Here is a 57,671-nt window from a genome sequence, read left to right on the forward strand (position 1 = left end):
ACCGGCCCGGCCTGTTCGGCCGGGAACGCGCCGAGGAACTGGCGGCGAGGCTGGTGCGGGCGCTGGAGGCGATGGCGACGGCGCCGGGCGTCCCGGTGCGGGATGTCCAGGTGCTGGCGGCCGAGGAGCGGCGGGCGCTGCTGGACCTGGGCCGGACCCGGCCGGCAGTGGCCGGGCCGGAGCTGGTGCCGGAGCTCTTCGCGACGCGGGCGGCGGCGGAACCGGAGTCGACCGCGCTGGTGTGCGGCGACGTGGAGATGTCGTTCGGCGAGCTGGCCGGACGGGTGAACCGGCTGGCCCGGTGGCTGATCGCGGCGGGGGCGGGCCCGGGAGACCCGGTCGCGGTGCTGCTTCCGCGATCGGCGGACTCGGTGGTCGCGATGCTGGCGATTCTGACGGCCGGGGCGATGTACGTACCGGTGGACGTGTCCTACCCCGCCGAGCGGGTGCGGTTCATGCTGGCGGACTCGGCGCCGCGCGTCGTGATCACAACGACGGAGTTCGCGGCGGCCGGGGAGGCGGCCGGTGCGCGGCCGCTGGTGCTGGACTCCCCCGAAGCCGTCGCCGAACTGGCGGGATCGGCGGACGGACCGGTCATCGCGGCGGAGCGCCGCGGCTCGCTGGAGCCGTCCGGCCCGGCGTACATGATCTACACCTCCGGTTCGACGGGCCGGCCCAAGGGCGTGGTCGCCACCCATCAAGGCCTGGCGAACCTGTTCGCGTTCTTGCACGGCGAAGTCTTCGAGCCCGGCGAGCGGCGAGCCGGACGGCGGCTGCGGGCGATCCTGGTGTCCGCGCTGTCGTTCGACGCGTCCTGGGACATGGTGCTGTGCCTGCTGGCCGGCCATGAACTGCACGTCCTCGACGACGACGTCCGCCGCGACGCGCACGCGCTGATCGAATACGTCCGCGAACACCGCGTCGACGTGGTCAACGTGACCCCCTCGTACGCGGAACAACTGGCCGAGGACGGCCTCCTGGAGGGGGACGGCCGGCCCTCGGTGCTGATCCTCGGCGGTGAGGCGGTCGGGGCCAAGCTCTGGGAGCGGGTCAGCCGAGCCGAGGGCGTGGCGGGCTGGAATTTCTACGGCCCGACCGAGTGCACGGTCGACTCAGTGATCACCCGGGTCGGCGGCGCTCGGCCGGTGCTCGGCCGCCCGGTGCCGGGCACCCGGGCGTACGTGCTGGACGAATGGCTGCGCCCGGTCCCGGTGGGGGCGCCGGGCGCGCTGTACGTGGCGGGGGCCCAGGTCGCCCGGGGGTATGGGGGCCGTCCCGGGCTGACCGCGGAGCGGTTCGTGGCAGACCCCTTCGGAGCGCCCGGCGAACGGATGTACCGCACCGGTGACCTGGCGCGGTGGACGCGCGGCGGCGTGCTGGAGTTCCTCGGCCGCGCCGACGACCAGGTCAAGATACGCGGGTTCCGGATCGAGCCCGACGAGGTCGCCGCGGTCCTGGCAGAAAGCCCGCTGGTCGGCCAGGCCGCGGTGGTGGTCGGGGAAGGCGGCCTGGTGGCCTACCTGGTGCCGGCCGGCGGCGCCGATGTCGATGCTGTACGCCGCCACGCCATGGCCGAGCTCCCCGACCACATGATCCCCTCAGCGTTCGTGGCGCTCGACGCCCTGCCGCTGACCCCGAACGGCAAGCTCGACCGCGCCGCTCTCCCCGACCCCGCCGATGCGCACGCCCCGATGGGCCGGGGCCCGCGCGATCGCCAGGAAGAAGTGCTGTGCCGCCTCTACGCGGAGTTGCTCGGACGCGAGCCGATCGGGATCGACGACGACTTCTTCGCGCTCGGCGGCCACTCGCTGCTCGCCACCCGGCTGACCAGCCGGATCCGGACCGAGCTCGGCGCCGAGCTCTCCGTCCGGGCGGTGTTCGAGGCGCCGACCGTGGCCGATCTCAGTGCCAGGCTCGCCGGCGCCCGGCCCGCCCGGCCCGCGCTGCGCCCGATGAGCCGCGCGGCGACGACCTAAGGAGACACGATGATCCCGCTGTCCTTCTCGCAGCGAAGGTTCTGGTTCCTGAACAAGCTGGAAGGCCCCAGCGCGACCTACAACATGGCGGGGGCCCTGCGGTTGCGGGGGCCGCTGGACCACCAGGCGATGGCGGCGGCCGTCAACGACGTCATCGACAGGCACGAGCCGTTGCGGACGGTGTTCCCGGACACCGAGGGAGAGCCCTACCAGCGGATACTGGAGATCGGAAGCGCCCGCCCGGAGCTGGAGATCATCCGGGTCGAACCCGGTGACCTGGCGGCGGCGAAGCACCGGGCCGCGAACCACGTCTTCGACCTCACCGCCGCCAGGCCGCCGTTCCGCGCCACCCTGTTCGTCCTCGGCCCGGACGAGCACGTGCTGATGATCGTGGGCCATCACATCGTCGGGGACGGCTGGTCGACGGCACCGCTGCTGCGCGATGTCGGGCGCGCCTACCAGGCGCGGTCCGAGGGACGCGAGCCGGATTGGAAGCCCCTGCCGGTCCGGTACGCGGACTACGCCCTGTGGCAGACCGAGGTGCTCGGAAAGGCCGACGATCCCGGCAGCGTCCTGGCGGAGCAGCTGGAGTTCTGGACGAAGGAACTGGCGGGCGCCCCGGAGTGCCTGCCGCTGCCCACCGACCGGCCCCGGCCCGCGTTCGCCAGCTATCGCGGTGACACCGTCCCGTTGACAGTGGACGCGGACCTGCACGCTCGCCTCGTCGACCTGGCGCGCGAGAGCGGAGCGACGCTGTTCATGGCGCTGCACGCCGCGCTGGCCGTGCTGCTGAGCAGGTGGGGCGCTGGGAACGACATCCCGATCGGGTCACCGCTGGCCGGCCGCACCGACGAGGCCTTGGACGATCTGGTCGGATGCTTCATCAACACGGCGGTCGTGCGCACGGACGTCTCCGGGGACCCGACCTTCGCGGAGCTGCTCGGCCGGGTGCGCGAGCGGACGCTGGCGCTGCTGGAGAACCAGGACGCGCCGTTCGAGCTGGTGGTCGAGCACGTCAACCCGGAGCGGTCACCGGCCCGCAATCCCCTCTTCCAGGTCATGCTGACCCTCCTGAACGTGCCGCGTGACGCGGACCTGCTGCCCGGGCTGGACGCGGAGATGGAGGGGGTGCGCACGCCGACCGCCAAGGTCGATCTCTCGTTCAGCCTGACCGACGAGTACGGTCCCGGCGGCCGGCCGGCCGGGCTGACCGGGACTCTCGAGTACACGCTCGACCTGTTCGGCCGGGCGAGCGCCGAGGCGCTGGCCGGCGGACTGGTGCGGGTGCTGGCGGCGGCCGTGGCGGCACCGGACGTCCCGGTCGGCCGGCTCGACATCATGACCGCCGGGGAACGCCGGGCGCTGCTGGAGCTCGGGCATGGCGGGCCCGCGACGAGCGAACCGGAACTGCTGCCCGAGATGTTCGCGGCGCGGGCGGCGGCGATGGAGCCGGAGCTGACCGCGCTGGTGTGCGGCGGCGTCCAGGTCTCGCTCGGTGAGCTGGCCGGCCGGGTGAACCGGCTGGCCCGGTGGCTGATCGCCGCGGGAGCGGGCCCCGGGGTCCCGGTGGCGGTGGCGTTGCCGCGGTCCGCGGACGCGATCGCGACGATGCTGGGCGTGCTCGCCGCCGGGGCGATGTGGGTGCCGGTGGATCTGTCCTATCCGGCGGGCCGGGTGCGGTACATGCTGGCGGACGCGGCACCGCGCGTACTGGTGACGACTCCCGAGCTGGCTGCCGGGGCGGCGAGCGCCGATCTCCGGGTGCTGGTGCCGGGTTCGCCGTCGGCGGAGGCCGAGCTGGCCGGGCTGGCGGACGGGCCGGTCACCGCGGCCGAGCGCCGCGGCCCGCTGGAGCCGTCCGACCCGGCGTACATGATCTACACCTCCGGTTCGACGGGCCGGCCCAAGGGCGTGGTCGTCACCCATCAGGGCTTGGCGAACCTGTTCGCGGTCCTGCGCGGCGAGGTGATCGAGCCCGCGGCGCGGCGGGCCGGGCGGCGGCTGCGGGGGGTCCTGGTGGCCGCGCTGTCGTTCGACGCGGTCTGGATCATGACGCTGTGGTTGCTGGCCGGCCACGAGCTGCACGTGCTGGACGACGACGTCCGCCGCGACGCGGACGGCCTGATCGGCTACGTCCGCCGCCACGAGGTGGACGTCCTGCACGTCACCCCCTCCTTCGCCGAGCAGCTCATGACGGAGGGGGTGTTCGGGCAGGGCGGGCCGTCGGTGCTGATCCTGGGCGGCGAGGCGGTCGGGGCCGGGCTGTGGGAACGGGTCGGCCGCGTCGGCGGCGTGACCGGCTGGAACTTCTACGGCCCGACCGAATGCACGGTGGACTCGGTGATCGCCCAGGTGGGCGGTGACCGGCCGGTGATCGGCCGGCCGGTGCCGGGCACCCGCGTGTACGTGCTGGACGAGTGGCTGCGCCCGGTCCCGGCAGGGGTGCCGGGCGCGCTGTACCTCGCCGGCGCGCAGGTCGCCCGGGGGTATTGGCGCCGGACCGCGCTGACCGCCGGACGTTTCGTCGCCGATCCGTTCGGCGCTCCCGGCGAGCGCATGTACCGCACCGGCGATCTGGCCCGCTGGACCCACGACGGCGTCCTGGAATTCCTCGGCCGGGCCGACGACCAGGCCAAGGTGCGCGGGTATCGCGTCGAACCCGGCGAGGTCGCCGCGGTCCTCGCCGAGAGCCCGCTGGTCGGCACAGCGGCGGTGACCGTGCGCGACGGCACCCTGGTGGCCTACCTGATCCCCGCCGACGGCAACGCCGATCCCGGCGAGTTGCGCCGCCACGCCATGACCAGGCTCCCCGACCACATGGTCCCGTCGGCGTTCGTGACACTCGACGCCCTGCCGCTCACCCCCAACGGCAAACTCGACCGCGACGCCCTCCCCGACCCCGGCGCCTCGCACACCCCGGCCGGCCGCGGCCCGCGCGACCGCCGGGAGGAGGTGCTCTGCGGGCTGTTCGCCGAGCTGCTCGGCCGCGAGCCGATCGGGATCGACGACGACTTCTTCGCCCTCGGCGGCCACTCGCTGCTGGTCACCAGGCTGGTCAACCAGATACGGAGCGACCTGGGCGCCGAGCTCTCGGTCCGGGCGGTGTTCCAGGCGCCGACCGTGGCCGATCTCAGCGTCCTGCTCGCCGACGCGCGGCCCGCCCGGCCCGCGCTGCGCCCGATGACCGATCCAGCGACGAGCTGAGGAGACACGATGATCCCGTTGTCGTTCGCGCAGCGACGGCTGTGGTTCCTGAACAGGCTGGAAGGTCCCAGCGCGACCTACAACCTGACGGGAGCGCTGCGGATCCGAGGGCCGCTGGACCGCCGGGCGCTGGCCGCCGCGTTGAACGATGTGGTGCGCAGGCACGAGCCACTGCGGACGATCTTCCCGGACGCCGGCGGAGAGCCCTGCCAGCGGGTGCTGGACGCCGGCCAGGCCCGGCTGGAGCTGCCGGTCGTCGCCGGGCTCGGGCCCGGCGCCCTGGCGGCCGCCGTGCGCCACGCCGCGAACCAGGTGTTCGACCTGGCCGCCGCCCGGCCGCCGTTTCGCGCGACGCTGTTCGTCGCCGGCCCGGACGAGCATCTGCTCGTGTTCGTCGGTCATCACATCGCGGGGGACGGCTGGTCGACGGCTCCGCTGCTGCGCGATGTCGGGCGTGCCTACCGGGCACGATGCGAGGGACATGAGCCGGACTGGGAGCCGCTCCCCGTCCGGTACGCGGACTACACGCTGTGGCAGGCCGACCTGCTCGGGAAGGCCGACGACCCCGGCAGCGTCCTGGCGGGCCAGCTGGCCTTCTGGGCCAAGGAGCTGGCGGGCGCGCCGGAATGCCTGCCGCTGCCCACCGACCGCCCCCGGCCCGCGTTCGCCGGCCATGGCGGTGACACCGTGACATTGACGGTGGACGCCGGCCTGCACGCTCGTGTCGCCGACCTGGCGCGGGCGAACGGGGCGACGCCGTTCATGGTGCTGCACGCCGCACTGGCCGTGCTGCTGAGCAGGTGGGGCGCCGGGAACGACATTCCGGTCGGATCACCGCTGGCCGGCCGCACCGACAAGGCACTGGACGAGCTGGTCGGCTTCTTCGTCAACACGGTGGTCGTCCGGACGGAGCTGTCCGGGGACCCCACCTTCGCCGAGCTGGTCGGCCGGGTGCGCGAGACGACCCTGGCGGTGCTGGAGAACCAGGACGCGCCGTTCGAGCTGGTGGTCGAACACCTCAACCCGGAGCGGTCACCGGCCCGCAACCCCCTCTTCCAGGTCATGTTGAACGTCATGGTCATGCCACCGGCCGCGGAGCTGCTGCCCGGCCTGGCCACGGAGATGGAGGCGGTGCCCACGCCGACCGCCAAGGTCGACCTCACCTTCGCGGTGATGCAGCACTTCGCCCCCGATGGCCGGCCGGCCGGACTGGACGTCAGCGTCGTGTACGCCCTCGACCTGTTCGATCGGGAGACCGCGGAGGCACTGGCGGATGGTCTCGTGCGGGTGCTGGCGGCGGCCGTGGCTGCGCCGGACGTCGCGGTGAGCCGGACCGAGCTGCTGGCGCCGGACGAGCAGCGGGCGCTGCTGGACCTGGGCCAAGGCGAACCGGCGATGGCCGGACCGGAACTGCTGCCGGAGCTGTTCGCCGCGCGGGCGATGGCCGAGCCGGGCCTGACCGCGCTGGTGTGCGGCGACGCGCGGATGTCGTTCGGTGAGCTGGCCGGACGGGTGAACCGGCTGGCCCGCCTGCTGATCGCGGCCGGGGCCGGTCCGGGCGACCCGGTGGCGGTGGCGTTGCCGCGATCCACCGACGCGCTGGTGGCGATGCTGGGAGTGCTGACGGCCGGGGCGATGTACGTGCCGGTGGACGTCTCCCATCCCCCGGAACGGGTGCGCTCGCTGCTGGCGGACGCGGCACCGATGCTGGTGATCACCACGGCCGGAGCGGCGGACCAGGCTGCCCCCGGTGTCCGGCGGCTGGTGCTGGGCTCGGCGGAGGTGGCGGCCGAGCTGGCGGCGCTGCCGGACGGGCCGGTCGCCGCGGCCGAGCGCCGCAGGACGCTGGAACCGCCGGACCCGGCGTACATGATCTACACCTCGGGGTCGACGGGCCGGCCGAAGGGCGTGGTCGCCACCCACCAGGGCCTGGCGAACCTGTCCGCGTTCTTCCGCAACGAGATCATCGAGCCCGCGGCACGGCGGGCCGGGCGGCGGCTGCGAGCAGTTCTGGTGGCCGCGCTGTCGTTCGACGCGTCCTGGGACATGGTGCAGTGCCTGCTGGCCGGCCATGAACTGCACCTGCTGGACGACGACATCCGGCTGGACGCGCACGCCCTGGTCGGCTACGTCCGCGAGCACGGCATCGACGTGGTGAACGTGACCCCCTCCTATGCCGAACGGCTGGCCGAGGACGGGCTCCTCGCCGCGGAGAACCGGCCGCCGGTGCTGATCCTGGGCGGTGAGGCGGTCGGGGCCGGGCTCTGGGAACAGGTCGGCCGGACCGAGGGCACGGCGGGCTGGAACTTCTACGGCCCCACCGAATGCACCGTGGACTCGGCGGTCGCCAGGGTGAGCGGCGACCGGCCTGTGATCGGCCGTCCCGTGCCGGGCACCCGGATGTACGTGCTGGACGAATGGCTGCGCCCGCCTCCGGCCGGGGTCCCGGGCGCGCTGTACGTGGCCGGCCCGCAGGTGGCGCGGGGCTATTGGCGCCGCCCGGATCTGACGGCCGAACGGTTCGTCGCCGACCCGTTCGGCGGCGCCGGCGAACGGATGTACCGCACCGGCGACCTCGCCCGCTGGACCCGGGACGACGTCCTGGAGTTCCTCGGCCGGGCCGACGACCAGGTCAAGGTGCGCGGATTCCGGATCGAGCCCGGCGAGATAGCCGCCGTTCTCACCGAAAGCCCGCTGGTCGGCCAGGCCGCGGTGGTGGCCAGAGAAGACAGGCTCGTGGCCTACCTCGTGCCCGCCGACGGAGCCGCCGCCGACACCGCTGACGGCACCGCTCTCGGCACCGTCGACGCCGGCGAGTTGCGCCGCCACGCCATGACCAGGCTCCCCGACCACATGATCCCGTCGGCGTTCGTGACACTCGACGCCCTGCCGCTCACCCCCAACGGCAAGCTCGACGGTGACGCCCTCCCCGACCCCGATCGCACGGGATCGAGCTCCGGCGCCCAGGCCGCTCGCACCGCTCGCGAGGAAGCACTGTGCTGCCTGTTCGCCGAGGTTCTCCATCTGGACTCGGTGGGCGCCGACGACAACTTCTTCGCGCTCGGGGGGCATTCGCTGCTGGCCACCCGGCTGGTGAGCCGCATAAGGGCGGCGCTGGGAACCGATCTGCCGGTCCGGCTGTTCCTCCAGGCGCCCACCGTGGCCGGGGTCATCGCGTCGCTCGCCGCCGACCCCGCCGCGCAGGCCCGCATCGATCCGGTGGTGCCGATCCGGACGTCCGGCGACGAGCCGCCGCTGTTCTGCGTGCACCCGGTGTCCGGAGTGGCCTGGTGCTACTCCGGCTTGCAGCGGCACCTGCCCGCCGGTCTCCCCATGTACGGCCTTCAGCTGGAGATGGCCGAGGAGCCGGCCTGGCCTCGGGATCTCGCGGAGCTCACCGCGAGCTACGCCCGCCGCATACGCGAGGTTCAGCCGACGGGCCCTTACCGCCTTCTCGGCTGGTCGCTGGGCGGGAACATCGCGCACGCCGTCGCCGCCCGGCTGCAGCGCGAGGGCGAGCGGGTGGACCTCCTGGCTCTCCTGGACGCGTATCCCACCGATCCCGGGCCCCCGGACACCGATCCCGCGGCCGCGCTCAGCGCGATCGAGACGGCGATCCTGGTCACCCTGGCCCAGGATCTCGGCCTGAGCGTCGACACCGCAGACGACCCACCATCACTGCGGCGGCTGAGACAAGCCGTCGCCAGGGGCTTCGGCCTCCCGGAGCAGATCCTGGCCGACCTGCCGCGCGCGTCCGGAAATCTGATGCGGATAGCCCGAGGCGGCGAGCACGAGATCTTCCACGGAGATCTGGTCTTCGTCCAGGCAGCGGACGCCCGCCCCGGAATCTCCGAACCATCGGAACTGTGGCGGCCCTACGTCAGCGGCACCATCGACCGAACCACCATCGGCTGTGGCCACTTCGAGATGATGAAACCCGGCCCGATGGCGGAGATCGGAGCGTTGCTCGCGGCCAGGATGACGGCGCTCGCGGCCGGGACGACCGCCTGATGGCCGCCAACACCGCCACCGCCGGCACCACCACTGGCAGCGGCGTACGGGGACGGGACTTCCGGCTGCTGTGGACCGCGGAGTCCATCAGCAAGACCGGCAGTGCCGTGACGACCTTCGCGCTGCCCCTGGTGGCCCTGCGGACACTGGGCGCGAACACGCTGATGATGGGCGTGCTGAACGCCATGATCTGGCTGCCGTGGCTGCTGGGCGGGCTGCAGGCGGGCGCCTGGGCCGATCGCCACCGGCTGCGGCCGCTGATGATCGGCTGCCAGCTCGCCTCGGCGATCCTGCTGGTGAGCGTCCCGATCCTCGCCTGGCTCGACGCCCTGACCATGGGGTACCTTCTCGCGATCGCGTTCGCCACCGGATGCTCGAACGTCGTCTTCACCGCGGCGTACCACGCCTTCGTGCCGTTCCTGGTCGGCAAGAGCGACCTGCTGGCCGCGAACACCCGGCTGACGGGCACCGAGCAGGCGGCCAACATCGCCGGTCCCGGGCTCGGCGGAGCGATCACCCAGCTCTCCTCGGCCGTTCTCGGGTTGTTCGCCGACGCGGTCAGCTTCCTGGTCGCCGCCGCCTGCCTGCGGTCCATCCGCGCGCGGGAACCGGCCCCCGGCCAGGACGAGCGGCCGGATCAGCCGCGGACCACCATCCGGGCCGACATCAGGGCGGCGATCGGGTTCGTGGCGCGCGACCCCTATCTGCGGGTGATCACCGCGACCAGCGCCAGCACCAACCTGCTCATGGCCGGCATCCAGGCGCTGGTCGTGGTGTTCCTGGTCCGGGACGCGGGGCTCAGTCCCTGGGCGGTCGGCGCCACCACGATCACGATCAGCGCCGGCGGCCTGCTCGGCGCCGTCCTCGCGCCCAAGGTCGCCGGCCGGCTGGGAACCGCCAGGACCCTGCTGACCGCCCCGGTGACCGACTGCTTCCTGCTGCTGTTCCCGCTCGCCGGCGGCGGCGCGCCGCTGGTCCTTGCGCTCGCCGGAACGCTGGTCTGGGCCACGGGCATCGTCGTCCGGAACGTGACGCAGGGCGCTTTCCGGCAGGCCTACTGCCCGCCCGGCATGCGCGGCCGGGTCGCGATGACGATGCGGTTCATCACCTTCGGCGTCTGGCCGCTCGGCAGCCTCCTCGGCGGTGCTCTCGGCACCGTCGTCGACGTCCGGACGGCGCTGTTCCTCCTGACGGCCGCCAACGTCGTCACCGACATCTTGGTGTTCATCGGACCGATGAAGCACGGCAGAGACCTGCCCGCCGAGCCCGGGGCACAGCCCGGCGACGGCTCCCGGCCGGTCACCCGGAAATGAAGGAGAGGCACGTGAGCAAGCCCAGAATCCGAAGACGGTCGAAATTGGCCGCGGCCTGCTGCCTGGCGGTCGCGCTGGCGGGATACCCCGCGGCTCACGCCGCCGGGGCGCTGGGGCACGACGAGCCCACCGGGCCGGTGACACGGAACTCGATGACCCAGAACTCGATGACCCGGAACAAGGCCACGGGCGCCCTGATGAGCGTGGCGAGCCCCGCCGACCAGTTCCCGCGGAACGCGCAGCGCCAGCCGGTGCTGGCGGTCGACCCGGCACATCCGCAGGTCGTCGTGGCGGCCGGGAACGACCTGGTGGACCTGCCGCGGTGCTCGAAGGAGGCCGCCACCACGGGAGCGGCGTGCGGTCTCCCGGCCAACCCCGCGGGAGGCGGCAGGCTCGCCCTCGGCGTGGGTCTCAGCGGCGTGTACTTCTCGTTCGACAGCGGCCGCCGCTGGACCCAGCCCACCTATCAGGGGCTGACGGCGGCCGGATGCGACCCCACCGTGGAGCCGTGCACGCCGAAGCCGGGCCCGATCCACACGGTCCCCAACTACTACGAGAAGGGCCTGGCGGCCCGGGGCGGTGCCGCCGCCGCCATCGGCCCGGTGCTGCGCGACGGCAAGTTCTCCTGGGCGAACGGCTCGCGCGCGTACGTGAGCTCGGCGGGCTCGACCTTGACCAACACGCCGATCGAGCCGGGCCGCATCGATTCCAGGGCCGCCGTGATGGTGTCGCACCTGGACGATCCGACGCCGGCCCGCGTCGCCGACCAGTCGAACTGGTCGGCCCCGGTCATCGTGCCGGAACGCACACCGGCCGTCTCGTCCCCGACCGGGCTTCAGATCTGGGCCGACAACGCCGCGAGCAGCCGGTACTTCGGCCGGGTCTACATGTGCTACAACGACTTCCAGATCACGGGGAACGACGGCCCCATCCAGCCCACGGTGGCCGCGTCCGGCGACGGCGGCCAGACGTGGGCGACCCGCGCCGCCGCCCCGCCGACCAACTCGGCCGCCGAGGGCTACCGCATGTCGTGCACGATCCGCACGGACAGCCGCGGCGCGGTCTACGCGTTCTTCACCCACTTCTCCGGGCACTTCCCCTCGCACGATCCCGCGGCGGCACTGTCGGTCGTGAAGTCGTCCGACGGCGGCGCCACCTGGACCGCACCGGTCGACTTCATGCAGATCAACAACGGCTGCTTCTATGTGGACCGGATCGGCGACCGCTGCACCGAGGAAGGGCCGGCGGGGACCGCCAACGAGCCCGGGCCCAGCGTCAGCGTCGCCAACGGCGCCCCCACCGGTCACGACGCCACGGACGAGATGATGCTCACCTGGGCGGACGGCCGGTTCGGCCAGAACCGGGAGGCGGCCCTGCTCTCGTACTCCAAGGACCGCGCCAAAACCTGGTCCGAGCCGGCGAAGGCGTCACTGCCGGGCGAGCGGGTCCTGTACGCCGCCACCGCCATCGCGCCCGACGCCTCCCGCGTGTACCTGACCTACAACGCCTTCACCACACCGTTCAGCCCGACGACGGCGGACCCGCGGCTGATGCGCGGGGCCCTGCGGTCGGCGGCGATCGGGCGGCACGGTGAGCCGGCCGGCTGGTCCACCGAGTACACGGGCCGCACCGGCGACGCGCGCGGCACCACCTTCACCAGCTGGAACTATCCGGAGTTCCTCGGCTTCTTCGTCAGTGCCGCCGCGACCCGCCGGTACGGGATCGGCGCCTGGACCGACGTGTCCCGCACGGCCGACTGCCCGGTCATCGACAGGTGGCGGCAGGCGACCCTCGACGCCGGCAAGGTGCAGGTCCCGGCGCCATGGCCACAGACGGACTGCCCGGCGAACTTCGGGAACGCCGACGGCGCGAGCGCGACGACCGCTCGTTAGCCGCTCGCCGGCCGCGCGTGGACACGGGCGCCACCGCCCGTTCCGATCGGAACGGGCGGTGGCGCTCGCGGTCCGGCGGCCGGTCAGTGCGGCGAACGGGCCGCCGGGCCCGCGCTCAGGAGTCGTTCGAGTCTCATCAGCGCGTCGTCGGCGGCCCGGCCGATCTCCTTGTCATCGGGGGCTCCGGCGCACGCGCCGAGCATCTCGACGACCGTGGCGCCGGCCGCCGCGATCTCGTCCTGTTCGTCGGCCATGGCGTTCCCTCCCGGGTCTCGTCGCGGGTCAGACTGCATTGCATGCTCGGAAGACGTGCACCAGGGCCGGGATGCTGGCGCCGTGCTGGAAGGCGATGTACTCGGGCAGGACGACGTCCTGCTTCCATTTCTCCTTGTAGGCGTACTGGGTCTGCGCCGGGTAGATGTGCCCGCCGTTGGTCCAGAGCTCCTTCATGCACCACTGGAAGGCACGGCTGTGACCGGGGAACTCGAATCTGGCCGAGAGCCCCGAGAAGGGCGTGTAGCCGAAGTGGAGCCACTCCGCTCCCTCGGCCTGGAACGTCTCGATGGCCGCCTTGTTGATCGCTTCCATCACGCCCGGCGGGCAGTCCGGGCGGCGGCGGCTGAGGTCGTGCATCCACCCGGGCCGGGAGCCGTAGACCGGGGAGTAGGAGATGTAGCCGGTCAGCCGGTCGCCGTGCGCGCCGACGAAGAGCCGGCGCAGGTGCTGATGGGGCCCGCCGCACTGGCCCACGAGGAACTCCAGCGGCCGCGCGCCGCCCTTGGCGCCCAGCCATTCCGCGTCCAGATCCCCCATGGCGGTGTGCCACGCGCTGAGCGGCGCCTCGCTGATCTCCATCCCGCTTCGCAGCGCCCGCGCGATCTTGTTGCGCAGCTGCATGAACGCCGTCCCGCGCAGGCTGAAGGTATCGAGCCGGAGCGCGTATGAGGCGCCTATCTGGTTGACGGTGAAGCCTTCCTCCAGATACTCGGCCGCGTCAGCGCCCTGGAGCTGGATGACCACGATCTCCCGGTCCTGTTCGGCGGCCAGGTCGAGAAAGGCCCGCAGCAGCCGGGGCCGCGCCTCCTCGGGCGCGAACGGGCCGCCGAACTGCACCAGATAACGCCCGGCGGGCCGGTACACGATCACGCCGGGCGTGTCCGGCAGGTGCAGATGGCTGTTGCCCTCGTTGACCGCGAGGAACGAACTGGGATTGTCCGCGCCGGGATATCGCCGGATGGCGTCCAGTGCGATGTCCGACGTCGTGAGCGTCTCGGTCATCGGCGTGCTCCATTCATGACATGGCTTTTCCCATCGCGAAATTTATCGCACGAAGGTGCGCGAATTTCAAGGCGAGGAAGGGTCAGTTACGAGTCAGCAGAACATCAGAGCCATCCGGCATGATGGCTTTAGCGAAACAACTTGGAGAGGTTCCCAAAGTGGCCTAATGGGTCCCGGCGCAAGCCGGGAAGGTGCCGCTCAGACGCCTACGCAGGTTCGAATCCTGCCCTCTCCGCGACAACGAGGTCAGTCCTTTTTTCCTAGGAGAATTCGTGGCGTCAGGCTTTCGTGCCCCAGCCTCCCTTGAGATTCCCGTGGAGGGTGTCCACCAATGGTTGACGACCCTGCTGCGGGACCTGCCCAAGCCGGCCGAATACCAGATGACCGCCGATTACTCTCGCGCGGTCGCCAGCTACTGCTTGGAGAAATGGCTGGCCGCGAGCCCGCCCACTCTCCCGTCGGTCGATGAGGCCGGTGCGGAGTTCCGCCAGGCGTTGCTGGCCTCGAACGACCTCTCCGAGCATCAGGTCGAGCAGATCTGCAACCGGACGTTCGGCCTGGAGCGCGAGCTCGAGGCCTGGCTCTGTGGCACGACCGAGCGGTTCATCAATCTCATCAAGCCGTGGACTCCCGTCTGGCTCGGCTTCACCGGCTGGGCGCTGCGCTGGTGCCGGCAGAACTCGATCGGGACCCTGGTGTTCCTGGCCCGCGACGCGCTGCCGTTCCATGTCGCGGCGACGGCTCTGGAACAGGGCGTCGACCTGCATCTGGCGCACGTGTCCAGGGCCACCCCGCCCGACGCGTCGACGGTCGATCTGCTGCTCCGGCGGTCCTCCCTCGCCCTTGTCGATTCCGGCTGCTACGGGACGTGCATCAGCGATCTGCGGCGGCGGCGCGGCGCCACGGACCGGGAAGGCCCGGCCACCCTCCTTTACTACAGCCGCAATCCGCAGTTGTTCGGCTATATCAACTACGTCATGTCCCGGGACATGCTTTCCAGCCCGGAGACGATGGACCGCGCGGCCGACTTCACCATCTATGCGGGTGACTTGCTCGAAGCCCTGCCCAAGCCCTACCGGTATCGGGCGCACGACCGGGCCCTGGTGGAGCCGACCGACCTGCTCAGCTTCACCATCTCGATCGCGGCGCTCGCCGAAATGAGCAGCCTGGCGAAGGCGAGCACCTTTCTCGATGCCGAGCGGATGAACGACATCCATGAACAGGTGCGGATGTTGTTCCGGACTTACCAGCTCTCCAGGCACCGCAGCGAGCTGCGCAGCGATTTCCTCTTCGACGAGCCGACACCCAAGAGCCTGCCGGTACCCGCCGCCTTGGCCGACCTCGACTACCTCGATGTCGCACCGCAAAGTCATCTCTTCGGCACCGCCGCCGGCTAACATGAGGAGCTGTTCTTTTGATGCCATTTCCAGCCAACTCCCCGACGCTGCTTCCGGCCGGCACGACGCTGCGCTTCCTGACGTCCCGCCGGCAGGGGCCGGGCGCCTACCTGGAGGCCCGCGAGGACGAGCCGACCCTGGAGGCACTGCGCTGGGCGGCCGAGATCACCTGGCTGCTGTCCGGTGAGGCGGTCACGCCCGCCCCGTTCATCGACGAGTGCCGGCGGCGGGACGGCGCGTTCGCGATGACCGCCGCCGACCCCGAGCCGTCCCGGGCCGCGAGCTACTACGCCGTGCGCGCGTTCACGCTCGCCGGGCTGCGCGACGACGTCCCCCGCGAGCTCGCGCACTGGTTCGTCGACGAGCTCGCCACGCCTGACCTGCCCGCGGCATCCGACATCGACGAGATGTTCTATGTGCTGCGCGCACTCGAGCAGCTGGGCGCGCTGAGCCTGATCTCGCCCGAGGTGTCCCGCTCGCTCGTCCATTTCCTCCAGGCATGCCGGAACAGCGACGGAGGCTACGGCGGCAAACCGGGTCAGCCACCGGACACCGAGCACACCTACTGCGCCATCTGCAGCCTGTCGCTCCTGCAACACCCGGTCAGCGCCGCCGAGGGCCGCGTCACGACCGCATGGCTCAGGGAGCGGTTCGACACACCCTCTGGCCTCGCGACGCTCACCCCAGGCGATGACACACCTTCACTCGCCGCCTCATATTGGGGCTTCCGCGCGGGCGAGGTGCTGGACGCCGCCGTCTGGACCGACCGGCTCGGGCCTGCGGTGGAAGGCCTGGGCAAGCCGGGCGGCGGTTTCGGAGCGCGGGAGCACGCCACGCTGTGGGAGTCGTACTGCGCGCTGCGCGTCCTCTCCCTGCTCCCCGCTCCGCTCGGAGCCGAGCGATGACCCCGTCCCGGCTGTCGGACGTCATCGGCGGTCGCGCGAAACGGGGCGGGCTCGCGGTCGGCATCTATCTCATCCCCGGCTTCCCGACCTGGAGCGCGAGCATCGAGGCGCTCGACCTGTGCCTCGGCCTCGACGTGGACTTCATCGAGTTCGCGGCGATCTCGGATCCGCGGTGGTCGCCCAGGACCGGTCCGATGATCGCCCGGGCCCTGCGGGAGGCCGAGCCCTACTCCGAGGCCGAGGCGACCGCGTGGCTGCTGCGTGCCCCCGTGCGGGTGGCCATCGTCTACGGGTCGGCATGGCCGTCGCCCGCCGTCTGGTCGGCGCCGCCCCCGCTGCGCACCGGAGTCTCCGGCTACCTCTTCGAGACCGACCCTCCGGACCTCGCGCCCTACGCGCAGGCCGCCGCCGAGGACGGGGCGGTCATCATTCCCGCGGTCGACGCCACCGCCGACGGCCTGTCCGATGACGACCGGCGGCTCCTCGCCCTCGGCGGCGGATTCGTGTACGCCTCCCTGGGGCCGGAGACCGGGACGAGGGCCGCATCCCTCACCGATCTCCGGCGAAAGCGCGATGAGATCCGCTCCGTCCGCCCGGATCTGCCGGTCTGCGCCGCCTTCGGCATCAGCGAGCCCGCAGACGTCGAGGAGCTGCGCGGCTCGGGCGGCTGCGACGGCGTCATCATCGGCTCCGCCGCCCTCGCCAGGCTGGACGAGGGGATGGCGTCGTTCACCGGATGGCTCAAGGACATCGTCACCGCGGCGAGGTAGGCCCCATGCATACTCTGGACCACAAGCTGGCGCGGCGCGTCTTCGACGAATGCCTGCGGCAGCTCGACCTGGACGAGGTACCGCTGCGGACAGGCGGTGACAGGGAGCGGGTCGCCGAGACCCTGGCCGAGCTCGTCGGAGCCTCCGGCCACGATCCCGAAACGGTCCTGTCGGCGTTCCTCCGGGATGTCGCGCCGGCCATCATCGCGTGCGACACACCGCGCTTCATGGCCTTCGTGTCGTGCGTGCCGTCGAAGACGTCGATCCTCTTCGACATCCTGGTCTCCTGCTTCACGCTGCACGGGATCTCCTGGCTGGAGGCCACCGGGCCGGTCGCGGCCGAGAACCAGGCGCTGCGGGTGCTGGCCGACGCCGCCGGGCTGCCGGCCGGCGCAGGTGGCTGCTTCGTGTCCGGCGGCTCCAGCGGCAACCTGTCGGCCCTCCTGGTCGCACGCGATGCGGGCCTGAGCCGTCACGGTGGGCAGGGCGCCCGGCCGAAGGTGGCGGTCACCGCGGACGCCCACAGTTCGATCGGCAAGGCCCTCCATGTCCTGGGCATGGAACCGCTGCTGGTGCCCACGGACGACCATCGGCTGACGGGACGGGCGCTGCGGGAGACCCTGGCCCGCGAGCCGGACCGGGACGACGTCGTGGCCGTGGTCGCGACCGCCGGCACCACCAACGGCGGGCTGGTCGACGACCTGGCCGGGATCGGCGAGGTGGCCCGGCAGCACGGGCTGTGGTTCCACGTCGACGCCGCCTATGGCGGCGCCGGTCTGCTGGCGCCCTCGGTGCGCGGGCTCTTCGACGGCGTCGAGCAGGCCGACTCCCTGGTCATCGACCCGCACAAATGGCTGTTCGCGCCGTTCGACTGCGCGGCGCTGCTGTACCGCGACCCGCCCATGGCGCGGGCGGTGCACGCTCAGCGGGCCTCCTACCTGGACGCCATCCACGATGACGACGCCGACGGCATGGGGAACCCGAGCGACTACGCCTACCACCTGACCCGCCGCGCCCGCGGCCTGCCCCTGTGGTTCGGGCTGGCCGTCCATGGAACCGACGCCTACCGCGACGGCATCGAGAACACGCTCACCATGACCCGCTACGCGGCCGGCCGCGTCGCGGGCACCGAGGGCCTCACCCTGGTCTGCGAGCCGGAGCTGTCCGTGGTGCTCTTCCGGCGGGACGGGTGGGGATGGGACGACTACGAGAAGTGGTCGGCCAGGCTCCTGGAAGACCAGATCGCCTTCGTGCTGCCGACCGAATGGGAGGGCGAGCCCGTGGCCAGGCTCTGCTTCGTCCACCCGGAGACCACCGAGCGGCTGGTCGACGAGGTGATCGCGACGATCGCCCCGGAACTGGACGGTGCCGGCGGGCCGAGCATGCTCATCGACGGCTGACCAGGAAACGCGAATCAGGAGACACGAAGAGCCGTTCGCCGGACATTCATCTCCGGCGAACGGCTCTTCGATCGTCAGGACTCCGGGAGCGGCTCGGGCAGGGCGTCGACGACGACGATCCGGTCCGGCACCAGATCCGGCCGCAGGCGGTCGGACAGCCAGTCCGCGACGAGGCCGGGCTCGACCGCGTGGGACGTGCCGGCCGCCGCCACCACCGGACGCGGGTCGCGGTCATAACCCGGCCGGATGGCGTAGACGGCATAGCGGCCGGTGCCGCGGAGCATCTCCTCGACCTCGACGCTGACGCGGAACCCCTTTTCCACGAGCAGCTCGGTGACCTGCTTGACCCGGCCCTCGGTCGGTGAGGCGGCCTCGTCGTGGACCTCCATGCTGATCTGCTGGATCAGTGGCCAGTGGCGGTCCTCGATCCCCCTGAGCACGTCGTGCTCGGCACGCTGGGCATCGATCTTGATCAGGTCGATGGCGCGGACTCCGACCTCGTCGATCACGGCCGACATCGGGCGCAGCCGGCACCGGCGCTCGACGAACTCGAAGTCCTTGCCCGCCAGCGCCTCGACTTCGGCCAGATGCTCCGCGCGTCCGGGCGGCCCGCTCTGCCGCTCGTTCGCGACGTACAGCTTGATCAGCTCGACCTCGTTGTCCCAGTTCGTGTAGTCGTGCCGGCACGACATGATCGAGATGTCCGGGTAGTAGTAGAACGAGACCTCCTGCTCGCGGTCGGACAGCCCGTACTCGAACGACCGGGTGGTGAGGCCGCGCTCGCCGATGTTCTCCTGGAGCTTGGCGAACACTTCGGGAATCGGCTCGAAGGCGTACACCCGCGCGGAGGGGCAGCGCGCCTCGATGAAGAGGCTGTACATCCCTATGTTCGCGCCGACATCGAAGACCACGGCGTTCTCGCGGAGCACGATTCCGCCGCGCAGATAGACCTCGTCGACGAAAATCTCGTCGTGCAGGAATCGCGTCTCAGCCATGTTCATCACCGCCAGTTCGGCGAGGACACCGGTGTCGGCGGTGACGGAATGCGTGCCCCATGGCAGCACCTGCGCCACCAGCTTGCCGTCGGTATCGCGAAGAACGCGGGCACGCGCTATTCCGGGATAACGGCGCAGTGTCCTTTCGATTTCGGTAGTGACCTGGCGGAGCGACATACGATCTCCCTACCTCTTGCACCTCGGTACTGCGTGAAAGGGGTCTTCATCGTGTCAGGCGGATCCCACTCCGCACTGACGTCGCGCTGACCGCCCCGGCGTTGTGCAATCCGGGTCCGTTCGTCGTCAGCATGCCGTCAGAACCGGCTGCAATCATGTTCGAGAAGTCGCCCGAAATAGGTCGGAGAATGACTGATGCGATCGCTTGACGAGGCGCGTGATGAATGCGAGCGCCATCACCCGGGCATGTGCGCCGCGCTCGCTGACATTTCCCTTGAGGAACGTGAGGCACCGGACGGGCCCGTTCTCGGCATCTTCCGTAAATTCGGCGGGCCCGGGCTGATGGTGCCGGCGGAATACGGCGGCCTGGGAGTGGACGCGCTCAGCGCGTCGCGCGTCGTGCGGGCGATGTCGTCGTACTCGCCGTCGCTGGGTGCCGCGACCACCATGCATCACTACACGGTGGCGACGCTGTTCTCGCTCGCCGCGAGGGCCGGGCGGCTGACGTCCGCGCAGCTGGAGCTCCTGACCGAGATCGCGCCTGCCAACCTCCTCGTGGCGTCCGGATGGGCCGAGGGCAAGCCGGGGGCGAACATCGTCATCCCAGCGGCGACCGCCCGCGTTACCGACGGCGGCTACCTGGTCAACGGCGGCAAGAAGCCGTGCAGCCTCGCCCGGTCGATGGACGTGCTCACGGCCAGCGCCGCGGTACCGGTGGACGGGATTCCCACGCTCGCGCTGCTGCTCATCCCGGCCGGTTCGCCGGGCATCTCCGTGCACCGGTTCTGGCTGAGCAACGTGCTGGCCGGGGCGGAGAGCCACGAGGTCAGGCTCAACGACGTGTTCGTCCCGGCGGACATGGTGATCCGCACCGAGCCGGACGACCCGGACCGGCTCGACGACCTGCAGACGACCGGGTTCGCCTGGTTCGAGATGCTGGCGACCTCGGTCTACGTGGGCACCGCGAGCGCGCTGGTGGAACAGGCCCTGACCAGGGGCCGCGGCAGCGTGACGGACCGGGCGCAGGCGGCGATCGAGCTGGAGTCGGCCGTCGCCCTGGTCGAGGGCGTGGCCCGGGCCATCGGCGGCGGGCTCACCGGCGACGCCGCCGTCTCGGCCGTCCTGGTGGCCAGATACGCCTCCCAGCGGGCGCTCAGGTCGGCCGCGGACCTGGCGGCGGAGCTGCTCGGTGGCATCGCGTTCATCCGGTCGCCGGACATCGCCTACCTGATCGCCGCCGTCCGCCCGCTGGCCTACCACCCGCCGTCGCGCACCGCGATGGCGGAGGCCCTCGTCGACTATCTCACCGGCCAGCCGCTGCGGCTGTCCTGACCAGCCCGTCCGCCGAGGAGGAACCCGGCCATGGATGTGAAGAACCCCTTCGAGAGCCCGACGACGTTCCGGCTGCACCGGGCCGAGTACGTGGCCGCGTGGATCGCCGTGAACGTGCTCCTCGTCATGCACTGGAGCGAGATCCGCTGGCTCCCGGCGCTCGCGCTGTTCGCCTGCATCGATCTCATCGGCTACATCCCGGGCGCGATCGCGTTCCGGCGCAGCCCGACCGGCTGGATCTCGAAGAACTACTACATCGCCTACAACATCCTGCACAGCCAGATCACGCAGGGCGCGGTCATCGTGGCCTGGGGGCTGACGATCGGCTGGGAGTGGGCGCTGCTGGCGATCCCGTGGCACATCTGGGGCGACCGCGGCATCTGGGGCAACTTCCTCAAGCCGTTCGGCCTGCCGTTCGAGCCGCACGAGGCGCCCGGCTACCGCCGGCTGATCGACGAGGTCTCCGCCGGGCGGCCGGCCGGCCGGCGGGCGCCCGTCTCCACCGCCGGGGTGCCCGTCAAATGACGGCGGACGAGCTGGACACGGTGCTGCGCCGGGCGGTCCGCCGCCTGGCCACCGGCGTGGCCGTGCTGACCGTGTGGCAGGGCGACGACGTCCACGGCACGACGGTCTCCTCGGTGGCCGCGATCTCGCGGGACCCCCTGCTGGTGGGCGTGTGCCTGCGCGAGGGATCGGGTCTCGCCGGGCTCATCGGCGACGCCCGGCGCTTCGCGGTGAACGTGCTGTCCACGCGGCAGTCCGCGCTCGCCGGCTGGTTCGCCGATCCCTCCCGGCCGCGCGGGATGGCCCAGTTCGACCATCTCGAGTGGGAGCCCGACGCGTTCAGCGGAGCGCCGTGGATCGGCGGGTCGCTGGCGTCGCTCGGCTGCCATCTCACCGCGACGGTCCCGGCCGGCGACCACAACCTCCTGATCGGCAAGGTCGTCACCGCCCGCGACGGCGAGGGCGGGCCCCTGCTGCATTTCACCGGGCGCCTGCACGACGGCATGCTCCGCGTCCTGCCACGCGAGACCACCCACCCCCATCACAGAGGAAGCCGACATGACGCATTCAGTGCCGCGGGAAGCTGACTTCGACCTGGCGCCCAACCTGCTCGACGGCGCGATGAACCTGACCCTGACCACCCGCGACTGCGACCTGGCGTACTGGCTGACCTCCGTGGCGCAGGGCACCCTGCTCGGACGGGCCCGGACCGGCCACGCCGTGGCCGCCGCCACGCCCGAGTTCATGCGCCAGGACGGCCCGCTCCGCGAGGCGCTGGTCCTGGAGCTGGGCTGGCGTTCGGTGGCCGAGGATCGGGCGGCCCGGGCGCTCTCCTACTTCGTGGCCGAGGCGCCGGGCGTCCCGGAGATGGAGTTCTTCGCGACGCAGGTGCTGGACGAGGCCAGGCACGCGATGGTCTTCCGCAACCACCTCGTCGAGCTCGGCGTGCCCGCGGCGGAGCTGCACGAGACCATCGCGGAGCTGTCCGCCGACTACGTCGCCGAGGTGCTCGCCCCCATCGAGGAGTTCGTGGTCCGCACCGTGCGCGACGAGGGCGACTTCGTCGGCGCCGTCGCGGCGTTCACGATCGTCGTGGAAGGCGTCCTGGCACCCGCCGCCGAGCTGAGCGAGCGCAAATGGGACCGGCTCGACCCGGCGGCGGGCGAGATCGCCCGGGGCGCGGGGATCGACGAGATCCGCCACCTGACCGTCGGCAGCTCGATCGTGCGCGAGCACCTCATCCGCGAGCCGGAATACCGCTCACGCGTGATGGAGATCGTGACCGCCGGCCGCAAGCTCTGGGACGAGGTGCCCGTCCTCAAGTACGTGCTGCGCCGCGAGAACCTCTTCCAGGAAGGCATGCGCGAACACACCGATCTGCTCGACGGCTACGAGGTCTTCCCCGGCCGCAAGCTGCTGGAGACCACCCCGATGGAACGCTACGACATCGCCGAGCGGTGGACCGACGAGATGGCCGAGGCCCGCCTGCACTACATGGACCTCGCCGAGGCGGCCGCGATCCTGAAGACCTAGGGACGTACCTCCACCAGGTCGATCTCCATCAGGTCGGCCAGGGCCCGCAGGTCGGGGACGAGATGTCCGGTGCCGAGGGCCCAGTGGTGGGAGATGCCGGTGGCGCTCCAGGCGTCGGTCCACTCGCCCGGGTCACAGCCGAAGTCGACGCGGGAGGTGGTGTTGCCGATCTGGAGGTGCGGCCCGTCGACGGTCTCGCCCTCGGACGCGACGAGCGCGTAACCGCCGTCGCGGCGCTGGATGATGCCGAAAGCGGTGACCGGGCCGTGCTTGACGTCGAACTCCACCGACACGCCGTAGCCGCGCTTGCCGTGGTAGACGCCCAGGCCGCGCAGGAGGGGTCGGCGGGCGGAGATCGCCAGGTGCGCGGGCCCGTCGTGACCCATCTCGACGTGGCCGCGGTGGAAGTCGAGGGCCTGGAGCTCGGTGAACGAGCCGCCCGCGCCGAGCCTGTCGGCGATCAGCATGGCGAGGGAGGTGCGCAGCTCGTACTCGCCGGCGGCGGGGACGCCCCGGGCGGTGAGCAGCGAGGCGCCGAGGATCATCCCGGCGCCCAGCCGCTCGTGGATCTCGCCGTCCAGCCCGCGGTGGTAGTACGCGAGGCTGTCGAGCTCGAAGTCCTCGACCAGGCGGTCCAGGCCGACCGAGACCTTGGCCGCCCAGGTGAGGTCGTCGTCGTTGACCGAGTCCGCGAACTCGAAGATCTCCGCCGCGTGGTCCTTCTTGGCCGTGGCCTCGGCGTCGGTGACCTTCTCCACCCGGACCCGCAGGTCGTCGAACTCCAGGACCTCGACGTGGCCGCCGAAGTTGGCGCTGACCAGGGTCAGGTCGGTGGAGACGTCCATCATGCCCGGGTAGAGATGGCCCATCAGGCCGTGCCGGCCGCGGCGCAGCGCGGCCCGCACCCCGGCTGCGCGGACCCAGCGGCCGATCTTCGCCCAGGCCCGCTCGTCCTCCAGGTAACCGCTGACCGAGCGGAACGGGACGCCGCACCGGTGGAACGCGTTCGCCATCTCCGGCAGCGGGCAGGCGCCGCAGTAGGCGAGCCACTGCCCGGTGTCGAAGGTCGCGTGGTCCATCGACTCGGTCGGCTGGAGGTTGATCAGCAGCACCGGCGCGCCGCTGCGCTGCGCGATCGGGACCAGCATGGTCGCGGTCATGTAGGTGGTGAGGAACCCCACGATGAGGTCGCAGCCCGCCGCGCGCAGCTTCTCCGCCGCCACCGCGCCCTCCTGGGCGTCGGAGATGAAGCCGACGTCGACCACGTCGGCGCCCAGCTCCCGCATCCGTTCCGACACGCGCCCGGCGGACGCGCGCAGCTGCGGCAGCAGGTCGGGGAACTGCGGCCAGTAGGCGCCCAGGCCGCCGGCGACGAGGCCGACCTTGACGCGCGGCGCGGTGACGCGGTCGAGCGGAAGCACTGTCATGGTGTCCTCCTCGGAGAGGGTGGTGGCGGCGGGGCGGACGGCTCTCAGGCCGTCTGCACGCCCGGCTTGCGGTCCTCGATCACGAAACTGGCGCGGGTGGTGACCGGCGCGCCCGGCTTCTGCACGTATGGCAGTACCCGGAAGTCGGTGCGCCAGCGCCGCCGGTCGACGTTGACCCGCAGGTAGCCGCGCTGGGCGTTGTAGAACTTCATGTGCGCGTTGGCCGACAGGAACGTGCGGCCGAGGTCGTCGACGTCGGTGCCGTCGCCGCCGCTGGTGACCGACGTGCCGACGAACTCCGACCCCACGGTCGGCGAGTTCGGGTCGTCGTAGTCGCGCTTCAGGTCGACGGCGTAGTTCTGGTGCCGGTCGCCGCTGACCACCACGAGGTTGCGCACGCCCTGGTCGTGCGCGGCCGCCAGGAGCCGGTTGCGCTCGGCGGCGTACCCGTCCCACGGGTCCACCCAGACGTCCTTGCCCGGCCCCGGGTCCCAGTCGGTCTCCGCCATCGGCATCTGGTTGCCCAGGATGTGCCAGCGGGCGCGGGAGGTGCGGAAGCCGTCCAGAAGCCAGCGCCGCTGCTGGTCGCCCAGCACGGTGCGGGACGCGTCGAAGCGCTCGTCGCAGTCCTTGGTCCGGCCGGTGCCGTTGCCGTAGGAGCAGGCCTGGATGTCGCGGTGGCCCCGGGTGTCCAGCATCGTGAACGTGGCGAGCCGGCCGTAGGAGATCCGGCGGTGCAGCCGGATGTCGGGGCCGGAGGGCATCTGCGACCGGCGCAGCGGCAGGTTCTCGTAGAAGGCCTGGAACGCCGCCGCCTTGCGCCGGGCGAACTCGGCCGGGTCGGGGTTGGGGTTGCGGCCCATGATGACGGTGTCGTCGGCCCAGTCGTTCACGACCTCGTGGTCGTCGAGCGTGTGGATGAACGGGAAGAGCGCGTGCGCCTTCTGCAGCGGCGCCTCGGACTTGTAGAGCGAGTACTGCAGCCGGTAGCGGGCCAGGTCGAACGTCTCGGTGGTGAACTGCGGGCCCGGCACGGGGACGCCGCGCCTGTTGTTGGCCGCGATCTCGTACTCGTAGATGTAGTCGCCGAGGTGCACGATCAGGTCGAGGTCCTCCTCGGCCATGTGGTCGTAGGCGGTGAAGAAGCCGTCCTGCCAGGCCTGGCAGGACGCGACCGCGAAGTTGAGCTCCCGTGGCTGCGTGGACGCACCCGGCATCGTGCGGGTCCGGCCCACCGGGGAGATCTCGCCCGCCGCGCGGAACCGGTAGTAGTACTCGTGGTCCGGCTGGAGCCCCGCTACCTCGGGATGGACCGAGTGGCCGAGCTCGGGCGCCGCCACCGCCGAGCCTCGCTTGACGATGTGGCGGAACCGCTCGTCGCGTGCGACCTCGTACTCGACGCGGATGCGGCGGCCGGGCATCCCGCCCTTGCCGTCCGCCGCGAACGGCTCGGGCGCCAGCCTCGTCCACAACACGAAGCCGTCGGGCGACGGGTCGCCGGAGGCGACGCCGAGCATGAACAGTCCCGACTTGCGCAGCGTGTAGGCGTGGGCGGCCGATGCCCCCAGGGCGCCGGTGCCGAGCACGACCACCGCCGCGCCGGCCCCGCCGGCTCCGATGAACCGGCGCCGCGACACCTCGTTGTCGTTCGAAGACATCTGAACACTTCCCTTCGGGGGGCTGCACGCGCGCACAGCGGCGGGTGACGTGGCAGAAGGCGGAAGTCGGGAACTCGGGGGCGGTCACACCCGCCCGTCCGGATCACGGGTAAAGATGTGAACGTAACTTTCAAAATGTGAGATTGAGGCTAGGGGTGGCACGGAACGGCGTCAAGATCCCCCCAGCTGAGGACCCGGCCCGCGGTCGTCGAGCCCGATCAGGCCGAGCGGCCGGACCGGAGCGTCACCCCGGACAGGGGGTCGACGTTTTATCAACCGGTAGTGTTAACTTTCCGCCGTCCGGCCACGAGAGGATCGCACCATGACCAAGGAGATCAGCGGCCGGCGCGGGCCCGACGTGCGCCGCCAGGCCATCACCGATCATGTCCTCTCGGCGGGCTCGGTCACCGCGAACGAGCTGGCCGAGCGGTTCGGCGTCAGCATCATGACGATCCACCGCGACCTGGACGAGCTCGAACGGCAGGGCATCGTCCGCAAGTACCGGGGCGGGGTCACCGCGCAGCCGTCCGGCGTGTTCGAGAGCAACGTCGCCTACCGCATGAAGTCCATGCAGCCCGCCAAGGACGCCATCGCCGAGAAGGCCGTCCGCCTGGTGGAGCCCGGCATGGCGGTGATGCTCGACGACTCCACCACCACCCTGGCGCTGGCCCGCAGGCTCGGCGAGGTCACCCCGCTGACCGTGATCACCAACTTCCTGGAGACCACCACCCTGCTCGCCCGCGAGCCCGGCATCCGGCTGATGGCACTGGGCGGCGAGTACGACTCGCTGCACGACTCGTTCCTTGGGGTCTCCTGCGTGGACGCCATCGCGGCGCTCCAGGTCGACCTGTGCTTCGTGTCGACCTCGGCCGTCTCCGGCGGGTTCGCCTACCATCAGGAGCAGCACATCGTGTCGGTCAAGCGGGCCATGCTCGAGGCGGCCGCGCGCAACGTGCTGCTGGTCGACCACTCCAAGCTCGGCCGGGTCGCGCTGCACCGGGTGGCGCCGCTGTCGGTGTTCGACCGCGTGATCGTGGACGACGGCGCGAGCGCCGAGGCGCTGCGCGAGCTCGACGAGCACAAGGTCGCCTACGAGGTGGCCGTCACCTGAGCGGTCCGCCGCCCCGATCCGCCACTCCGGTCCGCCGCCCTGATTCTCTGACCGGATGAGGCCAGAGCCACCTCACGGCACCACTTCGTAACGTTCGCTCGTGTGCTTATCGCACCGCGAGCTATCGTCCAGCCCGCTGTGCGGCGCCTGCCCGCGCCGCACAGCCCCGCGGACGCCCCTGCGTATATCATCACACCCTGTGACCTGCTCCGACTCGTCGGGGCGACGCCAAAAGCACTGCGCCATGGCGTATCTCGGGTGCGGTGGCCAAGACCTTCACAACGTGACGCATCTGACACCTTGACACCCAACATCGGCATCCCTACGCTCCAACTCACACTTTTTCGTGTTAATTCACAGCTCATTGATGCAAGGATCGGAGCGGCTGATGACCGGCCACCTCACCACCGCGCTGGTGCCTTACAGCCTGCGGTGTGAGCATTCGGCCGAGCCGCTGGGCGTGGACGAGCCGGCCCCGCTGCTCGCCTGGCGGCTCGCCTCCTCCCGCCGGGGCGACGCGCCCGCCGCGTACCGCGTGCGGGTGCGGGCCGAGGACGGGACGCGGGTCTGGGACACCGGCGAGATCGACGACCCGGCGGCCGTGTCGGTCCGTTACGCGGGCCCGCCGCTGGCCCCTCGCGCGCGCTACCACTGGGACGTCACCGTCACCGCCGAGGACGGCACGACGGGAGAGGCCGGCTCGTGGTTCGAGACCGGGCAGCTCGTTCCGGCCGCCTGGCAGGCGTCCTGGATCACCCACGACATCAATGATCTCGACGTGGTGGACGCGCCGGAGGAGGGCGAGCTCGCCCTCGCCGACCACGGTCTCCAGCCCGCCGTCCGCCTGCGGCGCACGTTCGAGGCCCCGGCCGCACCCGTCCGCGCCCGCCTCTACGTCACCGCCCGCGGGCTCTACGAGATGCGGCTGAACGGGCGGCGCGTCGGCGACGCCGAGCTCACCCCCGGCTGGACCGACTACCGCGACCGCATCGACTACCAGGTCCACGACGTGACCGCGCTCGTCGGCACCGGCGAGAACGTCCTGGCCGCCACCCTCGCCGACGGCTGGTGGAGCGGTTTCGTCGGCTTCGACCCCCGCCGCTCCGGCGCCCACTATGGAGCGTTCCCCGAGTTGCTGGCCGAGCTCCACCTCGAGCACGCGAACGGCGACCGCGAGGTCATCGCCACGGACGCGTCGTGGCGCACCCGCCGCTCCCCCATCCGGTACGCCGACCTGCTGAAGGGCGAGTGCCACGACCTGCGCCGCGACACGCCCGGCTGGGACCGTCCGGGGTTCGACGCCGCGACAGGCTGGCTGCCCGCCCACGTCACCGATGTCGGCACCGACTACGAGCTGCTCACCGCCTCCGTGGCACCACCGATCCGTGCCGTCCAGGAGCTGGCCGCCCGCACCGTCACCCGCCTCGGCGCCGACCGCCATCTGGTCGACTTCGGCCAGAACTTCGCGGGCCGGGTACGCCTCGCCGCCCGCGGTCTCACGCCCGGCGCCCGGGTGACCGTCCGGCACGGCGAGGCGCTGGACGACGACGGCGCGCTCTACACCGACAACCTGCGCACCGCCGACGCGACCGACGTGCTCATCGCGGGCGACGACGCCGAGACCGTCTTCGAGCCGCGCTTCACCTACCACGGCTTCCGCTACGCCGAGGTCTCCGGCCTGACCGTGCTGGACGCCGCCGACATCACCGGTGTCGTCCTCCACAACGACACCCCCTGGGCGGGCGACTTCGCCTGTTCCGATCCCGACGTAGAGCGCCTGTACCAGGCCATCTGCTGGGGCCAGCGGTCCAACTTCGTGAGCGTCCCGACCGACTGCCCGCAGCGCGACGAGCGGCTGGGCTGGCTCGCCGACGCGCAGGTGTTCCTGCCGACAGCGTGCCTGAACGCCGACGTCGCGGCCTTCTTCGAGGGCTGGCTGCGCGAGGTGCGCGGTGCCCAGTCGCCCGACGGCTGCTTCACCAACGTGGCGCCGAGGCTGGCGGGCGTCGCGGACGAGGGCGCGCCCGGCTGGGGCGACGCCGGGGTGCTGGTGCCCTGGCACCTCTACCGGGTGTACGGGGACGAGCGGATCCTCGAACGCAACCTCGACGCCATGACCGCCTGGGTCGACCACGTCCACCGGCACAACCCCGACCTGGTGTGGCGGCACCGCGTCGGCCCGCACTTCGCCGACTGGCTCGCCCCCGCGCCCACCCCGCGCGAGGTCGTCGCGACCGCCTACTTCGCCCGCAGCGCCGATCTCACCGCCCGCGCCGCCGAGATCCTCGGCCGGAGGGAGACCGCGCAGCGCTACGGGGCACTCGCCAGGCACATCATTAAAACGTTCGCCGAGCGCTTCGTCACACCCGAGGGCGTGATCGCGGGCGACACCCAGACCGGTTACCTGCTGGCCCTCGCGTTCGGCCTGCTGCCGGACGACCTGGTGCCGCGCGCGGCGGAACGCCTGGCGGAGCTGGTCGAGGCGGCCGGTCCCGGCGTCACCACCGGCTTCCTCGGCGTCGGCCTGGTCGCGCCGGTCCTGGACGCCTGCGGGCGGCCCGACCTGGCGCACGCGCTGCTGCGCCGGACCGATCCCCCGTCCTGGCTCTACCCGCTGCGGCACGGCGCGACCACGATCTGGGAGCGCTGGGACGGCTACACCCCCGAGCGCGGCTTCCAGGCCGCGGCGATGAACTCGTTCAACCACTACGCGCTGGGCTCGATCGGCGAATGGCTCTACCAGGGCGTCGCCGGACTCGCCCAGACCCCCGGTTCCGCCGCCTACCGCGAGCTGCTGATCCGCCCGAGACCCGGCGACCTGACCTGGGCGCGCGCCTCCTACGAGTCGGTGCGCGGCACGGCCCGGACATCGTGGACCCGCGCGGACGGTGTGCTCCGGCTGGAGGTGGGCGTGCCGCCGGGCGCCACCGCGATCGTGCACGTGCCGGCCGGCGATCCCGGCCGCGTGCGCGAGAGCGGGGTCCCGGTCGCCGATGCCGCCGGGATCCAGATCCTCGGCACCGAGCCCGGAGCGCTCGTGTGCCGGGTCGTCTCCGGGGACTACAGCTTCACCACGGACGACCCGCGGCTCGCCGTTCCCTGAGGCGGCGTCCGCGGCCGTGGCCGCAAGGCCGGCGGCGGTCCTGCCCGGGGCCGCCGCCGGATGGCGGCCCCGCCGGGGGCCGCAAAGATCATCGCGGCGCAGGGCCGCGGTTTCGAGGAGGACTCATGACATCGTCGTACGGATCGGCAGCCCTCAGCCGCCGCGGTTTCCTGGGGCTGACCGGGGGCGTCGCCGCCATGGGCGCGCTCGCGGCCTGCGGCGGGACGTCCGGCGGAAGCAGCGGGAGCGGTGGCGGGGGCGGCGCGACGCTGCGCCTGCTCGCCGTCGCCGACCAGCAGAAGCCGCTCGACCTGCTGCTCAAGGAGTACACCAAGAGCAAGTTCAGCGCCTCGTACGCCCCCACCGACCAGGTGCAGACCTCGGTGCGGACGCAGCTCGGCGCGGGCAACGCCCCTGACGTGCACGTGGTGTACCCCGGCGACGGCTCGGCGATGAGCATGGGGCAGATCGCCCAGGCGGGGCTGCTGGCCGACCTGAGCGACCAGGCCTGGACCAAGCGCATCCCGCCCGGTCTGCAGCCGGCGTTCCAGCGGGACGGCAAGACGTTCATCTACTCGGCCGGGTCCAGCGTCATCGGGGCCATCTACAACAAGAAGGTCTTCCAGGAGGCCGGCGTCGAGCCGCCCAAGACCTGGAGCGAGTTCCTCGAGGTCTGCGAGAAGATCAAGAAGAAGGGCAAGGTGCCGATCGCGCTCGGCGCCCAGACCCAGTGGGTCACCCAGCTGATCACCTACGCACTCGTCCCCTCGACCGTCTACGCCAAGAACCCCAAGTTCGATGAGCAGATGCGGGCGGGCTCGGCCAGCTTCGCGAACTCGGGCTGGAAGGACGCGTTCGACATGTACCTGGAGCTGCAGAAGCGCGGGTACTTCAACGACAATCCCAACGGCACCACCCTAGAGCAGCAGCAGTCGATGGTCGCCACCGGCAAGGCCGCGATGGCGATCCAGGTGTCGGCGGTGCTGCCCGACTTCCGCAAGGCCGCGTCCAAGCCCGATGACCTGGACATGTTCCCGGTGCCCGGCGCCGACGACGCGAACCAGTGCTGGATCCCGGCGGGCGTGGTCGTCGGTCTCGGCGTCAGCGCCCGCGGCAAGAACGCCGACGAGGCCAAGGCGTTCCTGGAGTTCCTCGGCGAGCAGAAGAACATGAACACCTGGGCCGAGGCCGTGGCCTGCGTGCCGCTCAGCCGGGACGCCAACTCCAAGATCGACCCCGTGCTGAACTCGTTCCTGCCGTTCATCGACGGCAACAAGGCCGTCCCGTTCATGGACCAGGGCTGGCCGAACGCCGAGATCCAGCCGGCCCACTTCGCCGTGGTGCAGGAGCTGCTGGGCGGCCGGACGACGGTGGCCAAGGCGCTGGCCAAGCTGGACGAGACCTACCGGAAGAAGTGACCGTGACCTCCACCCTCCGCCCCGCCCCGGCGAAACGGGCCGCGCCTCCCGGCGCCGCGCCCCGCCGCCGGCGGCGGGGCGCCCGCTTCCTGTCGCCGCCGTGGTGGTTCGCCGCGCCGGCCCTGGCCATCTACGCCCTGGTGGTGTTGTACCCGAGCCTCAGCGGCATCGTGTACGCCTTCACCGACTGGAACGGCCTGGGCGCACGGAACTTCAACGGCCTGGCCAACTTCAGCAAGCTGTTCGACGACGACGCGGCGCGCGGCTCCCTGGTCAACACGCTGCTGCTGACCGTGGCGATCGTGGTCGTGCAGAACGGCGTCGGGCTGCTGCTGGCCCTCGGCTGCCACGCCAAGATCAAGTCGCGGACCGTGCTGCGGGTGGTGTTCTTCGCACCGGCCGTCGTGAGCCCGGTGATGGTGGCGTTCCTGTGGAAGTACATCTACAACCCCGCACCGGACGCCGGGCTCAACGGCATCCTCGGCGCGGTGGGCCTGGGCGGGCTGCGGCAGGACTGGCTGGGCGACCCCGACCTCGCGATCTGGTCGATCGCGGGCATGGTGATCTGGCAGTTCGCCGGCTACTCGATGGTGATCTTCCTGGCCGGGCTGGAGGGCGTGCCCGCCGACCTGCACGAGGCCGCGATGATCGACGGTGCGAGCCGGTGGCAGCGCTTCCGGCACGTGACCTGGCCGCTGCTGGCACCCGCGGTCACCATCAACCTGATGTTGTCGACCATCGGCGGCCTCAAGCTGTTCGACCAGATCTACGCCGCGACCAACGGCGGGCCCGGGCACGCCAGCGAGACGTTGTCCACGGTCCTCTACAAGCAGGCGTTCGTCTTCGGCAACTACGGCTACAGCACGGCGATCGCGCTGGTCCTGGCACTGTTCGTGGCCGCGGTGTCGATGATCCAGATCCACTACCTGCGGGGGCGGGAGGTCGCGTGACCATCAAGTACGGACTGCGCACGTTCGGGCTGGAGCTGGTGATGATCGCTGTCGCGGTCGCCTTCCTGTTCCCGGTGTACGCGCTGGTCACGATGTCGCTCAAGGACCAGAAGCAGGTCGCCGAGTCGCCGCTGGCGCCGCCGACCAGCCCGACGTTCGACAACTTCTCCAACGCCTGGACGCGCGCCGAGCTCGGCCCGGCGCTGTTCAACAGCACCGTGATCACGATCGGCAGCCTGGTGGCGCTGATCGCGATCGGCTCGTTCGCCGCGTACTTCCTGTCGCGCCGCGCCTCACGGCTGGGCTACGGGCTGTACGTGCTGTTCCTGCTGGGCATCGTGCTGCCGTTCCAGCTCGGGATGATCCCGCTGTTCAAGCTGGTGGACGGGCTGGGCCTGCTCGGCACCATGCAGGGGATGATCATCTTCTACACGGGGATCCAGCTGCCGTTCACGATCTTCCTCTACACCGGGTTCATCCGGGCGCTGCCCGCCGACTACGCCAACGCCGCGCTGATCGACGGCGCCGGGCACTTCCAGGCGTTCACCCGGGTGGTCTTCCCGCTGCTGCGGCCGATCACCGGCACCGTGCTCATCCTCAACGCGGTGTTCATCTGGAACGACTTCTTCACGCCGCTGCTCTACCTGGGCGGCTCGACCCGCGAGACGGTCCCGGTGCGGATCTTCGCCTTCGTCGGGCAGTACGTGTCCGACAACGGGCTGGTGTTCGCCGGGCTGGTGCTCGCCGCGCTGCCGATCCTCGCCGTGTTCCTGGTGCTGCAGCGGTACGTGATCAAGGGCTTCGCGAGCGGGCTGAAGGGATGATCCCCGGCCTGCTGCGGACGGTGCTGGACGCGCCGCCCCGCCCGTACTCCCCCGCACCCATCTGGTGGTGGAGCGGCGAGCGGCTCGACCGGCGGCGGCTGCGCGACCAGCTCGAACGGTTCGCCGCGGGCGGCGTCTACAACCTGGTGATCCTCAACCTCGCGCCGTCCGGGCCGATGTTCGGGTCGGACGCCGACGAGCCCGCGTTCTTCACCGACGCGTGGTGGGAACTGCTCGACGGGGTGTGCGAGGACGCCGCCGGGCTCGGGGTGTCGCTGTGGTTCTACGACCAGCTCGGCTTCTCGGGCGCCGACCTCCAGGCGCGGCTGGTGCGCGACGTCCCCGCGTTCGCCGGGCAGTGGCTGGAACCGGACGGCCGGACCACGGCGCGCGGTTTCGACTACCTGTCGGCGGAGGCGTGCGCGGCGCTGCTCGACCGCGTCCACGGGGAGTTCGAACGGCGGCTGGGGCATCGCCTCGGCAACGTGATCGTCGGTTCGTTCCAGGACGAGCTGCCCACGCTGCCGACCTGGACGGACGGCTTCGCCGCCGCGTTCGAGGCCCGCCGCGGCTACGACCTGACGCCGCACCTGCCGTACCTGTGGAAGGGCGGCGACTGGGAAAAGGGCGACAGGGCGTACCGCGTCCGGCGCGACTACCAGCTCACCCGGGCGGAACTGGCCGAGGAGGCGTTCTTCAAACCGCTGGCCGACTGGCACACCCGGCACGGGCTGCTGCACGGCTGCGATCAGCAGGATCCGGCGCGCGCCGGGCATCCGGCGGACGGCGTGCGGCTGTACGCCGACTACGCCCGGACGCACCGCTGGTTCGGCGCCCCCGGCTCGGACCACCACGGCGACGCGCGCGTCCACTCGTCCCTGGCCCACCTCTACGGCAGGGACCGCGTGTGGATCGAGGCGTTCCACTCCAGCGGGTGGGGCGGCACGCTGGAGGAGACCTTCGACTGGCTGCTGCCGTGGCTGCGCGCCGGGGCGACCCTCTACAACCCGCACGCCGTCTACTACACGACCAAGGCCGGCTGGTGGGAGTGGGCTCCGCCGTCCACCGACTGGCGGCAGCCCTACTGGCCGCACCACCGGGTCTTCGCCGAGGCGGTCACGCGGCTGTGCGCGGCGCTGTCGCTGGGGCGGCACGTCTGCGACGTGGCCGTGCTTTTCCCGACCGCGACCGCCCAGGCGGGCACCCGGCTCGACGGCGTGGACCCGCCGGCGGCGCTGGCCCAGGAGACCTATCGGGCGCTGGTCGGCGACATGGCCTGGTTCCAGATGGTGCCCGGCGCGCTCGACCGGCTCCGCGTCGACGCCGACGTCATCGACGACGACTCCGTCCAGCGGGCCGCGGTGGAGTCGGGCCGGCTGACCGTCGCGGACGAGTCGTACGGCACGGTCCTGCTGCCCGCCTGCACCGTTCTCGAAGCCGGGACCGCCCGGCGGCTGATCACACTGATCGAGCAGGGCGGCCGTGTCGTCGCCGTCGGGCCGCCGCCCCGGCACGGCGTCGGCGCCCCGGACGCCGACGAGGTGGTGGCGAGGCTGGCGGCACTGCTGGAGACCGTGCCGGACGCGGACTCGCTCGGCCCGCTCCTCGCGGGCTCGCGGCGGGTCGAGGCGCCGGTCCCCGCCCTCGTCCGCGAGATCGACGGCACGACGATGGTGTTCCTGACGGCGGCCGAGTCCATGGCCAGCCGCGTGTCGGTGGGCCGCCCGGACGAACGCGGCATCGACCTCGGCTGGCTGGACGTGACGTACGACTTCGACTCCGGCCGCTACCACCGCGACATGCGGGTCAGGGTCCGCGACGTGACGGGACCGGCGTTCCTCGTGAGCCCGTTCGGCGGCGAGCCCCGGCCGCTGCCGGCCACCCGGCACGAGGGATCGGTCGAGGTGGTGGTTCCCTTCGACGACGGCCCCGCCGCGCTCCTCGTCTTCCCGGGCGGTGCGTCCCGGCAGCCGGAGGCCGAGCCGCCGCGTCCCGCGCACGGGATCGACCTTGGGTCGACCTGGGACATGGAGCTGGTGCCCACTCTCGACAACGCCTGGGGCGACTTCGCCCGCCCGGCGGGCGACATGGCGTCCCTCGAACGCTGGCAACTCGAGCACCAGGCGGACGACGGAGAATGGACGCCGGTCCACGCGACCTTCGGGCCACACGGGCTCTGGTCAGGCTCCGCCGACGACGAATGGCGCCCGGTGGTCTACTCCGACACGCGGGGCATCCGCAAGGACCCGATCCACCGGGCCGTACTGGGCCCGAAGGGGCACGTCCCCGAAGAGTTCCTCGACTTCGGCGCGGTCGCGGCGGGGAGCCAGGTGGTCCTGCGCACCCTCGTGTCCGTTCCGGCTGAGGGCGGCTTCCCTGTGCTCGGTTTCGCCGCCGCCAAGACGCTTCTGGTCGACGGGACCGCGGCCGAGCTCGACGACCACGGCTACCTGGCGGTGACCAGGGAGCCTCTCCCCTCGGGAGAGCACGCTCTCGAAGTGCGCCTGGTGCCCGACGAGGACGTGCGCCTGCGCGGCCACCTGTCCGTCGTGACCGACCCCGCCCGTTGCCTCCGTCCTGAGTGGATCACCGTCGCCGGTCTCTCTCGCCCGGGCGCGCAGGTCTCCTTCAGCACCGAACTCCCCCGTGCCGACGGCCCGTCGCTCCTTCAGGTCGCGTCCGCGTCGCCGTGCCGGATCCTGGTCGACGGCGTCGAGATCGGCCGTCAGGGCGGCTTCGACCCGTACGCCGAGCACGAGGCTCCCCGCGTCGGCCGCTACGAGGTGTCCGGCACCCGGCTCACGCTCGTCCTCACCGAGAACGAGAAGCCACCGGCGATCCTGGTGGACGGCCCGGTCGTGTCGGGCACCGGATGGCACGCCACCCGTGACGGCGCCGCGGTGCCCGTCGAGCCCAAGCGCGCGCAGTCCGGCGACCCTGCCGCCCTACACCTGCGGCGCCGGCCGCATCCGCTGCCCGGCGCGCACTGGCTGGAGGACGACGACGCGGACGGCACCGTTCTGCCCGCCTCGTTCGCCGTCCCCGACGCCCGGCCCCGGATCGAACGGCTGCGCTTCGAGGTGCCGCCCGGCGCGACCCGGATGCGGTTCACGGCACGCGGCGAGGTGACCGGCGTCCTCCTCGACGGCGTCCCGATCACGGCCGACCCTGAGGGTGACGTCGAGCTCCCTGGAGAAAGCCGACCGGCCGGGACCGCGGAGATACATCTGCTCACCCGACCCGAACACCGCGAAGGCTCAGCTCTGGCCGGTCCGGTCACGTTCACCGTCGGCCCTGGCACGATCGAGCTGGGCGACTGGGAGGACGTGGGCCTCGCCGGATACAGCGGCGGGGTCCGCTACCGGCGGATCGTGACCCTCCCCGCAGCGCCAGGAAAGAGCGAACTCGACCTCGGACACGTCCGTGGCACCGCCGAGGTAACGGTGAACGGCACCTCGGCGGGCGTCCGGATCTGCGCCCCGTACTCGTTCGACCTCGGCCCCGCCCTGACCGAGGGCCGCAACGAGGTCGAGATCGTCGTCTACGGCACCCTGGCGCCCTACCTCGACGAGACGAGCCCCACCCACTTCGTCTTCCCCGGTCAGCGGACCTCCGGCCTGCTGGGCCCCGTGACCCTCCGGACGTCAGTCGATCTCCTCGGGCCGGGATAGGCGGATCTCCTCGTTGTCGAGCAGGGCCTGCACCTCGCGAAGCACGGTGTCGTCGATGCGGCGCTGGTCGCGCAGGCCGAGGACGATGGAACGCTTGTGGGCGAGGACGGCCAGGCGCAGCGCGGTGTACTGCTCGTTCAGGCGCGCGGGCTCCTCGTCGGCGTCGGCCCCGCCCGCGCGCAGGACGAGGAGATGCTCTTCGTACTCGCGGCGCAGCCGGTCGACGAGTTGCGGTTCGGTGTCCAGTTCGGCGGCGATCCGCGGCAGAGCCGCGAGCGCCTCCTCGGTGGCGAGGGTCTGCGCGAGACAACGTTCGCGGTCGAGTTCGACGTCGCGGGGCAGGCGGGCCCAGCGCACCACACCGGGGAGCAGGAGGGCCTGAAGGAGCGTCACGGCGATGACCCCGGCGGTCACGAACACGATCAGGTCGCGGTCGGGGAACGGCACACCCGAGTCGAGCGCGCGCGGTATCGCGAGCGCCGCGGCCATCGACACCGCACCGCGGAAACCGGCGATCCCGCTGACCACCCGGGAGCGGTTGCTGACGCGGCGCAGCCGTTGCTGCGGACGGCGGTCGATGAGGCGGATCAGATACACGGTGACGAACAGGAACACCAGGCGCACGGCGACGAGCACCGCGGAGACGACCGCGACCACGATCAGCGCGTGGGTGAGGTCGTCGCTGGTGAGATTGCCGACGGCCGACCGTGCCTCCAGCCCCACGAGGACGAACAATGAGCCGTTGAGCAGGAACGTGGCCAGCGTCCACGACGCCTGGGCCTGGCGGCGCATGGCGGCCCGGCCCACGCGCGGCCCGACCTGGCTGATGATGAGCCCGGAGACCACGACGGCCAGGACGCCCGAGGCATGGACGAGCTCGGCGAGCAGGAAGGCGGTGAACGGGATCAGGAGCATGACCACGTTCTCCAGCAGCGGGTCGTCCAGGAGACGCCGCGCCTGCTCCCCGGCCCACGCGGTGATCGCCCCGATCGCGGCCCCGCCGCCGTAGGCGACCAGGAACAACCCCGCGACGTGGGGCACACTGAGGTGTTCCTGGCCGACCGTGATCCCGACGGCCAGGCCATAGACGACCAGGGCCGTCCCGTCGTTGATGAGGCTCTCGGCGCGCAACGCGGTGACGTAGCGGCGCGGCAACGTCCGGGCGAGCACGCCGACCGCCGTGGCGTCGGTCGGCGCGATGGCCGCCCCCAGTACCCAGGCCGGTCCCCACGGGAGTCCGAAGGCGTGCGCCACGGCCGCCACGGCACCGGCCGTGACGATGACGAGCACGGTGCTCATCAGCATGATGCCGCGCAGGTTGCTGCGGATCTCCCGGAGCGAGGTGGTCAGGCTCTCCCAGTACAGCAACGCCGGGAGGAACAGCAGCAGCACCGCCTCCGGCGGCAGGTGCACCTCGCGCAGCGCGGGCACGAAGCCCAGCAGGACACCGGCGAGCAGCAGCAGCACCGGCGGCGCGACCCGCAGCCGGCGCCCCAGCAGGGTGCACACCAGCACCGCCACGCCCAGGGCCACCACAAGTTCGAGACCGAGCAAGAAAACGTCCTCCCTGACGGATGTCCCGTCTCATTCCCCCCGGCGTGTTCTTCAGCGTGACCAGGGATGCATCCTTGCGTCTGCTTACGGTCAACGGGCCGCTTCCGGCTCGTATAGGTCTGGGCGATGGCTCCGATCGCAACCAGGACTTGGTGAGCGGTCGAGGGCTTGTGGTTGATTCGAATTCGTAGCCCAGGACACGAAGGAGAATCGTGAGGGACGCGGTCATCGTCGATGCGGTACGTACACCCGTCGGGAAGCGCAACGGCGCCCTGGCGGGCATCCATCCCGCGAACCTCTCGGCACACGTGCTGAAGGCGCTCGTCGAACGCACCGGACTGGAGCCGGGAGAGGTCGACGACGTCATCTGGGGATGCGTCAGCCAGGTCGGCGACCAGTCGGGCAACATCGGCCGCGTCGCCGTGCTGGCGGCGGGATGGCCCGAGTCGGTGCCGAGCACGGCGGTCGACCGCCGGTGCGGCTCCAGCCAGCAGGCGGTCCACTTCGCGGCGGCGGGCGTCATCGCCGGCCACTACGACTTCGTGATCGCCGGTGGGGTCGAGTCGATGAGCCGCGTGCCCATGGGCTCGGCGGGCCGGGACGGGCAGCCCTACCCGGACGAGGCGCTGGAACGTTATGGCGTCTCCGGCTTCAACCAGGGCATCGGGGCCGAGATGGTCGCCGAACGCTGGGGCCTCTCCAGGCAGCAGCTCGACGAGTACTCGGCCCGGTCACATGCCAGGGCCGCGGCGGCTTCCGACTCCGGCGCCCTCGACAGGCAGCTCGCCCCCGTGGAAGGGGTCCTGCGGGCCGACGAGGGCATCCGTCGCGGATCCTCGGTGGAGACGCTGGGCAGGCTGAAGACCGCGTTCCGCGACGACGGTGTGATCACCGCCGGCAACGCCTCGCAGATCTCCGACGGTGCCGGGGCCCTCCTCATCACCTCCAGCGAGCTCGCACGGGCGCGCGGCCTGCGGCCGATCGCCCGCGTGCACACGGTCGCGCTGGCCGGGGACGACCCCGTGATCATGCTGACGGCGCCGATCGAGGCGACGGCCAAGGTGCTCAAGCGGTCCGGACTGGGCATCGACGACATCGGCGCGTTCGAGGTGAACGAGGCGTTCGCGCCCGTCCCGCTGGCCTGGCAGGCGGAGACAGGAGCCTCTGACGACCGCCTCAACCCCCTGGGCGGGGCGATAGCCGTGGGGCATCCACTGGGCGGTTCCGGGGCCGTCCTGATGACGCGCCTCGTCCACCACATGAAGGACCAAGGCCTCCACTACGGCCTCCAGACCATGTGCGAGGCGGGCGGCATGGCCAACGCGACCATCCTCGAATCGCTGTCAACCGCTCGGCTCTGAAGGACCGAGCTTGTTGGCTTGGTCCGGTGGGGCGTTGCTTATGCTCCCGACTGCCCTCTACGGCGGAGCGGTCACGGGTCACGTCGCCGGTTCCCGCTCAGGCGGGTTGCGGTGGGGGCATGTTGACAAATACCCACGCCGAGCGTGCGCGGTCGCGCACGTTGACCCCGGCGACGACGTCGGCGGGCCCAGCGAGGCCGCACCGCCGATACCTCGTTGGCCAGCGTGTTCACCGTGTGCAGGGTCGCCGACAGGGCCGGCGCCTGTTCGGGCGTCGGAAGCAGCTTCACCTGCACCACCAGCTTCACGACCATGAAACTACCCACCGTGACCGGCCGGTGTCCCTCAATCCAAGAATTGATCCATCTCACCCCGATAGGAGCCCGCCCGATATGCGCACAGGACGCAGCGTCGTCTGCACCCTGCACGCGCACTTGGTCTTCACATCCAAGTACCGGCACGCGGTGTCCACCGACCCGATCCTCACGCTGCCAGGACATCATGTGCGCCGTCCTACCTCGCCGCCTCCTGCGGCGGCGCACCCCTCGCGGTCATCAAGGAATACATCGACCAGCAAAACGCCCTGACCAGCCCAACTCCAGGCCAGGCGGCGCTAGCGCGCCGCGCACGCCGGAAGCAATTCCTCCCGCCCCTGAAGGGGCGGCGTTCCTCGCTAGAAGCCTGCTGAGAGGATCTACGCGCATGCGTCTTGAAGGACTGTCCATCGCCGTCAGCGGAGGCGCCTCCGGCCTCGGGCTGGAGACGGCCCGCCGGGTGGTCGACGCGGGCGGCAAGGTGACCCTCATCGACCTGCCCACCTCCGCGGGCGCGGCGGCGGCCGAGAAGCTCGGCGACGCGGCCCGGTTCGTCGCGGCCGACGTCACCGACGCCGGCCAGTTCGCGGCGGCGCTCGACGCGGCCGACGAGTTCGGCGACCTGCGGGGGCTCGTGCACTGCGCGGGCGCCGGTCGCAGGCTCCGGCTGCTCGACAGGGACGGCGCCCCCGGCTCCGTCGAGGACTTCGAATGGGTGATCAAGCTCAATCTGGTCGGCTCGTTCAACGCCCTCCGGCTCGGAGCGGAGCGCATCGCACGGCGGGACGAGATCGACGGCGAGCGCGGCGCCATCGTGCTGACCGCGTCGGTCGCCGCCTACGAGGGCCAGATCGGGCAGATCCCGTACACCGCCGCGAAGGCGGGCATCGTCGGGATGACGCTGACGGCGGCCCGCGACCTGGCCAGCAGGTCGATCCGGGTCTGCACGATCGCGCCCGGGGTGATGGACACTCCCCTGCTCGCCCGCCTGCGGGACGATGTGCGGACGGCTCTCGAAGAGAGCGTGCCCAACCCGGCCCGGCTCGGGCGAGCGGCCGAGTTCGGGCAGCTGGCCTGCCACATCCTGGAGAACGGCTACCTCAACGGCGAGACCATCCGGCTCGACGGCGCCATCCGCATGGCACCGCGCTGACCTCCCGCGACCCGCGCCGCGTCCGGCCACCGGCCGGGCGCGGCGCCGGGGATACAGTCGGCCCCGTGGACCTGCACCAGATCAAGTACTTCCTCGCGGTCGTCGACCACAACGGCATCAACGCCGCGGCGGCCGTGCTCGACGTCGCCCAGCCGACCATCTCGCAGGCCATCCAGGGCCTCGAACGCGAGCTCGGCGTGCAGCTGTTCCACCGCATCGGCCGCGGCATGGTACTCACCTCGGCCGGGCACAGCCTCGTGGGGCCCGCCCGCCGCATCCTGCGCGACGTCGTCGCCGCGGCGGGTTCTCTCGTCGACGCGGCGGGACGCCCGCGGGGACGGCTCGACATCTTCGCCATGCCCGCGCTGTCGGCGGATCCGGTGGCCCGCCTGGTCGGGGCCTTCCGCAGGGAGTTCCCGAAGGCGTCCATCAGGATCGGGGACCTGCGCGACGAGGCGATGGCGGCCTCCCTGATCAAGGAGGGCCACTGCGAGATCGTGGTCTGCCACCTGCCGGCGAGCGACCACGCGGGCCTGGACGTCCGCGAGCTCGGCGTGCAGGAGTACTGGCTCGTCCTCCCGCCCGGCTCGGCGGCGCCTCCGGACGATCCACTGCCCCTCTCGGAGCTGCCGGACCTCCCGCACGTGACCGTGCCGCGCGGCAGCTCCCTGGCGGTCGGCGAGATCGAGCAGGCGGTCGCCGCCGCGGGCCGCGCCATCAGCCCGTCCGTGGTGGTGGAGCACCGCGAGGCCCGGCTGCCCTTCGTCCTGGCCGGGCTGGGGGCCACGTTCCTCGAACGGTCGATGGCCGAGGCCGCGGCGGCCCGGGGGGCCGTCGTACGGTCCCTCGAACCGCGGATCAGCCGGGCCTACGGGCTGGTCTACGACTCCGCGGCGCTGTCTCCGGCGGGCCAGGCCTTCGTCGAGCTGGCCCAGGCGACGACCCGGCGCACGTAAGCCATACACCGCCTCTGAGCCGTACGCCGCCCGTCAGCCCTGCTCGGCCGCCAGCGAGGGGGCACGTTCCCGCAGCTCGTGCTTGCGCACCTTCCCGCTCGCGTTGCGCGGCAGCTCGGTGACGACGGCGAGGTGCCGCGGCACCTTGTACGCGGCCAGCTGAGCCCGGCACCACTGCTCGATCTCCCCGGACGTCGGCGCGTCGGCCGCGCTGACCGGGACGACGACGGCCAGCGGAGTCTCGCCCCACCGGTCGTCGGGCATGCCGACCACGGAGACCTCGGCCACCTTGGGATGCGCCACGATGACCTCCTCCACCTCGGCGGAGTAGATGTTCTCGCCGCCAGAGATGATCATGTCCTTCAGCCGGTCGACGACGTAGATGTAGCCGTCCTCGTCCTGGCGGACGAGATCCCCGGAGTGGAACCAGCCGCCGGCGAAGGCCTCGGCGGTCTCGGCCGGCTTGTTCCAGTAGCCGGTCATGATCGACGGCCCGCGATAGACGATCTCGCCGATCCCGCCCCGCGGAACGTCGTTCATGTGCTCGTCCACGATGCGGACCTCGACGTTGAGCAGCGGGGTCCCCACCGAACCGATCTTGCTCAGCGCCTCCTCGCCGAGGAGCACGGTCGCCACCGCGCTGGACTCCGTCTGGCCGAAGACGCTCAGCAGCTTGGCGCCGGGGAACGTCTCCAGCATCGTGTGCAGCAGGGCCTTCGTCGCGGGCGAGGCGCCCCACGAGATGATCCGCAAAGCCGACAGATCCCGGTCCTTGACGCCCGGGACGCCGCACACCGCCTGCCACTGGGCGGGGACGAGGAAGACGTAGCCGACCCGCTCGCGCTCCAGCAGGTCCACGGTCTCGGCGGGGTCGAAGCGGCCCGACTGGGCGATCACCGTGCGGCCCCCGACCAGCACGCTGGACAGCAGGGCGGCCAGGCCGCCGATGTGGAAGAGCGGCGTGTTGATCAGCCAGACCCGGCAGTCGGGCGGCGGGGCGATGTGGGCGAACCGGCTCATGGTCTGGATGAGCAGGTTGTAGTGGGAGAGCACCGCGCCCTTGGGCCGCCCCGTCGTCCCGGACGTGTACATGATGAAGGCCGGCGCGTAGAGGTCGACCTCCACGTCGAGCGTGGTCTCGGGGGCCTCGCGGAGCGCGTCCTCGTAGCGGTCCATGCGTCCGGCGTCCGCGAGCGGCTCGCCCTCCGCTCCGACCACGAGGCAGTGGCGCACCGTCGGCGCGTCCTTCCACGCCCGCGCAAACGTCTCGCTGAGCGGCGCCTCGACGACGGCGAGGACGGCGCCGCTGTCTGCCAGCTGGTACGCCACCTCGTGGGCGTGCAGCCGGAAGTTGATCGGCACGCAGATGGCGCCCAGCCTGGCGCAGGCGAAGAAGACCTCCACCATTTCGAGGCCGTTGAACGTCATCACCATGACCCGGTCGCCATGTTCCACGCCGCGCGCCCGGAAGGCGTTCGCGAGCCGGTCGACCCGCGCGTCCAGCCCGCGGTAGGTGCGGTCGGCGCCGTCCATGCGCAGCGCCACGGCCTCGGGGATCGAGCGCGCGTGCCGGGCGAGCTGGTCGCTGATCGTCATGCGCGCGGACGCCGGGGGCGGCACAGGGGTCATCTCGGTTCTCCTTCGTCTCCGGGCCGGGGCACGCTGCCGACAGTCGATCACTCGGCCGGACGCGGCGCAAAGATCGAACGCCGCATCGTCCGATAGGCCGAACCTATGTGTCCCCGGCAGGTCGCCCGTCGGCTGGTCCGGCGGGCCGGCGCTCGCGGCTCAGCTCCGCCGCGACGTCCAGGAACGCCGTGGCCGCCGGGGAGAGCGGGCCGGGCCGGAACACGAGCCGCACCGTCCGCCGCACCTGCGGTGACGTCGACCGCACCACCACGTTGCGCAGCTGCGTCTCGGCGATCCGCCGGGGCAGGAAGGTCGCGCCCGCGCCGTGCATGACGAGCTCCCAGATCGCCTGCCGGTGCGCGCATTCGACGGCCACGTAGCCGATCGCGGGCGCCAGCGCCTCGTCGATGGCGGTCCGGCCCCCGGTGGCCGAGGACTCCAGCACCAGGGGCAGCTCGGCGACCGCTTCGAGCGGGACCGGATCGGGCAGCGTGGCGGCCAGGTCGGGCGGCAGGACGAGGGCGATCTCCTGCTCCCAGAGCTCGCGGGTCCGCAGCATGCCGCCCTTCACCGGGAAGTCCGTCAGCCCCAGCTCCGCCTGCCCCTGGCGGACCTGGCTCACCACGCTGGACGAGCTGCCCGGGTCGAGGATGGTCACCCGGACGCCGGGATGCCGCTCATGGAGCCGGCTGGTCAGCTCCGGCAGCGGATCGGCGGACAGCGTGGACAGGGCGGCGAGCTCCAGGCGCCCGGCGACCAGGTCCCGGACGGCGTGCACCCTGCTCCTGGCGTTCTCGACGTCGGCGAGGATCTGCCGGGCCGGACCGGCGAACGCCCGGCCGTCGGCGGTGAGGGTGAGCCCGCGGCCGGACCGGTCGAACAGCTGGGTGCCGAGCTGGCGTTCCAGGCTGCGGATCGCCTGGGACAGCGAGGGTTGCGCGATGTAGAGCTCCTTGGCCGCCTTGGTGACGCCGCCGTGGTCGATGACGGCCACGAAGTACGCGACGAGCCGCAGATCCATGGGGCGAACGATACGCCCTGCCGACGAACGGGTGCCCTCTGACCTCGACTCATAGGCACAGGCGATAGATCCGTACGCACCCCGGTCTTTGTGCGGGCCGGTCCGGAGATGATGCAGTCGGAGCATGCCAGTTGAGAGCAGCCCGGCCGCCGCCGGAGACGAGGTGCTGGTGCGGCACGAGGCGCGTACCGCGGTGATCACCATCAACCGCCCGCACGCGCGGAACGCCGTGACCAGAGCGGTGGCCGAGGGAATCGCCGCCGCGCTCGACGAGCTCGACCGGCGGGACGACCTTTCCGTGGGCGTCCTGACCGGGGCGGGCGGCAGCTTCTGCGCGGGCATGGACCTGAAGGGGTTCCTGCGCGGCGAGCGGCCGAGCGTCGAGGGCAGGGGGTTCGCCGGCGTGACCGAGGCGCCACCGCGGAAGCCGCTGATCGCGGCGGTCGAGGGCTACGCGCTGGCGGGCGGCTGCGAGATCGTCCTCGCGTGCGATCTCGTCGTCGCGGCCCGGACCGCCAAGCTCGGCATCCCCGAGGTCAAGCGGGGCCTGGTCGCCACCGCCGGGGCGCTGCTGCGGCTGCCGCACCGCGTCCCCGAGCAGATCGCGATGGAGCTCGCCCTGACCGGCGACATGATCACGGCCGAGCGGGCGTACGAGATCGGCCTGGTCAACCGGCTCACCGACGAGGGAGACGCCCTGGACGAGGCGCTCGCCCTCGCCGGCCGCATCGCGGCCAACGGCCCGCTCGCCACCCTCGCCAGCAAGCGGGTGATCAAGGAACACGGGCAGTGGCCGGAGGCCGAGCGGTTCGCCCGCCAGCGGCAGATCACCGAGCCCGTCTTCGCCTCGGCCGACGCCAAGGAGGGCGCCCTCGCCTTCGCTGAGAAGCGCGAGCCGAAGTGGCAGGGCCGATGAGCGGCGGCACCGGGGCGCCCGGTCCCCTGGCCGGGATGAAGATCATCGAACTCGGCGGCATCGGTCCCGTGCCGTTCGCCGCCATGGTGCTGGCCGACCTGGGAGCGGAGGTGATCCGCGTCCAGCGTCCCGCCGACCGGAAGGCACCCCCGAACCCGGTCCTCGACCGGGGGCGCCGATCGCTGATCGTCGATCTGAAGAATCCCCGCGGCGCCGCGGTCGTCCAGACCCTGATCGACGGGGCGGACGCCGTGCTGGAGGGCTTCCGGCCGGGCGTGGCCGAGCGGCTCGGCTTCGATCCCGCGGACCTCGCCGAGCGCAACCCGCGCCTGGTGTTCGGCCGCATGACCGGCTACGGCCAGGACGGGCCGATGGCGATGCGGGCCGGCCACGACATCAACTACATCGCCCTTTCCGGCGCCCTCGGCGCGATCGGACGGCCCGGCCAGCCGCCCACCCCACCGCTCAACCTGGTCGGCGACTTCGGCGGTGGCGGCATGCTCCTCGCCGTCGGCGTGCTGGCCGCGGTGCTGAACGCGCGGGCGTCGGGACGCGGCCAGGTGGTGGACGCGGCGATGGTCGAGGGATCCGGCCTGCTCATGGCCATGATCTACGGCCGCCTGGCGCAGGGCGTGTGGACGGTCGAGCGGGGCGAGAACGTGCTCGACGGCGGCGCCCCCTTCTACGACACCTACGAGTGCGCCGACGGGCGGCACATCGCCGTGGGCGCGATCGAGCCCCAGTTCTTCGCCAACCTCGTGGACGTCCTCGGCGTCGCGGGCTCCGTGGATCTCGCCGCCCAGCGGGACCGCGACACCTGGCCCGCCACGCGGGAGATCTTCACGAAGGCGTTCAAGGAGGCCACCCGGGGCGAGTGGGTCGAGCGGTTCGCCGGGATCGACGCCTGCGTCTCGCCGGTGCTGACCATGGACGAGGTCGTCGCGCATCCCCACAACGCCGGCCGGGAGAGCTTCTTCACCGACCCCGGCGGCGTGATCCATCCACGGCCCGCGCCGCGATTCTCCGACACGCCCGCCGGCCTGCCGGCACCGGCTCCCGTCCCGGGCCAGGACACCCACGCGATCCTGTCCGAGCTGGGGCATACCGCCGAGGAGATCGACGACCTGCTGGCGGAAGGGGCGGTGGCGCGGTGAGCCCGTACTGGCCCGAGGGGCTGCCCACGTCCCTCGACTACCCCGAGCTGACGGTGGGAGAGATCATCACCGCCGCCGCCAGGCTGTACCGGGATCGCACGGCCGTCGTCGACGGCGACGAGCGACTCACGTTCGCCCAGCTGGGCGAACATGTCGCCGCGTTCGCCCACGCCGTGCGCGACGCCGGCGTCCGTGACGGCGACGTCGTCCTCCTGCACCTGCCCAACAATGTGTGGTTCCTGGTCGGCTACTACGGAGCGCTGCTCGCCGGGGCGACCGTGTCGCTGACCAACCCGCTCCAGCCCGCGCCCGGCCTGCGCGCCCTGCTGCTCGACACCGGCGCGGTCCTGGCGGTCAGCCATCCCGCCCACGTCGCGACACTGCTGGAGGCGGGCAGGGAGACCGGCCTGCGGACGGTCGTGGTCGTCCCGCCGACCGCCTGCGCACCGTCCGCGGCGTCGTCGGCGGACGAGAAGCCGCCGGCGCCCGGCGCCGAGGTGGTAACCCTCGCCGACTTCGCCGCGGGCCGGCCCGCCGTCCCACCGGAGATCAGCGTCTCCGGCGAGCACGTGGCCCACCTCGCGTACACGGGCGGCACGACCGGGGTACCGAAGGGCGTCCGGGTCCTGCACCGGAACGTGGTGGCCAACGTCGTCCAGATGATGGCCTGGCGCGCCGCCCACCTGGTCTCCATCGAATCCGGCGGCCTCCGGCTCCGTCCGGTCCCCGGCGTGGACGACGCCGGAGTCCGGCCCGGGGACGCGGTCACGGTGATGGTGTCGCCGCTGTTCCACGCGCATGCGCTCATCCACACCAACTTCCTGCTGCTGAGCGGCACCACCATCGTGCTCACCGGGCGCTTCTCCCCCGAGCTGCTCCTGGCGGAGATCGAGCGGCACCGCGCCACGTTCGTGACCGGCAGCCCGACGATGTGGCACGCGCTCCTGGACAGCCCGGAGGTCGGCGATCGCGACCTGTCCTCGGTGCAGGTGATCTCCTCGGGCGCCGGGCCCATCGATCCGGCCACCCTCCAGGCGCTCGGCACCGCCTTCCCCAACGCGATGATCAGCGAGGGGTACGGCCTGACCGAGGCGACGTGCCTGGTGTCGGCCGCGCCGCTGCTGCGCGGCGCCAGGCGCAAGCCCGGCAGCGTCGGCGTGCCGATCTTCGACACCACGGTCGAGATCCGTCCGGTCACCAGTGGCACGGCGCCGTCCGGGCCGCTCGGGCCGCTCGGGCCGGGCGAGACCGGTGAGCTCTGGGTCCGCGGCCCGCAGGTCACCGCGGGCTATCTCGACCGGCCGGAGGAGACCGCCGACCAGTTCGCCGGGGGCTGGCTGCGCACCGGCGACATCGGCCACCTCGACGACGAGGGCTTCGTCTTCATCGCCGACCGCGCCAAGGACATGCTCATCTACAAGGGCTACAACGTGTATCCCCGCGAGCTCGAGGACATCCTGCACGACCATCCGGACGTGGGGGCGGCCGCGGTCGTCGCCCGGTCCGTCCCGCACGCCGGGCAGGAGCCGGTCGCCTTCGTCGTGCCCCGCTCCGGCGCGGACGTCGACCCGGACGAGCTCATGGCGTTCGTCGCCGAACGCGTCCTCCCGTACAAGAAGATCCGCGCCGTGCGGGTCGTCGGCACGCTGCCCACCTCGCCCTCGGGGAAGATCCTCAAGAGCGAGCTGCGGGCGATCGCGCAGAACGACCATGTGACCACCTGAGGAGACCACAGTGGAGACCGACGAGTTCCAGACGGTGCTCGACGCCGTCCGCGCCTTCGTGCGCAAGGAGGTCGTGCCCGCCGAAGACGTCATCGAGACGACCGACGAGATCCCCGAGACCATCCGTGCCAAGGCCGCCGACATGGGGCTCTTCGGTTTCGCGTTGCCCGAGGAGCACGGCGGCCTGGGCTTCTCGATGAGCGAGGACGTCCGGCTCGCGATGGAGCTCGGCTACACCGCGCCGGCGTTCCGCTCGATGCTCGGCACCAACAACGGCATCGCCGGCCAGGTGCTGGTCAACTTCGGCACCGACGACCAGAAGCGGCGCTACCTTCCGGACCTCGCTGCCGGCCGCACGATCGCCTCGTTCGCCCTGACCGAGGCCGAGGCCGGTTCCGACCCCAGCGGCATGCGCACCCGCGCGTCCCGGGTCGAGGGCGGATACCGGATCACCGGCCAGAAACGGTTCATCACCAACGCGGACCGGGCCGACCTGTTCATGGTCTTCGCCCGGACGAGCGCCGACACCGAGGGCACCAAGAGCATCTCGGTCTTCGCGGTGGCCGCGGGCGCCGAGGGGCTCACCGTCGGGCCCAACGACGAGAAGATGGGGCAGCGCGGCGCCCACACCGCCGAGGTCTTCCTCGACGACGTGTTCGTGCCCGAGGCCGACCTGATCGGCGGGGTCGAGGGCGAGGGGTTCTCGGCGGCCATGCGCTCGCTGGCCCGTGGCAGGCTGCACATCGCGGCGATCTGCGTCGGGCTCGCGCAGCGGCTCGTCGAGGAGAGCGTCCGGCACGCCGCGGCGACCCGGCAGGGCGGCCGTCCCATCGCCGAGTTCCAGCAGGTGCAGGCGATGCTCGCCGACTCCCAGACCGAGCTGTTCGCGGGCCGGGCCATGGTGCTGGAGGCGGCGCGGGCCTTCGACGACGGCAGCGACCGCCGCATGGCGCCGTCCTGCGCCAAGCTCTTCTGCTCGGAGATGGTCGGCCGGGTGGCCGACCGCGCCGTCCAGATCCACGGCGGCATGGGCTACATGCGGTCGGTGCCGGTCGAGCGGTTCTACCGCGACGCGCGCCTGTTCCGGGTGTACGAGGGCACCAGCGAGGTCCAGAAGGTCATCATCGCCAAGCAGCTGCTCAGGGAGGCGGGCCGATGACGGACCCGGCCGATACGGCCACCCGGCGATCGCGGCCGCTGCACGGCATGCGGATCGTCGAGATCTCCAGCTACGTGGCGTCCCCGCTGTGCGGGATGACGCTGGCCCAGCTCGGCGCCGACGTGATCCGGGTCGAGCCGGTCGGCGGCGCGGCAGACCGCACGCGCTGGCCGCTCGCCGAGAGCGGGACGAGCTTGTACTGGTCGGGGCTCAACAAGGGCAAGCGCGCCATCGAGGTGGACCTGTCCGCCGAGGCGGGCCGCCTGCTGGTGGCCGATTTGATCGTGGGCCGCGGTGACCGCGGCGGGATCGTGGTGAGCAATTCGGACCGGTTCCCGGAGCTCTCCTTCGAGACGCTGAGCGCGCGCCGGCCCGACGTCGTCCACGTGCTGCTCACCGGCGGCCGGGACGGCGGGACAGCGGTCGACTACACCGTCCAGGCCGCGACCGGATTCCCGCTGCTGACCGGCCCGGAGAACGCGGCGGGGCCGGTGAACTCCCTGGTGCCCGCCTGGGACCTGGCCGCCGGGCTCTACCTCGCGGTCGGGTTGCTGGCCGCGGAGCGGCATCGGCTGCTGACCGGTGAGGGGCAACGGCTCCGGGTCGCGCTGGAGGACGTCGCCCTGGCGGCCGCCGGAAACCTCGGCTACCTCGCCGACGCGCAGCTGAACGGCACGTCGCGGGAACGCGACGGCAACCACGTCTACGGCACGTTCGGCCGCGACTTCGCCACCGCCGACGGCGGGCGGCTGATGATCGTGGCGCTCACCGCGCGGCACTTCAGGGATCTGTTCGCCGCGACCGGCCTCACCGAGGTGGTCTCCGCGCTGTCGGGCGCCCTCGGCGCGGACTTCGACGAGGAGGCGGAGCGCTACCGGCACCGCAAGGTACTGGGCGAGCTGCTCGCCGGATGGTTCGAGGCGCACACCCTCGCCGAGGCCGAGGAGGCCCTGCGCGCCACCCGGGTGTTGTGGTCGCCCTACCGGAGTTTCACCGATCTCGTCGCGGACGACGCGCGGCTGCTCAGGGACAGCCCGCTGATGGCGGAGATGGACCAACCGGGAGTCGGTAAGCATTGGGCGCCCGGATCACCGCTCGTTCTGGACGGGGAGCAGTCGCCCCCGGCGGCGGCACCGATGGTGGGCGAGCACACCGAAGAGGTGCTGCGGGACGAACTCGGCCTGGCCGCGCCAGCTCTCGCGAAACTGAGGGAGAACGGTGTCATCCCTCCGCCCGATGGCGGGCGGATTCTGCAGAAGGCACGGAGCGGAGAACAGTCATGAGCGTCCTGACCGACGACGAGCGCGAGATCGTCGCGCTGGCCGGCGAGTTCGTCGACAAGCGGGTACGGCCGCGGGTACGGGACTACGAGTCGGTGGACGAGTACCCCGCCGAGTTCATCGAGGAGATGAAGAAGCTCGGCTTCTTCGGCCTGCTCGTCCCGTCCGAGCACGGCGGGGTGGACGTCAGCGCGGCGTGCTTCGCGCGGGTGACCGAGGAGATGGCCCGGGGCTGGATGAGCCTCGCCGGGGCCATCGGCGGGCACTCGGTGATCGCCTATCTGATCCGCACGTTCGGTACCCCTGAGCAGCGGGAACGCTACCTGCCCGCGATGGCCGACGGCACGATCCGGGCGACGATGGCGCTCACCGAGCCGGCCGGCGGCAGCGACCTGCAGGCGATGCGCACCCACGCGGCCGCCGACGGGGACGACCTGGTGATCACGGGGTCGAAGACCTGGATCTCCAACGCCCGCCACTCCGGCCTGATCGGCCTGCTGTGCGTGACCGACCCGGACGCCAAGCCCGCTCACAAGGGCATGAGCGTCGTCCTCGTCGAGCCCGGCGACGGCCTGGAGATCTCCAAGAACCTGCCCAAGCTCGGCTACCGCGGCGTCGAGGCCTGCGAGCTCGTCTTCGACCGGATGAGGGTGCCCGCGTCGGCCGTCCTCGGCGGCGAGCCGAACCACGGCTGGGCGCACATGATGCGCGGCCTGGAGGTCGGCAGGATCCAGGTCGCCTCCCGCGCGGTGGGCGTGGCCCAGGCCGCGCTCAACGACGCCGTGCGGTACGCGCAGGAACGCGAGTCGTTCGGCAAGCCGATCTGGAAGCACCAGTCGGTGGGCAACCTGCTGGCCGACATGGTCACCAAGGTCCGGGCGGCGCGGCTGCTGACCGAGGACGCCGCCCGCGTCCTCGACGACGGCGGCCGGGCCGACATGGAGGCCGGCATGGCCAAGCTGTTCGCCTCCGAGGCCGCGATGCAGGTGACGCTGGACGCGATGCGCGTGCACGGCGGATACGGCTACTCCAAGGAGTTCGACGTCGAGCGCTACTTCCGGGACGCCCCGCTGATGATCCTGGGCGAGGGCACCAACGAGATCCAGCGCAACGTCATCGCGGCCCAGCTGATCGCGCGCAACCCCATCACGTGACGAACGAAAGAGCCTTCATGTCACTCCTCACCGGCAGGACCGCGGTCATCACCGGCGGCGCCCAGGGCATCGGCCTCGCCATCGCCCAGGTCTTCGTCGAGCAGGGCGCCAGGGTCGTCCTCGGCGACCTGAACCTGGACGCCGCCGAGGCCGCGGCCAAGGAACTCGGCGGCCCCGACGTGGCGCGGGCGGCGCGGTGCGACGTCACCGGCGCCGCCGACGTGCAGGCCCTGGTCGACACCGCCACGGCCGCCTTCGGCTCGCTGGACGTCATGGTCAACAACGCCGGGATCACCCGCGACGCGACGATGCGGACGATGACCGAGGAGGCGTTCGACCAGGTCATCGACGTCCATCTCAAGGGCACGTGGAACGGCGTCCGCATCGCGGCCGCCGTCATGCGCGAGCAGAAGAGCGGCGCGATCGTGAACATCTCCTCGCTCTCGGGAAAGGTCGGCATGGTCGGCCAGACCAACTACTCCGCCGCCAAGGCCGGCATCGTCGGCATGTCCAAGGCGGCCGCCAAGGAGATGGCGCACCACGGCGTCCGGATCAACGCCATCCAGCCGGGCCTGATCCGGTCGGCCATGACCGAGGCGATGCCGCAGAGGGCGTGGGACCAGAAGATGGCCGAGATCCCGATGCGGCGCGCGGGTGAGCCGGGCGAGGTCGCCTCCGTGGCGCTGTTCCTGGCCTCGGACCTGTCCTCCTACATGACCGGCACCGTGCTGGAAGTGACCGGCGGAAGGTTCATGTAACGCCGATGAGCTGGGAACCGCACACCGTCACCACCATCGAGACCGTCGACCCGCACCCCGTGGCGACGCTGTCCGCCCTCTTCGACGACGGGACTCCCCCGGTCGGCCCGGGAGACGCCCTGCCGCCGCTCTGGCACTGGCTCGCGCTGGCCCGCTGGCCGGTCTCGTCCACCCTCGGCGTGGACGGCCATCCGGCACGCGGGTCGTTCCTGCCTCCCGTGGAGCTGCCACGGCGGATGTTCGCGGGCGGTGAGGTCGCCTTCCACGCCCCGATCACGGTGGGGAGCACGGTGCGCCGCGAGGCGCGTGTGGAGTCGGTCACCGAGAAGTCCGGGCGCTCCGGCGAGCTGGTCATCGTGGTCGTCTCCACCAAGCTGTACGACGAGGACGGCCGGCTCGCGATCGACGAGCGGCAGGACATCGTCTACCGGGACGCCGGAGCCGTCTTGCCCTCGGCCAGCCCGCCCGAGAAGGCGGCGGGACTGGCTCCGTCCGGCGCCCCCTTCACCCGGTCGGGCGAGTGGTCGTGGCACCTCGCCACCGATCCGGCCCTGCTCATGCGATTCAGCGCGGCGACGTCGAACGCGCACCGGATCCACTACGACTGGCCGTACGCCACGCGGGTCGAGGGCTATCCCGGCCTGGTCGTGCACGGGCCCCTGATGACGCTCGCCCTCGCCGAGGTACTCCGCCTCGAAAAGCACGAGGCTCGGGTCTCCCGCATGCGGCACAGGAACCGTAGGCCCCTGTTCTGCGGCCAGGACGCGCGGCTGCGGCGGACTGAGGACGCCGCGCCGGACTCGTTCACCCTGGGCCTGTTCGGCGCGGACGACGCCACGGCTGAGCCCTCCCCCAGCACCACGTTGACGATCGAGTTCGAGCCCGCCCAGGAAGAAGGCACCGGCCATGCGTGAAGCGGTCATCTGCGAGCCCGTCCGTACCCCGATCGGCCGCTACGGCGGCAGCTTCAAGAGCCTCACAGCGGTCGATCTCGGAGTGGCGGCTCTCAAGGGGCTCCTCGACCGCACCGGGCTCCCTCCCGAAACGATCGAGGACGTCGTCCTCGGCCACTGCAACGCCAGCAGCGAGGCGCCCGCGATCGGCCGGATCGTCGCGCTCGACGCGGGCCTGCCCGTCACCGTCCCGGGCCTGCACCTCGACCGCCGCTGCGGCTCGGGCCTGCAAGCGGTCATCCAGGCCGCCATGCAGGTGCAGACCGGGGTCCACGAGGTCGTGGTCGCCGGCGGCACCGAGAGCATGAGCAACGCCACCTTCTACTCCGTCGACATGCGGTGGGGCGCCAGGAACGGCGTCGCGATGCACGACAGCCTCACCCGTGCCCGGCAGACCGCGGGCGGCCGGAGCCATCCCGTCCCCGGCGGCATGCTCGAAACGGCCGAGAACCTGCGCCGGGAGTACACGATCTCCCGCGAGGAGCAGGACGAGCTGGCGCTGCTGTCGCACCAGCGGGCGGTCAAGGCCCAGGCCGCCGGGATCCTGGCCGAAGAGATCATCCCGACCCCGGTCAGGACCAGAGGCGGGGAGACCCTCGTCGACACCGACGAGCACCCGCGTGCCGACGCCTCGCTGGAGTCGCTCGGCAGGCTCAAGCCGATCCTGCTCGGCTCCGATCCCGAAGCGACGGTCACGGCAGGCAACGCCAGCGGCCAGAACGACGCGGCCGCGATGTGCGTCGTCACCACGCCGGAGCGCGCCGAACGGCTCGGGCTGCGGCCGCTGGTCCGGCTGGTGTCGTGGGCGGTGGCGGGCGTCGAGCCGAGGACCATGGGCATCGGCCCGGTCCCGGCCACCGCGGCCGCCCTCGACCGCGCGGGCCTGACGCTGAACGACATGGACCTCATCGAGCTGAACGAGGCGTTCGCGGCCCAGGCGCTAGCGGTCACGCGGGAATGGAAGTTCGCCGACGGGGATCTGGAGCGCACGAACGTCCACGGCTCCGGCATCTCGCTCGGGCATCCGGTCGGCGCGACCGGCGTGCGGATGCTGGCGACGCTGTCGCGGGAACTGCACCGGCGCGAGGCGCGGTACGGGCTGGAGACGATGTGCATCGGCGGCGGCCAGGGCCTGGCGGCCGTCTTCGAGCGGGTGACGGCATGACCGTGCGCGTCTTCGCGTCCCTGGAAGAACTGAAGGGCGCCCTCGACCAGCCGATCGGGCCCACCGAGTGGCTGGTCATCGACCAGGAGCGCATCAACGCCTTCGCCGACGCCACCGGGGACCACCAGTGGATCCACGTGGACGCCGAACGGGCCGCGTCCGGCCCGTTCGGCCGAACCATCGCGCACGGATACCTGACCCTGTCGCTGATCCCCATGTTCGGGCAGCAGCTCGTCCGCCTCGACCTGGGGCAGGCGCGCGTCAACTACGGCCTCAACAAGGCGCGGTTCCCCTCCCCCGTGCCCGTGGGGTCGCGCCTGCGGGCGCGGGCGACCTTCGCGGACCTACGGGAGACGGGGGCGGGGACCGCTCTCACGACGCGCTACACGATCGAGATCGACGGGGCGGCGAAGCCGGCCTGCGTGGCCGAGACCGTCACCATCGTCGTGCACTGATCAGCGGTCCTGCCAGACGGGCGCCCGCTTCTCGGCGAAGGCGCGGGCGCCCTCCATCGCGTCGGCCGACGCCGTCACCTCCAGCCACACCTTCCGCTGCTCCGCGAACGCCTCCGTGTCGGTGTAGTTCACCGACGCCGCGACGATCTGCTTGGACGCGCGCACCGCGAACGGCGCGTTGGCGGCGATCCGCCCGGCCAGCGCCCGCGCCTCGTCGAGCGCGCCGCCGGGCTCGGTGAGCACGTTGACCAGCCCGTACTCGTGCGCCTTCGTGGCCGGGAGCGGGTCGCCCGTGAGGATCAGCTGCATGGCCAGGTGGTACGGCATCGCCTTCGCGACCCGCAGCAGGCCGCCGCCCACGGCGATCAGCCCGCGCTTGACCTCGGGCAGGCTGAACGTGGCGTCCCGGGCCGCGACGACCAGATCGGCGGCGAGCGCGAGCTCGCAGCCACCGGCGGCCGCCCACCCCTCGACCGCCGCGATCAGCGGTTTCGACGGCGGGCGCTCGGTGATCCCGGCGAAGCCCCGCCCCGGCAGGGCCGGCCGCTCACCACGGGCGAACGCCTTCAGGTCCATGCCGGAGGAGAAGGTGCCGCCCGCGCCGGTGAGGATCGCGACCAGCAGGTCCGGCCGGGCCTCGAACTCGTCGATCGCGGCGGCGATCGCCTTCGTCGTCTCCAGGTCGACCGCGTTGCGCGCCTGCGGCCGGTTGATGGTGATGACCGCGATGCCGTCGGTGAAATCGGTCAGCACAGTGCTCACTGTCTACTCCCTCACAGGCCGATGGACTTGGCGATGATGGTCTTCATGACCTCGCTGGTGCCGCCGTAGATACGGGTGACCCTGGCGTCGGCGTACATGCGCGCGATCGGGTATTCCAGCACGTATCCGTAGCCGCCGTGCAGCTGGAGGCACTTGTCGACGACGCGCGACTGCAGCTCGGTGCAGAAGAGCTTGACCTTCGCCGCGTCGGCGCCGGTCAGCTCGCCGGCGTCGTGCGCCTCCAGCGCGCGGTCGACCAGCGCCTGGCCCGCCGCCACCTCGGTCGCGCATTCGGCGAGCACGAACTTGGTGTTCTGGAAGCCCGACAGCGGCTTGCCGAACACGTTCCGCTCGGCCACGTACGCGAGCGTCAGCTCGACCGCCGCCGCTGCCGCCGCCTGCGCGTTCACCGCGATGGACAGCCGTTCCTGAGCGAGGTTGTGGCCGAGGTATTCGAACGCGCGCCCTTCCTCCCCCAGCAGGTTCTCCATGGGGACGCGGACGTCGTCGAAGGCCAACTCGGCGGTGTCCTGCGCCTTGAGACCGATCTTCTCCAGGTTGCGGCCCACCGTGAAGCCCGGCGACGTCGTCTCGACGACCAGGATGCTCAGCCCCGCCCGCCGGTTGCCCGGCGGCGGCGCGGAGGTGCGGGCGACGACGAGCACGAGGTCGGCGTTCACGGCGCCGGTGATGAACGTCTTGGCCCCGTTGAGGATCCAGTGGTCGCCGTCCCGTACCGCGGTCGCGGTGATGCCGGCGAGGTCGGACCCGGTGCCGGGCTCGGTCATCGCGATCGCCGTCATCAGCCCGCCGTCGGCCACCCCGGGCAGCCAGCGCCGTCTCTGCTCGTCGTCGGCGTACTTCAGCAGGTAGGGCAGCACGATGTCGGTGTGCACCCGGATCGTGCCGAGGCCGAGCTTCGCGCGCGACATCTCCTCGTTCACCACGGCGTTGAACTTGAAGCTGCGCTGCCCGCCGCCGCCGTACTCCTCCGGGACCCGCACGCCGAGGACGCCGAGCTTGCCCAGCAGCCGGTAGAAGTCGCGGGGCGCGGCCCCCGCCTTCTCCCACTCGGGGAAGACGGGGACCACCTCGCGGGCGAGGACGTCACGGACGATGGCCCGGAAAGCCTCATGGTCGTCGTCGAAGACGGTGCGTCGCACTCGTTCTCCTCTATCTTGTCGAACGATCGTTAAAGAAGGAAGCCGGGCCGGCGCTCGTGAGCACCGGCCCGGTGGTACTACGCGCGGGTGGGCGAGCCGCCTTGGACCAGCGTCAGCGACAGGTGGACGTACCGCTCCACCAGGTCGTCGACGCTCAGGCCACCGGACGGCCGGTACCACTGCGCGACGGC

General features: G+C 71.7%; 44 protein-coding genes and 1 tRNA gene (2 of these 45 cut by a window edge). 33 read left to right on the forward strand and 12 right to left on the reverse strand.

Features of this window, described 5'->3' with window-relative positions; genetic code table 11:
* The 5 genes in view from ACGFNU_RS15190 to ACGFNU_RS15210 are tightly spaced (at most 11 nt apart) and all read left to right on the forward strand, a layout consistent with a single transcriptional unit that may run on beyond the window.
* Positions 1-1,976 carry the 3' portion of an amino acid adenylation domain-containing protein gene (locus ACGFNU_RS15190; protein WP_392593862.1) on the forward strand. It extends 1,186 nt beyond the left edge of the window, so the window shows 1,976 of its 3,162 coding nt (coding positions 1,187-3,162); its start codon lies off the left edge, out of view; the stop codon is at positions 1,974-1,976.
* Between the two features lie 9 nt (positions 1,977-1,985).
* Complete coding sequence (locus ACGFNU_RS15195; RefSeq protein ID WP_392593864.1) at positions 1,986-5,180, forward strand: amino acid adenylation domain-containing protein; 3,195 nt, start codon at positions 1,986-1,988, stop codon at positions 5,178-5,180.
* A gap of 9 nt (positions 5,181-5,189) precedes the next feature.
* On the forward strand, positions 5,190-9,191 hold the full coding sequence (locus ACGFNU_RS15200; protein ID WP_392593866.1) for an amino acid adenylation domain-containing protein: 4,002 nt from the start codon (positions 5,190-5,192) through the stop codon (positions 9,189-9,191).
* Positions 9,191-10,504 (forward strand): MFS transporter, encoded by a 1,314-nt coding sequence (locus ACGFNU_RS15205; RefSeq protein WP_392593868.1) that lies wholly within the window; start codon positions 9,191-9,193, stop codon positions 10,502-10,504. Before ACGFNU_RS15200 ends, ACGFNU_RS15205 begins: the two co-directional genes overlap by 1 nt.
* Before the next feature lie 11 nt (positions 10,505-10,515).
* Complete coding sequence (locus tag ACGFNU_RS15210) at positions 10,516-12,396, forward strand: hypothetical protein (protein ID WP_392593870.1); 1,881 nt, start codon at positions 10,516-10,518, stop codon at positions 12,394-12,396.
* A gap of 83 nt (positions 12,397-12,479) precedes the next feature.
* On the opposite strand, the gene ACGFNU_RS15215 is transcribed toward ACGFNU_RS15210, so the two are convergent.
* A complete protein-coding gene (locus ACGFNU_RS15215) occupies positions 12,480-12,650 on the reverse strand; it encodes a hypothetical protein (protein ID WP_392593872.1) in 171 nt (56 codons plus the stop codon).
* Positions 12,651-12,678: 28 nt separating this feature from the next.
* The gene (locus ACGFNU_RS15220; RefSeq protein WP_392593874.1) at positions 12,679-13,674 is read right to left on the reverse strand and encodes a bifunctional lysylphosphatidylglycerol flippase/synthetase MprF; all 996 of its coding nucleotides are present in this window, start codon (positions 13,672-13,674) and stop codon (positions 12,679-12,681) included.
* Positions 13,675-13,817: 143 nt separating this feature from the next.
* Here ACGFNU_RS15220 and ACGFNU_RS15225 point away from each other — a divergent pair.
* The 5 genes from ACGFNU_RS15225 to ACGFNU_RS15245 all read left to right on the forward strand — a co-directional run bounded on the left by ACGFNU_RS15225 (position 13,818) and on the right by ACGFNU_RS15245 (position 18,146).
* A tRNA-Cys gene (locus ACGFNU_RS15225) sits at positions 13,818-13,909 on the forward strand.
* A gap of 100 nt (positions 13,910-14,009) precedes the next feature.
* Entirely contained in the window at positions 14,010-15,071 is a 1,062-nt protein-coding gene (locus ACGFNU_RS15230; RefSeq protein ID WP_392593875.1) for a hypothetical protein, read from the forward strand.
* A 20-nt stretch (positions 15,072-15,091) separates the two neighbouring features.
* Entirely contained in the window at positions 15,092-15,976 is an 885-nt protein-coding gene (locus tag ACGFNU_RS15235; protein WP_392593877.1) for a prenyltransferase/squalene oxidase repeat-containing protein, read from the forward strand.
* Positions 15,973-16,746, forward strand: coding sequence for a tryptophan synthase subunit alpha (locus ACGFNU_RS15240; protein WP_392593878.1), 774 nt, complete (start codon positions 15,973-15,975; stop codon positions 16,744-16,746). The genes ACGFNU_RS15235 and ACGFNU_RS15240 overlap by 4 nt, the downstream gene beginning before the upstream one ends.
* A 5-nt stretch (positions 16,747-16,751) precedes the next feature.
* The gene (locus tag ACGFNU_RS15245) at positions 16,752-18,146 is read left to right on the forward strand and encodes a pyridoxal phosphate-dependent decarboxylase family protein (protein WP_392593880.1); all 1,395 of its coding nucleotides are present in this window, start codon (positions 16,752-16,754) and stop codon (positions 18,144-18,146) included.
* Between the two features lie 74 nt (positions 18,147-18,220).
* On the opposite strand, the gene ACGFNU_RS15250 is transcribed toward ACGFNU_RS15245, so the two are convergent.
* Positions 18,221-19,318, reverse strand: coding sequence for an FkbM family methyltransferase (locus ACGFNU_RS15250; protein ID WP_392593882.1), 1,098 nt, complete (start codon positions 19,316-19,318; stop codon positions 18,221-18,223).
* 195 nt (positions 19,319-19,513) lie between these two features.
* Here ACGFNU_RS15250 and ACGFNU_RS15255 point away from each other — a divergent pair, with 195 nt between their 5' ends.
* Genes ACGFNU_RS15255 through ACGFNU_RS15270 form a run of 4 tightly spaced genes read left to right on the forward strand, consistent with a single transcriptional unit; the run spans position 19,514 to position 22,687 of the window.
* On the forward strand, positions 19,514-20,650 hold the full coding sequence (locus ACGFNU_RS15255) for an acyl-CoA dehydrogenase family protein (RefSeq protein WP_392593883.1): 1,137 nt from the start codon (positions 19,514-19,516) through the stop codon (positions 20,648-20,650).
* A gap of 30 nt (positions 20,651-20,680) precedes the next feature.
* Complete coding sequence (locus ACGFNU_RS15260) at positions 20,681-21,175, forward strand: hypothetical protein (protein ID WP_392593885.1); 495 nt, start codon at positions 20,681-20,683, stop codon at positions 21,173-21,175.
* Positions 21,172-21,741, forward strand: a complete 570-nt coding sequence (locus ACGFNU_RS15265; protein ID WP_392593886.1) for a flavin reductase family protein — start codon at positions 21,172-21,174, stop codon at positions 21,739-21,741. The genes ACGFNU_RS15260 and ACGFNU_RS15265 overlap by 4 nt, the downstream gene beginning before the upstream one ends.
* Positions 21,713-22,687, forward strand: coding sequence for a hypothetical protein (locus ACGFNU_RS15270; protein WP_392593887.1), 975 nt, complete (start codon positions 21,713-21,715; stop codon positions 22,685-22,687). Before ACGFNU_RS15265 ends, ACGFNU_RS15270 begins: the two co-directional genes overlap by 29 nt.
* On the opposite strand, the gene ACGFNU_RS15275 is transcribed toward ACGFNU_RS15270, so the two are convergent.
* Together ACGFNU_RS15275 and ACGFNU_RS15280 are read right to left on the reverse strand one after the other, a co-directional pair.
* Positions 22,684-24,114 (reverse strand): arabinose isomerase, encoded by a 1,431-nt coding sequence (locus ACGFNU_RS15275; protein ID WP_392593888.1) that lies wholly within the window; start codon positions 24,112-24,114, stop codon positions 22,684-22,686. The two genes, ACGFNU_RS15270 and ACGFNU_RS15275, sit on opposite strands and share 4 nt — an antisense overlap.
* 44 nt (positions 24,115-24,158) lie before the next feature.
* Complete coding sequence (locus tag ACGFNU_RS15280) at positions 24,159-25,772, reverse strand: alkaline phosphatase D family protein (protein ID WP_392593889.1); 1,614 nt, start codon at positions 25,770-25,772, stop codon at positions 24,159-24,161.
* 322 nt (positions 25,773-26,094) lie between these two features.
* On the opposite strand from ACGFNU_RS15280, the gene ACGFNU_RS15285 reads away from it, so the two are divergent.
* The 6 genes from ACGFNU_RS15285 to ACGFNU_RS15310 all read left to right on the forward strand — a co-directional run bounded on the left by ACGFNU_RS15285 (position 26,095) and on the right by ACGFNU_RS15310 (position 36,849).
* The gene (locus ACGFNU_RS15285; protein WP_392593890.1) at positions 26,095-26,883 is read left to right on the forward strand and encodes a DeoR/GlpR family DNA-binding transcription regulator; all 789 of its coding nucleotides are present in this window, start codon (positions 26,095-26,097) and stop codon (positions 26,881-26,883) included.
* Positions 26,884-27,271: 388 nt separating this feature from the next.
* Positions 27,272-29,986, forward strand: a complete 2,715-nt coding sequence (locus ACGFNU_RS15290) for a family 78 glycoside hydrolase catalytic domain (RefSeq protein ID WP_392593892.1) — start codon at positions 27,272-27,274, stop codon at positions 29,984-29,986.
* A 125-nt stretch (positions 29,987-30,111) separates the two neighbouring features.
* Positions 30,112-31,404, forward strand: coding sequence for an ABC transporter substrate-binding protein (locus ACGFNU_RS15295; protein ID WP_392593894.1), 1,293 nt, complete (start codon positions 30,112-30,114; stop codon positions 31,402-31,404).
* 2 nt (positions 31,405-31,406) lie between these two features.
* Positions 31,407-32,354, forward strand: a complete 948-nt coding sequence (locus ACGFNU_RS15300; RefSeq protein WP_392593896.1) for a carbohydrate ABC transporter permease — start codon at positions 31,407-31,409, stop codon at positions 32,352-32,354.
* On the forward strand, positions 32,351-33,178 hold the full coding sequence (locus tag ACGFNU_RS15305) for a carbohydrate ABC transporter permease (protein WP_392593898.1): 828 nt from the start codon (positions 32,351-32,353) through the stop codon (positions 33,176-33,178). Before ACGFNU_RS15300 ends, ACGFNU_RS15305 begins: the two co-directional genes overlap by 4 nt.
* A complete protein-coding gene (locus ACGFNU_RS15310; protein ID WP_392593900.1) occupies positions 33,175-36,849 on the forward strand; it encodes a glycosyl hydrolase in 3,675 nt (1,224 codons plus the stop codon). Before ACGFNU_RS15305 ends, ACGFNU_RS15310 begins: the two co-directional genes overlap by 4 nt.
* Here ACGFNU_RS15310 and ACGFNU_RS15315 read toward each other — a convergent pair.
* Entirely contained in the window at positions 36,823-38,403 is a 1,581-nt protein-coding gene (locus ACGFNU_RS15315; protein ID WP_392593902.1) for a Na+/H+ antiporter, read from the reverse strand. The genes ACGFNU_RS15310 and ACGFNU_RS15315 overlap by 27 nt on opposite strands.
* Positions 38,404-38,615: 212 nt before the next feature.
* Here ACGFNU_RS15315 and ACGFNU_RS15320 point away from each other — a divergent pair, with 212 nt between their 5' ends.
* Positions 38,616-39,764, forward strand: coding sequence for a thiolase family protein (locus ACGFNU_RS15320; RefSeq protein ID WP_392593904.1), 1,149 nt, complete (start codon positions 38,616-38,618; stop codon positions 39,762-39,764).
* A gap of 71 nt (positions 39,765-39,835) precedes the next feature.
* Here ACGFNU_RS15320 and ACGFNU_RS15325 read toward each other — a convergent pair whose 3' ends face one another.
* The gene (locus ACGFNU_RS15325; protein WP_392593906.1) at positions 39,836-40,078 is read right to left on the reverse strand and encodes a hypothetical protein; all 243 of its coding nucleotides are present in this window, start codon (positions 40,076-40,078) and stop codon (positions 39,836-39,838) included.
* A gap of 388 nt (positions 40,079-40,466) precedes the next feature.
* Here ACGFNU_RS15325 and ACGFNU_RS15330 point away from each other — a divergent pair, with 388 nt between their 5' ends.
* A complete protein-coding gene (locus ACGFNU_RS15330) occupies positions 40,467-41,231 on the forward strand; it encodes an SDR family NAD(P)-dependent oxidoreductase (RefSeq protein WP_392593908.1) in 765 nt (254 codons plus the stop codon).
* Positions 41,232-41,296: 65 nt separating this feature from the next.
* On the forward strand, positions 41,297-42,187 hold the full coding sequence (locus tag ACGFNU_RS15335; RefSeq protein ID WP_392593910.1) for a LysR family transcriptional regulator: 891 nt from the start codon (positions 41,297-41,299) through the stop codon (positions 42,185-42,187).
* Positions 42,188-42,220: 33 nt separating this feature from the next.
* On the opposite strand, the gene ACGFNU_RS15340 is transcribed toward ACGFNU_RS15335, so the two are convergent.
* Entirely contained in the window at positions 42,221-43,816 is a 1,596-nt protein-coding gene (locus tag ACGFNU_RS15340; RefSeq protein WP_392593912.1) for a long-chain-fatty-acid--CoA ligase, read from the reverse strand.
* Between the two features lie 103 nt (positions 43,817-43,919).
* Positions 43,920-44,837, reverse strand: a complete 918-nt coding sequence (locus tag ACGFNU_RS15345; RefSeq protein WP_392593914.1) for a LysR family transcriptional regulator — start codon at positions 44,835-44,837, stop codon at positions 43,920-43,922.
* Positions 44,838-44,961: 124 nt separating this feature from the next.
* On the opposite strand from ACGFNU_RS15345, the gene ACGFNU_RS15350 reads away from it, so the two are divergent.
* From ACGFNU_RS15350 to ACGFNU_RS15395, 10 genes are read left to right on the forward strand one after another with little or no spacing between them, the layout of a single operon-like run.
* Positions 44,962-45,753, forward strand: a complete 792-nt coding sequence (locus ACGFNU_RS15350) for a crotonase/enoyl-CoA hydratase family protein (RefSeq protein WP_392593916.1) — start codon at positions 44,962-44,964, stop codon at positions 45,751-45,753.
* 35 nt (positions 45,754-45,788) lie between these two features.
* A complete protein-coding gene (locus ACGFNU_RS15355; protein WP_392593918.1) occupies positions 45,789-46,907 on the forward strand; it encodes a CaiB/BaiF CoA transferase family protein in 1,119 nt (372 codons plus the stop codon).
* Positions 46,904-48,631 (forward strand): class I adenylate-forming enzyme family protein, encoded by a 1,728-nt coding sequence (locus ACGFNU_RS15360; RefSeq protein ID WP_392593920.1) that lies wholly within the window; start codon positions 46,904-46,906, stop codon positions 48,629-48,631. Before ACGFNU_RS15355 ends, ACGFNU_RS15360 begins: the two co-directional genes overlap by 4 nt.
* A gap of 10 nt (positions 48,632-48,641) precedes the next feature.
* Positions 48,642-49,790, forward strand: coding sequence for an acyl-CoA dehydrogenase family protein (locus ACGFNU_RS15365; RefSeq protein ID WP_392593922.1), 1,149 nt, complete (start codon positions 48,642-48,644; stop codon positions 49,788-49,790).
* The gene (locus tag ACGFNU_RS15370) at positions 49,787-51,073 is read left to right on the forward strand and encodes a CoA transferase (RefSeq protein WP_392593924.1); all 1,287 of its coding nucleotides are present in this window, start codon (positions 49,787-49,789) and stop codon (positions 51,071-51,073) included. The genes ACGFNU_RS15365 and ACGFNU_RS15370 overlap by 4 nt, the downstream gene beginning before the upstream one ends.
* Positions 51,070-52,224 carry an acyl-CoA dehydrogenase family protein gene (locus tag ACGFNU_RS15375; RefSeq protein ID WP_392593926.1) on the forward strand — a complete coding sequence of 385 codons (1,155 nt, stop codon included), beginning with the start codon at positions 51,070-51,072 and terminating at the stop codon, positions 52,222-52,224. Before ACGFNU_RS15370 ends, ACGFNU_RS15375 begins: the two co-directional genes overlap by 4 nt.
* A gap of 17 nt (positions 52,225-52,241) precedes the next feature.
* Entirely contained in the window at positions 52,242-52,982 is a 741-nt protein-coding gene (gene fabG / locus ACGFNU_RS15380; RefSeq protein ID WP_392593928.1) for a 3-oxoacyl-ACP reductase FabG, read from the forward strand.
* A 5-nt stretch (positions 52,983-52,987) separates the two neighbouring features.
* Positions 52,988-53,896, forward strand: coding sequence for a MaoC family dehydratase N-terminal domain-containing protein (locus ACGFNU_RS15385; RefSeq protein ID WP_392593930.1), 909 nt, complete (start codon positions 52,988-52,990; stop codon positions 53,894-53,896).
* A complete protein-coding gene (locus ACGFNU_RS15390; RefSeq protein WP_392593932.1) occupies positions 53,889-55,100 on the forward strand; it encodes an acetyl-CoA C-acetyltransferase in 1,212 nt (403 codons plus the stop codon). Before ACGFNU_RS15385 ends, ACGFNU_RS15390 begins: the two co-directional genes overlap by 8 nt.
* Positions 55,097-55,555 carry a MaoC family dehydratase gene (locus tag ACGFNU_RS15395; RefSeq protein WP_392593934.1) on the forward strand — a complete coding sequence of 153 codons (459 nt, stop codon included), beginning with the start codon at positions 55,097-55,099 and terminating at the stop codon, positions 55,553-55,555. Before ACGFNU_RS15390 ends, ACGFNU_RS15395 begins: the two co-directional genes overlap by 4 nt.
* Here ACGFNU_RS15395 and ACGFNU_RS15400 read toward each other — a convergent pair whose 3' ends face one another.
* From ACGFNU_RS15400 to ACGFNU_RS15410, 3 genes are all read right to left on the reverse strand, one after another.
* Positions 55,556-56,317, reverse strand: a complete 762-nt coding sequence (locus ACGFNU_RS15400; protein ID WP_392593936.1) for a crotonase/enoyl-CoA hydratase family protein — start codon at positions 56,315-56,317, stop codon at positions 55,556-55,558. It abuts the gene before it with no gap.
* Positions 56,318-56,328: 11 nt separating this feature from the next.
* The gene (locus tag ACGFNU_RS15405; protein WP_392593938.1) at positions 56,329-57,480 is read right to left on the reverse strand and encodes an acyl-CoA dehydrogenase family protein; all 1,152 of its coding nucleotides are present in this window, start codon (positions 57,478-57,480) and stop codon (positions 56,329-56,331) included.
* Positions 57,481-57,557: 77 nt separating this feature from the next.
* On the reverse strand, positions 57,558-57,671 hold the end of the coding sequence (locus tag ACGFNU_RS15410; RefSeq protein WP_392593940.1) for a TetR/AcrR family transcriptional regulator. It continues 534 nt past the right edge of the window; the window shows 114 of its 648 coding nt (coding positions 535-648); its start codon lies beyond the right edge, outside the window; it ends in the stop codon at positions 57,558-57,560.

The sequence above is a fragment of the Spirillospora sp. NPDC048911 genome, from assembly GCF_043198015.1.
GTDB lineage: Bacteria > Actinomycetota > Actinomycetes > Streptosporangiales > Streptosporangiaceae > Spirillospora.

What these genes read in the sequence shown, in the direction of transcription:
- ACGFNU_RS15340 (WP_392593912.1), bottom strand. Translation starts at nt 43,816, where the DNA reads ATGACCCCTGTGCCGCCCCCGGCGTCCGCGCGCATGACGATCAGCGAC.
- ACGFNU_RS15350 (WP_392593916.1), top strand. Translation starts at nt 44,962, where the DNA reads ATGCCAGTTGAGAGCAGCCCGGCCGCCGCCGGAGACGAGGTGCTGGTG.
- ACGFNU_RS15265 (WP_392593886.1), top strand. Translation starts at nt 21,172, where the DNA reads ATGACGGCGGACGAGCTGGACACGGTGCTGCGCCGGGCGGTCCGCCGC.
- ACGFNU_RS15275 (WP_392593888.1), bottom strand. Translation starts at nt 24,114, where the DNA reads ATGACAGTGCTTCCGCTCGACCGCGTCACCGCGCCGCGCGTCAAGGTC.
- ACGFNU_RS15280 (WP_392593889.1), bottom strand. Translation starts at nt 25,772, where the DNA reads ATGTCTTCGAACGACAACGAGGTGTCGCGGCGCCGGTTCATCGGAGCC.
- ACGFNU_RS15195 (WP_392593864.1), top strand. Translation starts at nt 1,986, where the DNA reads ATGATCCCGCTGTCCTTCTCGCAGCGAAGGTTCTGGTTCCTGAACAAG.
- ACGFNU_RS15355 (WP_392593918.1), top strand. Translation starts at nt 45,789, where the DNA reads ATGAAGATCATCGAACTCGGCGGCATCGGTCCCGTGCCGTTCGCCGCC.
- ACGFNU_RS15395 (WP_392593934.1), top strand. Translation starts at nt 55,097, where the DNA reads ATGACCGTGCGCGTCTTCGCGTCCCTGGAAGAACTGAAGGGCGCCCTC.
- ACGFNU_RS15325 (WP_392593906.1), bottom strand. Translation starts at nt 40,078, where the DNA reads ATGGTCGTGAAGCTGGTGGTGCAGGTGAAGCTGCTTCCGACGCCCGAA.
- fabG (WP_392593928.1), top strand. Translation starts at nt 52,242, where the DNA reads ATGTCACTCCTCACCGGCAGGACCGCGGTCATCACCGGCGGCGCCCAG.
- ACGFNU_RS15200 (WP_392593866.1), top strand. Translation starts at nt 5,190, where the DNA reads ATGATCCCGTTGTCGTTCGCGCAGCGACGGCTGTGGTTCCTGAACAGG.
- ACGFNU_RS15285 (WP_392593890.1), top strand. Translation starts at nt 26,095, where the DNA reads ATGACCAAGGAGATCAGCGGCCGGCGCGGGCCCGACGTGCGCCGCCAG.
- ACGFNU_RS15245 (WP_392593880.1), top strand. Translation starts at nt 16,752, where the DNA reads ATGCATACTCTGGACCACAAGCTGGCGCGGCGCGTCTTCGACGAATGC.
- ACGFNU_RS15260 (WP_392593885.1), top strand. Translation starts at nt 20,681, where the DNA reads ATGGATGTGAAGAACCCCTTCGAGAGCCCGACGACGTTCCGGCTGCAC.
- ACGFNU_RS15255 (WP_392593883.1), top strand. Translation starts at nt 19,514, where the DNA reads ATGCGATCGCTTGACGAGGCGCGTGATGAATGCGAGCGCCATCACCCG.
- ACGFNU_RS15215 (WP_392593872.1), bottom strand. Translation starts at nt 12,650, where the DNA reads ATGGCCGACGAACAGGACGAGATCGCGGCGGCCGGCGCCACGGTCGTC.
- ACGFNU_RS15270 (WP_392593887.1), top strand. Translation starts at nt 21,713, where the DNA reads ATGACGCATTCAGTGCCGCGGGAAGCTGACTTCGACCTGGCGCCCAAC.
- ACGFNU_RS15390 (WP_392593932.1), top strand. Translation starts at nt 53,889, where the DNA reads ATGCGTGAAGCGGTCATCTGCGAGCCCGTCCGTACCCCGATCGGCCGC.
- ACGFNU_RS15220 (WP_392593874.1), bottom strand. Translation starts at nt 13,674, where the DNA reads ATGACCGAGACGCTCACGACGTCGGACATCGCACTGGACGCCATCCGG.
- ACGFNU_RS15240 (WP_392593878.1), top strand. Translation starts at nt 15,973, where the DNA reads ATGACCCCGTCCCGGCTGTCGGACGTCATCGGCGGTCGCGCGAAACGG.
- ACGFNU_RS15205 (WP_392593868.1), top strand. Translation starts at nt 9,191, where the DNA reads ATGGCCGCCAACACCGCCACCGCCGGCACCACCACTGGCAGCGGCGTA.
- ACGFNU_RS15330 (WP_392593908.1), top strand. Translation starts at nt 40,467, where the DNA reads ATGCGTCTTGAAGGACTGTCCATCGCCGTCAGCGGAGGCGCCTCCGGC.
- ACGFNU_RS15370 (WP_392593924.1), top strand. Translation starts at nt 49,787, where the DNA reads ATGACGGACCCGGCCGATACGGCCACCCGGCGATCGCGGCCGCTGCAC.
- ACGFNU_RS15250 (WP_392593882.1), bottom strand. Translation starts at nt 19,318, where the DNA reads ATGTCGCTCCGCCAGGTCACTACCGAAATCGAAAGGACACTGCGCCGT.
- ACGFNU_RS15290 (WP_392593892.1), top strand. Translation starts at nt 27,272, where the DNA reads ATGACCGGCCACCTCACCACCGCGCTGGTGCCTTACAGCCTGCGGTGT.
- ACGFNU_RS15345 (WP_392593914.1), bottom strand. Translation starts at nt 44,837, where the DNA reads ATGGATCTGCGGCTCGTCGCGTACTTCGTGGCCGTCATCGACCACGGC.
- ACGFNU_RS15295 (WP_392593894.1), top strand. Translation starts at nt 30,112, where the DNA reads ATGACATCGTCGTACGGATCGGCAGCCCTCAGCCGCCGCGGTTTCCTG.
- ACGFNU_RS15375 (WP_392593926.1), top strand. Translation starts at nt 51,070, where the DNA reads ATGAGCGTCCTGACCGACGACGAGCGCGAGATCGTCGCGCTGGCCGGC.
- ACGFNU_RS15235 (WP_392593877.1), top strand. Translation starts at nt 15,092, where the DNA reads ATGCCATTTCCAGCCAACTCCCCGACGCTGCTTCCGGCCGGCACGACG.
- ACGFNU_RS15310 (WP_392593900.1), top strand. Translation starts at nt 33,175, where the DNA reads ATGATCCCCGGCCTGCTGCGGACGGTGCTGGACGCGCCGCCCCGCCCG.
- ACGFNU_RS15385 (WP_392593930.1), top strand. Translation starts at nt 52,988, where the DNA reads ATGAGCTGGGAACCGCACACCGTCACCACCATCGAGACCGTCGACCCG.